This is a genomic window from Bauldia litoralis, from assembly GCF_900104485.1.
GTDB lineage: Bacteria > Pseudomonadota > Alphaproteobacteria > Rhizobiales > Kaistiaceae > Bauldia > Bauldia litoralis.
Genome location: NZ_FMXQ01000012.1, coordinates 1 through 56,089, shown reverse-complemented (window position 1 = coordinate 56,089; position 56,089 = coordinate 1). Strand labels below are relative to the sequence as shown.

At 67.1% G+C, this 56,089-nt stretch carries 53 protein-coding genes (1 of these 53 cut by a window edge); 26 read left to right on the top strand and 27 right to left on the bottom strand.

Annotation, left to right across the window (positions count from 1 at the left end; all coding sequences use genetic code 11):
- The 3 genes from BLT60_RS22075 to BLT60_RS22065 form a co-directional block, all read right to left on the bottom strand.
- Window positions 1-320 carry the 5' portion of a TadE/TadG family type IV pilus assembly protein gene (locus BLT60_RS22075; protein WP_090880459.1) on the bottom strand. Its footprint begins 265 nt before the window's first position, so 320 of the gene's 585 nt are visible here — the first part of the coding sequence; it begins with the start codon at window positions 318-320; the stop codon falls past the left edge of the window.
- On the bottom strand, window positions 314-871 hold the full coding sequence (locus tag BLT60_RS22070) for a TadE/TadG family type IV pilus assembly protein (RefSeq protein WP_090880456.1): 558 nt from the start codon (window positions 869-871) through the stop codon (window positions 314-316). Before BLT60_RS22070 ends, BLT60_RS22075 begins: the two co-directional genes overlap by 7 nt.
- Before the next feature lie 204 nt (window positions 872-1,075).
- Window positions 1,076-1,573, bottom strand: coding sequence for a pilus assembly protein N-terminal domain-containing protein (locus BLT60_RS22065; protein ID WP_090880453.1), 498 nt, complete (start codon window positions 1,571-1,573; stop codon window positions 1,076-1,078).
- 427 nt (window positions 1,574-2,000) lie between these two features.
- Between BLT60_RS22065 and BLT60_RS22060 the strand changes: the two genes are divergently transcribed.
- The 9 genes from BLT60_RS22060 to BLT60_RS22020 all read left to right on the top strand — a co-directional run bounded on the left by BLT60_RS22060 (window position 2,001) and on the right by BLT60_RS22020 (window position 11,111).
- On the top strand, window positions 2,001-2,171 hold the full coding sequence (locus BLT60_RS22060; protein WP_090880450.1) for a Flp family type IVb pilin: 171 nt from the start codon (window positions 2,001-2,003) through the stop codon (window positions 2,169-2,171).
- A 180-nt stretch (window positions 2,172-2,351) separates the two neighbouring features.
- Window positions 2,352-2,867, top strand: a complete 516-nt coding sequence (locus BLT60_RS22055) for an A24 family peptidase (RefSeq protein ID WP_090880447.1) — start codon at window positions 2,352-2,354, stop codon at window positions 2,865-2,867.
- Window positions 2,868-3,103: 236 nt separating this feature from the next.
- Window positions 3,104-3,910, top strand: a complete 807-nt coding sequence (cpaB, locus tag BLT60_RS22050; protein WP_090880444.1) for a Flp pilus assembly protein CpaB — start codon at window positions 3,104-3,106, stop codon at window positions 3,908-3,910.
- Between the two features lie 40 nt (window positions 3,911-3,950).
- The gene (locus tag BLT60_RS22045) at window positions 3,951-5,528 is read left to right on the top strand and encodes a type II and III secretion system protein family protein (RefSeq protein ID WP_090880440.1); all 1,578 of its coding nucleotides are present in this window, start codon (window positions 3,951-3,953) and stop codon (window positions 5,526-5,528) included.
- 29 nt (window positions 5,529-5,557) lie between these two features.
- Window positions 5,558-6,298: a CpaD family pilus assembly protein gene (locus tag BLT60_RS22040; RefSeq protein WP_175478584.1), complete on the top strand. Its 741-nt coding sequence runs from the start codon at window positions 5,558-5,560 to the stop codon at window positions 6,296-6,298.
- Entirely contained in the window at window positions 6,298-7,596 is a 1,299-nt protein-coding gene (locus BLT60_RS22035; RefSeq protein WP_090880434.1) for a CpaE/TadZ family protein, read from the top strand. Before BLT60_RS22040 ends, BLT60_RS22035 begins: the two co-directional genes overlap by 1 nt.
- An 11-nt stretch (window positions 7,597-7,607) precedes the next feature.
- A complete protein-coding gene (locus BLT60_RS22030; RefSeq protein ID WP_090880431.1) occupies window positions 7,608-9,107 on the top strand; it encodes a TadA family conjugal transfer-associated ATPase in 1,500 nt (499 codons plus the stop codon).
- 9 nt (window positions 9,108-9,116) lie between these two features.
- The gene (locus tag BLT60_RS22025) at window positions 9,117-10,118 is read left to right on the top strand and encodes a type II secretion system F family protein (protein ID WP_090880428.1); all 1,002 of its coding nucleotides are present in this window, start codon (window positions 9,117-9,119) and stop codon (window positions 10,116-10,118) included.
- Between the two features lie 12 nt (window positions 10,119-10,130).
- Window positions 10,131-11,111: a type II secretion system F family protein gene (locus BLT60_RS22020; RefSeq protein ID WP_090880425.1), complete on the top strand. Its 981-nt coding sequence runs from the start codon at window positions 10,131-10,133 to the stop codon at window positions 11,109-11,111.
- 146 nt (window positions 11,112-11,257) lie between these two features.
- Here BLT60_RS22020 and BLT60_RS22015 read toward each other — a convergent pair whose 3' ends face one another.
- Window positions 11,258-12,082, bottom strand: coding sequence for a tetratricopeptide repeat protein (locus BLT60_RS22015; protein ID WP_244521388.1), 825 nt, complete (start codon window positions 12,080-12,082; stop codon window positions 11,258-11,260).
- A gap of 149 nt (window positions 12,083-12,231) precedes the next feature.
- Between BLT60_RS22015 and BLT60_RS22010 the strand changes: the two genes are divergently transcribed.
- The 3 genes from BLT60_RS22010 to BLT60_RS22000 are packed head-to-tail and all read left to right on the top strand — an operon-like array spanning window position 12,232 to window position 14,872.
- The gene (locus tag BLT60_RS22010; protein ID WP_090880419.1) at window positions 12,232-13,614 is read left to right on the top strand and encodes a leucyl aminopeptidase family protein; all 1,383 of its coding nucleotides are present in this window, start codon (window positions 12,232-12,234) and stop codon (window positions 13,612-13,614) included.
- 53 nt (window positions 13,615-13,667) lie between these two features.
- The gene (locus BLT60_RS22005; RefSeq protein ID WP_090880417.1) at window positions 13,668-14,018 is read left to right on the top strand and encodes a MarR family transcriptional regulator; all 351 of its coding nucleotides are present in this window, start codon (window positions 13,668-13,670) and stop codon (window positions 14,016-14,018) included.
- A complete protein-coding gene (locus BLT60_RS22000) occupies window positions 14,015-14,872 on the top strand; it encodes a C40 family peptidase (protein WP_090880414.1) in 858 nt (285 codons plus the stop codon). Before BLT60_RS22005 ends, BLT60_RS22000 begins: the two co-directional genes overlap by 4 nt.
- 217 nt (window positions 14,873-15,089) lie before the next feature.
- Here the strand turns inward: BLT60_RS22000 and BLT60_RS21995 are convergent, their stop codons facing one another.
- The 4 genes from BLT60_RS21995 to cysQ form a co-directional block, all read right to left on the bottom strand.
- On the bottom strand, window positions 15,090-15,569 hold the full coding sequence (locus BLT60_RS21995; RefSeq protein WP_090880411.1) for a pyridoxamine 5'-phosphate oxidase family protein: 480 nt from the start codon (window positions 15,567-15,569) through the stop codon (window positions 15,090-15,092).
- Window positions 15,570-15,633: 64 nt separating this feature from the next.
- A complete protein-coding gene (cysN, locus tag BLT60_RS21990; RefSeq protein ID WP_090880409.1) occupies window positions 15,634-17,541 on the bottom strand; it encodes a sulfate adenylyltransferase subunit CysN in 1,908 nt (635 codons plus the stop codon).
- On the bottom strand, window positions 17,541-18,446 hold the full coding sequence (gene cysD, locus BLT60_RS21985; protein WP_090880406.1) for a sulfate adenylyltransferase subunit CysD: 906 nt from the start codon (window positions 18,444-18,446) through the stop codon (window positions 17,541-17,543). The genes cysN and cysD overlap by 1 nt, the downstream gene beginning before the upstream one ends.
- A gap of 158 nt (window positions 18,447-18,604) precedes the next feature.
- On the bottom strand, window positions 18,605-19,432 hold the full coding sequence (gene cysQ, locus BLT60_RS21980; RefSeq protein ID WP_090880403.1) for a 3'(2'),5'-bisphosphate nucleotidase CysQ: 828 nt from the start codon (window positions 19,430-19,432) through the stop codon (window positions 18,605-18,607).
- 401 nt (window positions 19,433-19,833) lie between these two features.
- On the opposite strand from cysQ, the gene BLT60_RS21975 reads away from it, so the two are divergent.
- Both BLT60_RS21975 and BLT60_RS21970 read left to right on the top strand, forming a co-directional pair.
- Complete coding sequence (locus tag BLT60_RS21975) at window positions 19,834-20,220, top strand: cupin domain-containing protein (protein WP_090880400.1); 387 nt, start codon at window positions 19,834-19,836, stop codon at window positions 20,218-20,220.
- Between the two features lie 133 nt (window positions 20,221-20,353).
- Window positions 20,354-20,947, top strand: coding sequence for a TetR/AcrR family transcriptional regulator (locus tag BLT60_RS21970; RefSeq protein WP_210185661.1), 594 nt, complete (start codon window positions 20,354-20,356; stop codon window positions 20,945-20,947).
- 393 nt (window positions 20,948-21,340) lie between these two features.
- On the opposite strand, the gene gyrB is transcribed toward BLT60_RS21970, so the two are convergent.
- The 3 genes from gyrB to BLT60_RS21955 form a co-directional block, all read right to left on the bottom strand.
- Complete coding sequence (gene gyrB, locus BLT60_RS21965; RefSeq protein WP_090880394.1) at window positions 21,341-23,806, bottom strand: DNA topoisomerase (ATP-hydrolyzing) subunit B; 2,466 nt, start codon at window positions 23,804-23,806, stop codon at window positions 21,341-21,343.
- Between the two features lie 218 nt (window positions 23,807-24,024).
- Window positions 24,025-25,140 carry a DNA replication/repair protein RecF gene (gene recF, locus BLT60_RS21960; protein ID WP_244521397.1) on the bottom strand — a complete coding sequence of 372 codons (1,116 nt, stop codon included), beginning with the start codon at window positions 25,138-25,140 and terminating at the stop codon, window positions 24,025-24,027.
- Between the two features lie 132 nt (window positions 25,141-25,272).
- Window positions 25,273-26,622 (bottom strand): sensor histidine kinase, encoded by a 1,350-nt coding sequence (locus BLT60_RS21955; RefSeq protein WP_090880391.1) that lies wholly within the window; start codon window positions 26,620-26,622, stop codon window positions 25,273-25,275.
- A 586-nt stretch (window positions 26,623-27,208) separates the two neighbouring features.
- Between BLT60_RS21955 and BLT60_RS21950 the strand changes: the two genes are divergently transcribed.
- Window positions 27,209-27,814 carry an MFS transporter gene (locus BLT60_RS21950; RefSeq protein WP_090880388.1) on the top strand — a complete coding sequence of 202 codons (606 nt, stop codon included), beginning with the start codon at window positions 27,209-27,211 and terminating at the stop codon, window positions 27,812-27,814.
- Complete coding sequence (locus BLT60_RS21945; protein ID WP_090880385.1) at window positions 27,727-28,353, top strand: hypothetical protein; 627 nt, start codon at window positions 27,727-27,729, stop codon at window positions 28,351-28,353. Before BLT60_RS21950 ends, BLT60_RS21945 begins: the two co-directional genes overlap by 88 nt.
- A gap of 54 nt (window positions 28,354-28,407) precedes the next feature.
- Here the strand turns inward: BLT60_RS21945 and ald are convergent, their stop codons facing one another.
- Both ald and BLT60_RS21935 read right to left on the bottom strand, forming a co-directional pair.
- Complete coding sequence (gene ald, locus BLT60_RS21940; RefSeq protein WP_090880383.1) at window positions 28,408-29,523, bottom strand: alanine dehydrogenase; 1,116 nt, start codon at window positions 29,521-29,523, stop codon at window positions 28,408-28,410.
- Between the two features lie 154 nt (window positions 29,524-29,677).
- On the bottom strand, window positions 29,678-30,997 hold the full coding sequence (locus BLT60_RS21935; protein ID WP_090880380.1) for a glycosyltransferase: 1,320 nt from the start codon (window positions 30,995-30,997) through the stop codon (window positions 29,678-29,680).
- Window positions 30,998-31,110: 113 nt separating this feature from the next.
- Here BLT60_RS21935 and BLT60_RS21930 point away from each other — a divergent pair, with 113 nt between their 5' ends.
- A complete protein-coding gene (locus BLT60_RS21930; RefSeq protein ID WP_090880377.1) occupies window positions 31,111-31,572 on the top strand; it encodes an Lrp/AsnC family transcriptional regulator in 462 nt (153 codons plus the stop codon).
- Between the two features lie 251 nt (window positions 31,573-31,823).
- Window positions 31,824-34,241: a calcium-binding protein gene (locus BLT60_RS24960; RefSeq protein WP_090880374.1), complete on the top strand. Its 2,418-nt coding sequence runs from the start codon at window positions 31,824-31,826 to the stop codon at window positions 34,239-34,241.
- Between the two features lie 63 nt (window positions 34,242-34,304).
- Here BLT60_RS24960 and BLT60_RS21920 read toward each other — a convergent pair whose 3' ends face one another.
- On the bottom strand, window positions 34,305-35,000 hold the full coding sequence (locus BLT60_RS21920) for a DUF2461 domain-containing protein (protein ID WP_175478583.1): 696 nt from the start codon (window positions 34,998-35,000) through the stop codon (window positions 34,305-34,307).
- A gap of 96 nt (window positions 35,001-35,096) precedes the next feature.
- Here BLT60_RS21920 and BLT60_RS21915 point away from each other — a divergent pair, with 96 nt between their 5' ends.
- Window positions 35,097-35,492 carry a hypothetical protein gene (locus BLT60_RS21915; RefSeq protein WP_139167926.1) on the top strand — a complete coding sequence of 132 codons (396 nt, stop codon included), beginning with the start codon at window positions 35,097-35,099 and terminating at the stop codon, window positions 35,490-35,492.
- Between the two features lie 109 nt (window positions 35,493-35,601).
- Window positions 35,602-36,489, top strand: coding sequence for a diacylglycerol/lipid kinase family protein (locus BLT60_RS21910; RefSeq protein ID WP_090880367.1), 888 nt, complete (start codon window positions 35,602-35,604; stop codon window positions 36,487-36,489).
- A gap of 55 nt (window positions 36,490-36,544) precedes the next feature.
- Here BLT60_RS21910 and BLT60_RS21905 read toward each other — a convergent pair whose 3' ends face one another.
- From BLT60_RS21905 to BLT60_RS21855, 11 genes are all read right to left on the bottom strand, one after another.
- Window positions 36,545-37,552 (bottom strand): ABC transporter substrate-binding protein, encoded by a 1,008-nt coding sequence (locus BLT60_RS21905; protein ID WP_090880364.1) that lies wholly within the window; start codon window positions 37,550-37,552, stop codon window positions 36,545-36,547.
- A 40-nt stretch (window positions 37,553-37,592) separates the two neighbouring features.
- Complete coding sequence (locus BLT60_RS21900; protein WP_090880362.1) at window positions 37,593-38,723, bottom strand: ABC transporter permease; 1,131 nt, start codon at window positions 38,721-38,723, stop codon at window positions 37,593-37,595.
- Window positions 38,720-39,952 carry a flavin monoamine oxidase family protein gene (locus BLT60_RS21895; protein WP_090880359.1) on the bottom strand — a complete coding sequence of 411 codons (1,233 nt, stop codon included), beginning with the start codon at window positions 39,950-39,952 and terminating at the stop codon, window positions 38,720-38,722. The genes BLT60_RS21900 and BLT60_RS21895 overlap by 4 nt, the downstream gene beginning before the upstream one ends.
- Window positions 39,949-40,878, bottom strand: coding sequence for an ABC transporter permease (locus BLT60_RS21890; RefSeq protein ID WP_425285042.1), 930 nt, complete (start codon window positions 40,876-40,878; stop codon window positions 39,949-39,951). The genes BLT60_RS21895 and BLT60_RS21890 overlap by 4 nt, the downstream gene beginning before the upstream one ends.
- 233 nt (window positions 40,879-41,111) lie before the next feature.
- Window positions 41,112-41,951, bottom strand: a complete 840-nt coding sequence (locus BLT60_RS21885; protein WP_090880356.1) for an ABC transporter ATP-binding protein — start codon at window positions 41,949-41,951, stop codon at window positions 41,112-41,114.
- 58 nt (window positions 41,952-42,009) lie between these two features.
- Window positions 42,010-43,464 (bottom strand): dihydropyrimidinase, encoded by a 1,455-nt coding sequence (gene hydA / locus BLT60_RS21880; RefSeq protein WP_090880353.1) that lies wholly within the window; start codon window positions 43,462-43,464, stop codon window positions 42,010-42,012.
- Between the two features lie 15 nt (window positions 43,465-43,479).
- Window positions 43,480-43,851 carry a hypothetical protein gene (locus BLT60_RS21875; protein ID WP_090880350.1) on the bottom strand — a complete coding sequence of 124 codons (372 nt, stop codon included), beginning with the start codon at window positions 43,849-43,851 and terminating at the stop codon, window positions 43,480-43,482.
- 32 nt (window positions 43,852-43,883) lie between these two features.
- Window positions 43,884-44,297 (bottom strand): nuclear transport factor 2 family protein, encoded by a 414-nt coding sequence (locus BLT60_RS21870; RefSeq protein WP_090880348.1) that lies wholly within the window; start codon window positions 44,295-44,297, stop codon window positions 43,884-43,886.
- A 54-nt stretch (window positions 44,298-44,351) separates the two neighbouring features.
- Window positions 44,352-44,549: a hypothetical protein gene (locus BLT60_RS21865; RefSeq protein WP_090880345.1), complete on the bottom strand. Its 198-nt coding sequence runs from the start codon at window positions 44,547-44,549 to the stop codon at window positions 44,352-44,354.
- Between the two features lie 49 nt (window positions 44,550-44,598).
- Complete coding sequence (locus BLT60_RS21860; RefSeq protein ID WP_090880342.1) at window positions 44,599-45,849, bottom strand: Zn-dependent hydrolase; 1,251 nt, start codon at window positions 45,847-45,849, stop codon at window positions 44,599-44,601.
- 227 nt (window positions 45,850-46,076) lie between these two features.
- On the bottom strand, window positions 46,077-47,573 hold the full coding sequence (locus tag BLT60_RS21855; RefSeq protein ID WP_090880339.1) for a CoA-acylating methylmalonate-semialdehyde dehydrogenase: 1,497 nt from the start codon (window positions 47,571-47,573) through the stop codon (window positions 46,077-46,079).
- Window positions 47,574-48,053: 480 nt separating this feature from the next.
- On the opposite strand from BLT60_RS21855, the gene BLT60_RS21850 reads away from it, so the two are divergent.
- The 5 genes from BLT60_RS21850 (at window position 48,054) to BLT60_RS21830 (ending at window position 52,619) form a co-directional block, all read left to right on the top strand.
- Window positions 48,054-49,556, top strand: coding sequence for an alkaline phosphatase (locus tag BLT60_RS21850; RefSeq protein ID WP_244521387.1), 1,503 nt, complete (start codon window positions 48,054-48,056; stop codon window positions 49,554-49,556).
- A 113-nt stretch (window positions 49,557-49,669) separates the two neighbouring features.
- Entirely contained in the window at window positions 49,670-50,089 is a 420-nt protein-coding gene (locus BLT60_RS21845; RefSeq protein WP_090880333.1) for a hypothetical protein, read from the top strand.
- Window positions 50,090-50,092: 3 nt separating this feature from the next.
- Window positions 50,093-50,782, top strand: a complete 690-nt coding sequence (locus BLT60_RS21840) for an ABC transporter ATP-binding protein (RefSeq protein ID WP_090880330.1) — start codon at window positions 50,093-50,095, stop codon at window positions 50,780-50,782.
- Window positions 50,775-52,097 carry an ABC transporter permease family protein gene (locus BLT60_RS21835; RefSeq protein WP_090880719.1) on the top strand — a complete coding sequence of 441 codons (1,323 nt, stop codon included), beginning with the start codon at window positions 50,775-50,777 and terminating at the stop codon, window positions 52,095-52,097. Before BLT60_RS21840 ends, BLT60_RS21835 begins: the two co-directional genes overlap by 8 nt.
- Before the next feature lie 33 nt (window positions 52,098-52,130).
- On the top strand, window positions 52,131-52,619 hold the full coding sequence (locus BLT60_RS21830; RefSeq protein ID WP_090880327.1) for a copper chaperone PCu(A)C: 489 nt from the start codon (window positions 52,131-52,133) through the stop codon (window positions 52,617-52,619).
- On the opposite strand, the gene BLT60_RS21825 is transcribed toward BLT60_RS21830, so the two are convergent.
- A complete protein-coding gene (locus BLT60_RS21825; RefSeq protein WP_090880324.1) occupies window positions 52,613-53,146 on the bottom strand; it encodes a TlpA family protein disulfide reductase in 534 nt (177 codons plus the stop codon). The genes BLT60_RS21830 and BLT60_RS21825 overlap by 7 nt on opposite strands.
- A gap of 59 nt (window positions 53,147-53,205) precedes the next feature.
- Window positions 53,206-54,549 (bottom strand): omega-aminotransferase AptA, encoded by a 1,344-nt coding sequence (gene aptA, locus BLT60_RS21820; RefSeq protein WP_090880321.1) that lies wholly within the window; start codon window positions 54,547-54,549, stop codon window positions 53,206-53,208.
- A gap of 439 nt (window positions 54,550-54,988) precedes the next feature.
- Between aptA and rutR the strand changes: the two genes are divergently transcribed.
- Window positions 54,989-55,636, top strand: coding sequence for an HTH-type transcriptional regulator RutR (gene rutR, locus BLT60_RS21815; RefSeq protein WP_090880318.1), 648 nt, complete (start codon window positions 54,989-54,991; stop codon window positions 55,634-55,636).
- Window positions 55,637-56,089 lie beyond the last annotated feature (453 nt).

Here is a 56,089-nt window from a genome sequence, read left to right as displayed (position 1 = left end):
ATCTTCAGCTTGCTGTCGTCATAGGGGCTGATCATCGTCTTGGCGGCGTTGAGGATGTTCTTCATGTCGTCGTCGGTGACCGACTTCGACTGCGTCACCAGGTCGGTGAGCGAACTGGTGACGCTGGTCACCTTGCGCTTGATGGTCAGCGCGTCGCCGAGTTCGACCGCGCCGAAATAGAGCGTCAGCATGATCGGCAGGATCAGCGCGAACTCGACCGCCGAAACGCCCGACTGGTCGGCGCCGAAGCGCCTGCCCAGGGGGCGGCGAAGCCGGCGGAGGATGGCGCGCGGCGGCGCGGCTTTCATCGCGGTCACCATGGGAAGGGCTCGTTGCGGAACGCGGTGGCCGAGGACAGGAGGTGCGTCCCGTTGGCCATGTTGGCCAGGTTGTGCCCGAGCAGGTTGACGTAGACCGGCCACTCGTAGAAGGCGCGCACCACGACGATATCGCCGCCGTTGCCGGGCTTGTAGTCGAAGGTCTTCTTGAGATTCCCCGCGCCGTCGACCGGCTTTGTCAGGGCGATGTCGCCGAAGTTCTTGTACGTTGCTACGTCGATCTTGAGACCGTTGTCACAGTCGAGCAGCGACATCACGCCCGAACAGACCTCTTTCTTGAAGTCCTCGGCGCTGAAGCCCTGTTGCTGCGCCTGGCCGGTTCGGACCAGCCGCGAGGCGCGGTCGACCGCCGTCTCCATCGCCTGTCCGGCGAAGAAGACGAGCGCGGTTTCGATGATTGCCATCATCAGGGCGATGAAGGGGAGGGCAATGATGCCGAATTCGACGGCGGTCGCGCCGTTCTCGTCGCGGCGGAACCGTCTGAAGCTCCCGCGCCTGGCGCGCGGCGCATCACCAGAACCGACCTTGGCCATTGTCCTTAACTGTCCTCGACCTGCCGCGGCAACTAGACCGCCGACTTTGGTCAAGAACTAACAAGCAGGCATTGAGGAACTCTTGCGACTTGTACTCAAAAACCGAGGCATCTCGGCAAGGTTTCATCAACCATGCCGGTATGCCGCCGATCGCTGGTAACCCGATCGCAATCGGAAAACGTCAGGCTCGACCGAGGACGATGCTCAGCGTCCGCTGGCGGCGTCGGACATCTCGCTGTGGGCCTGGATCTGCGCGGTGGTGGTGGAGAAGACGTCGTTGCGGTCGCCGATGGTCATCGTCGGCGAACACTCGGGAGTGCAGCTCAGCGTTTCGCGGCTGGCCCTCTTATAGACGGTGACGACTCCGTCATTAGTGCCGGTGACGGTGAGGACCGAGTCGGCGATCGCCTCACCGGAGGCATCGAGGACGATGAGGTTGGTCGTGCCGAAGGCGCGGCCGGTGATGATCAGGGTGCGGTTGTCCTGGATGGTCGCGTCGGCGATCGCCGGGTTGCCGATGATGACGATGTCGGCCGGCCGGGAGATGCGCATGACCTTGGCCCGGTCGATGATGACTGAAATCGGGGCTTCCTCCTCGGCCATCGCTGCCGGCAGCCCCGCGACCAGGCCGGCGAGGACGAGGCCGCAGCGGAGGGCGCCGCCGAGAGAAAGGGCGATGGCGGATGATGGCTGGCGCGACATGGAAATCTCCGGGGTGCCTCGGACTGGCGGAATCCTTGGCGAATAATGGTGAATGAAGACTTAAGACGCCTGTCGCAGTCGGGCCAGGCGCCCCACGTGGGCCGGCGAGCAGCCTGCGGCGAGAAATAGAGATCCTGCATCGGTGGTCTGCCGCCGTGGTGAATGGCTGGTTGAGGAGCGTGGTAAACAAGAAAATAAGAAATCCGCCCCGAATTCGCAAAACATTGGAATACAGCGATAATCAATACTTTACGTTTGTTTCATCATTAACAAATCCTAATTCAACCTCAGAATATCGGGGTCATCCATTAACTCAAGTGCAGTAAATTGTCCTTATGTTCGAAGCATGGTTGCGGTCGAGAACAAATCAGCGACCGATCCAGACCCAGGAAGTTCAAACACACTCGTGGAGTGAGGAGTTACTATCATGACCAATCTGTTCGCACGTTTCGCCAAGGACGAGTCCGGCGCCACCGCCATTGAATATGGCCTGATCGCTTCCCTCATCGGTGTCGCGATCATCGTCGGCGCCGGCGCGCTCGGCGGCAAGCTCAACACCGCCTTCACCGATCTTTCGAAGACGATGAAGGGCAAGTAAGGACCTCTCTTTCGAGACGTCCGCGGGCTAGTAACCCGAACTCCGCAGGGCGCGTCGTTGCCAAGGCCAACGGCGCGCCCGGCGCATTTCTGACAGGTGCCATCGCCCCGACGGCGCGTTGAGCGCTTGTTAAGGACTGTCGGCTACGACAGCGAAAGGGCTGATACGGCGTTAGACATCATGTTCCAGACGGCCTTGCAGCAAATCCTCTTCGTCCTGTTTCCGATCGGCATGGCCTATTCGGCCGCGGCCGACCTCTTGACCATGACGATCTCCAATCGCATTTCGCTGGCGCTGGTCGCGATCTTCCTGCCGCTCGCGCCGCTGACCGGCATGGACTGGCAGACCTTCGGCATGCATTGGGCGGCCGGCGGCGCCGTCCTCGCCGTCAGCTTCACCTTCTTCGCTTTCGGCTGGATCGGCGGCGGCGACGCCAAGCTGTCCGCCGCCATCGCGCTGTGGCTGGGCTGGGGCAACACCCTCGAATTCGTCAGCCTCGCCGCCGTCTTCGGCGGCCTGTTGACGCTGGTCATCCTGTCCTTCAGGGGCGCCGTGCTGCCGGCCGCCGTTGTCCGCCAGCCCTGGATCGCACGCCTGCACGACGAGAAGGCGGGAGTGCCCTATGGGGTCGCGCTCGCTGCCGCCGCCTTGGCCATCTACCCCCACACGATCTGGGTGAAGATGGTGACTGGCTAGGCTGCCCGTTTCGTCGAGCGGTCTCGCCCTGTCGCGATGCGTCGCAGCAAGAAGCGACGGTCCGACGACTTCGATACGTCCGCGCGATCCCCCGCCGCCGCCCGGCATTCGGGTGGTGATTAACGTCTCGTTAGGTACGATTTCTCACGTCCGGTTAACCATAACTACACGATTGCAGTGGGAAGCTTGCCTACGAGGTTGAACCCGAAACTCAACCTTCTGTGAGGTACTGCGTTATGAATTTCGCCCGCGTTGCAATTCTCGGAGTGGCTGTCGGCGCCGGCGTCGTTGCCGCGATGCTCGCGCTCAACATGACCGGGCAGGAAAGCGAGCCGATGGTGGTCGCCGACGCGATCGATACCGTCGAGGTTCTCGTTGTCGCCAACGACGTGCCGATGGGATCGACCGTTTCCGAGTCGGATATCGAATGGCAGGAATGGCCGGAAAGCGGCGCGTCCGGCCGTTTTCTCGTGCGCTCCAGCGATCCCGATGCAATGGACGAGGTGGTCGGTGCGATCGCCCGTTCGACCCTCTATTCCGGCGAGCCGATCAGTCTCGCCAAGCTGATCCGGTCCGACCGCGGCTTCATGTCGGCGATCCTGCCGGCCGGCAAGCGCGCGGTCGCCACCAAGATTTCCGCGGATACCAGCGCCGGCGGCTTCATCCTGCCGAACGACCGCGTCGACGTGATCATGAGCCGCCAGGCCGACGACAATGCCGACGCGCCCGGCGGCTATCTCACCGAAACCGTCCTCAATGACGTGCGCGTCCTCGCCATCGACCAGACGATCGAGGATGTCGACGGCGAGAAGGTCGTTGTCGGCCAGACGGCGACGCTCGAACTGTCGCCGCAGCAGGCGGAGATCCTGACGGTCGCCCAGCAGATGAGCGACCAGTTGACGCTCGCGCTGCGCAGCATCGCCGACACCGCGACCGGGCCGATCGGCGCGGACGCCTATCACCTCATCAGCGGTGTCAAGAAGACAGGCGGCGTGACGGTCGTGAAGAACGGCGTCGCCAGGCAAGTGATCGGTATCAGATGATGCGTGGGGCACATCGGCCGGGGATTCGGGGGGTCTGAGAATGCTCGTTTCGTTCCAGCGCGGGTGTTTCGCCGTGGCAGCGTTGGGCCTGGCCCTCGGTGCCATGGCCTTCATCGCGCCCGCCCAGGCCGGTGGCGGCGACGACGACATCTATTTCGACAGCGCCGTCGATGGCGATGTCTATGGCGGCGACGATATCTACGCCGGCGCCGCGATCACCAAGTCCCTCAAGCTCGGCCTCAACAAGGCGCTGGTCGTCGACCTGCCGCGCGACGCCCGCGACGTCCTGATCTCCAACCCGGCGATCGCCGACGCGGTGATGCGCACGCCCCGGCGCATCTACCTCACCGGCATCGCCGTCGGCCAGGCCAGCATCATCGTCTTCGATCGCGCCGGTGCCCAGATCGTCACCCTCGACCTCGAGGTCGAACGCGACAATTCCAACCTCGACGCGCTGCTCCGTCGCCTGATCCCCGGCTCCGATATCGTCGTCGAGATCGTCAGCGACAACATCATCCTCGCCGGCTCGGTGCCGACCGCCGCCGACGCGCGCAAGGCCCAGGACATCGCCAACATCTTCGTAAACGGCGGCGCCAACGCCCAGCCCGGCAACGGAGATGGTGGCGGCGGCGAATCCGGCAGTGTCAACATCACCCTCGGCTCAAGCGAGGCTCCGACCAGCAGCGTCATCAACATGCTGACCATCGAGGGCGAGGACCAGGTCCATCTCAAGGTCACCGTCGCCGAGGTCCAGCGCAATATCCTCAAGCAGCTCGGCATCGATCTCAACGGTGCGATCAGTGTCGGCAGCTTCAAGGGCCTGATCAGCTCGGCCCTTCCCTTCGGCGCCACCAACAAGGCGCCCGAAAGCGTCGGCATCGCCGGCTCCGGCAGCTCCAGCGCCGGCTGCGGCGCCCTCGGCGCCAGCAGCTGCACCTTCAACAACGGCATCATGGGCGCCGTGCGCGCCCTCGACCAGACCGGCATGATCAAGACCCTGGCGGAGCCGACCCTCACCGCGATCTCCGGCGAGTCGGCCTCCTTCCTTGCCGGCGGTGAATTCCCGGTGCCGAGCGGCCGCGACCAGGACGGCAACGTCATCATCGAGTACAAGCCCTTCGGCGTCGCCCTCGGCTTCACCCCGGTGGTCCTGTCGGAAGGCCGCATCAGCCTGCGGGTCAAGACCGAGGTTTCCGACCTCAACACCGAAGACAGCATCCAGCTCAGCGGCATTACGCTGCCGTCGATCTCCGTCCGGCGCAGCGAGACGACCCTCGAACTGCCCTCCGGCGGCTCGATGGTCATGGCCGGCATGCTCCGCGACAACATCCGCCAGGCGATCTCCGGCCTGCCGGCGCTGTCCAAGCTGCCAGTGCTCGGCACCCTGTTCCGCAGCCGCGACTTCAAGCGGAGCGAGACCGAGCTGGTCATCATCGTCACGCCCTATCTGGTGAAGCCGGTGTCGCGCACCGCGCTTGCCAAGCCGGACGACGGCTTCGCGCCGGCCGGCGATGCGACCGGCACCTTCCTCGGCCGCATCAACCGGGTCTATGGCGTCGCGGGCGAACCGGCGCCTGCCGGTTCCTATCGCGGCACCTACGGCTTCATCTTCGAATGAGCGCGCCGGTCACAATGGAGCCCCGGACCATGTCCATCCAGCAGCCCCTGACCCCCGATGCCGGCGCCCTGTGGTCCCGCTACCGCGGCGCGGTGATCGCCGCCGGACTGTTCCTCGCCCTGGCCGGCTGCAAGACCGTCGAGGAGCCGATCATCGTCGGTTCGGTCCCCGACGACTACCGGACCAACCACCCGATCGCCATCAACGAGTCGCTGCAGACCATGGATGTGCCGGTCGGCGTCAACTCCGCCAAGCTGCCGAAGGGCGTGAAGGGCAACGTCAACGGCTTCGCCCAGCGCTTCGTCGCCAGCGGCGCCGATCTGATCGCGATCGTCACGCCGTCCGGCTCACCGAACCAGGATGCCGCCGCCTATGCCAGCTACGAGATCCGCGACGTGCTCGTCGCCTCCGGCGTCAACCCGCGGTCCATCGATTTCCGCTCCTACCGCGCCCAGTCCGGCGAGAACACCGCGCCGGTCCGCCTCGCCTACGCAGCGGTGACGGCCCAGGCAGCGCCCTGCGGACCCTGGCCCGACCAGGCGTCGCGGAACGGCGAGAACCGGCATTACGCCAATTACGGCTGTGCCACCCAGGGGAACCTGGCGGCGATCGTCTCGAATCCCCTCGATCTGCTTTATCCGCGCGGCATGACCCCGGCCGACGCCTCGCGCCGGGCCAATGTCCTCGAGAAGTACCGGACCGGCGAACCCTATACGAGCGACTACTCGCGGGAGGCCGCCGGAGAGGTCGCCGAGGGAGTGGGCAACTGATGATTGATCTAGCCTATGACGACGACGAGGAAGGCCCCGGCGAAACCGCCGGATCGACGGCCGCCGCCGAACCGGCGACGCCCGGCGAGGTCCGCCCGGTGCCCCGGATCTCGGTCCAGGCCTTCTGCGAATCGCCTGACCTGGCGGAGACCATCGAGTCGGTCGCGGCCGACCGGCGGATGGCCCGGGCTCATGTCAAGGTCCACACGGGCGGCCTGCTCGCCGCCGCCGAGTTCTACCGGGAATCGGCGACGCCGAACCTGATCATCGTCGAGAGCAGCCTTGCCCGCGACCGACTTGACACCGAGCTCGAGCGCCTGGCCGAGGTCTGCGACGCCGGCACCAAGGTGATCGTCGTCGGCCACGTCAATGACGTCGAGCTCTACCGCGAGCTCATCCGCCGCGGCATCAGCGAATACCTCGTCGCGCCGGTCGACCCGCTGGTAGTGATCGCGGCGATCGGCGACATTTACGTCGATCGCTCCGCCGCGCCGCTCGGCCGTTCGATCGCCTTCATCGGCGCCAAGGGCGGCGTCGGCTCGTCGATGGTCTCCCACAACGTCGCCTGGTCGATCGCCCGCAACCTCGAGAGCGATGTCGTCGTCGCCGATCTCGATCTCGCCTTCGGCACCGCCGGCCTCGACTTCAACCAGGATCCGGCCCAGGGCATCGCCGAGGCGATCAACGCGCCGGACCGCCTCGACGATGTCTTTCTCGACCGCCTGCTGGCCCGCTGTTCCGATCATCTCAGCCTTCTGGCTGCCCCGGCGATGCTCGACCGCACCTATGACTTCGGCGAGGCGGATTTCGCCCAGGTGATCGACGTCGCCCAGGCCGGTGTGCCGGCGGTCGTTCTCGATCTCCCCCATGCCTGGACCGCCTGGGTCCGCCGCACCCTGATGTCGGCCGACGAGGTGGTCCTGACCGCCGAGCCCGACCTCGGCAACCTGCGCAACGCCAAGAACATCGTCGACCTGCTTCGCCAGAATCGCAGGAACGACCTGCCGCCGCGCCTGGTCATCAACAAGGCCGGCATGACCAAGCGGCCGGAGATCACCGTCGACGATTTCGCCGAGGCGCTGAACCTCGTCCCCGACGCGATCATCCCGTGCGAACCGCATCTCTTCGGCACCGCCGCCAACAACGGCCAGATGGTCGCCGAAACCGATCCCAAGAGCCCGGTGGTCGAATCCTTCAACACGATCGCGCGCATCGTCACCGGCCGGGCCGAGGTCAAGCGCACCAAGCGCGGCGGGCTGGCGCCATTCCTTTCCCGCCTTCGCGGCAAGAGCGCCTGACGGGAGGAGCGATGTTCGGCAAGCGCGGTGCAACGGGTGGCGACAAACCGCCGAAAGCTGTCCCGGTAGCGGAGGGGGAGACGCCGTTCCGTCCGGAGGCCGCGCGGCCGGCCGGGCCGCCCCCGAAGGCGCCCGCCCCGCCGGCCGCCCGAAAGGCCGCCACGCCGGAGCCTGCCGCCGACGACCAGGTCACGGAGAATGGCGTCAAGCGCACCGAGAATTTCTACGACGTCAAGACGCAGATCTTCTCGGCGCTGATCGACACCATCGACCTGTCGCAACTCTCGCGGCTCGATATCGAGTCGGCCCGCGAGGAAATCCGCGACATCGTCAACGACATCATCGCGCTCAAGAATATCGTGATGTCGATTGCCGAGCAGGAAGACCTGCTCGAGGACATCTGCAACGACGTGCTCGGCCTCGGACCGCTCGAGCCATTGCTGGCGCGCGACGAGATCGCCGACATCATGGTCAACGGCGCGACCAACTGCTTCATCGAAGTCGACGGCAAGGTCCAGAAGAGCAAGGTCCGTTTCCGCGACAACTCGCAGCTGATGAACATCTGCCAGCGGATCGTCAGCCAGGTTGGTCGGCGCGTCGATGAATCCAGCCCGATCTGCGACGCGCGCCTCCCCGATGGCAGCCGTGTCAACGTCATCGCGCCGCCCCTGGCGATCGATGGTCCGGTTCTCACCATCCGCAAGTTCAAGAAGGACAAGCTCACCCTCGACCAGCTGGTCAAATACGGCACCATCACGCCGGAGGGCGCGACCATCCTCCAGATCGTCGCCCGGTCGCGCTGCAACATCCTCGTCTCCGGCGGCACCGGCTCCGGCAAGACGACGCTGCTCAACTGCCTCACCGGCTATATCGAGGCGACCGAGCGTATCATCACCTGCGAGGACGCGGCGGAACTCCAGCTCCAGCAGCCGCATGTCGTCCGGCTCGAGACCCGCCCGCCGAATATCGAGGGCGAGGGCGAGATCACCATGCGCGATCTCGTCAAGAACTGCCTGCGCATGCGGCCCGAACGGATCATCGTCGGCGAGGTGCGTGGCCCGGAGGCCTTCGATCTCCTCCAGGCCATGAATACCGGCCACGACGGGTCGATGGGCACGCTGCACGCCAACAGTCCGCGCGAGGCGCTGTCCCGGCTCGAATCGATGATCACCATGGGTGGCTTCACCCTGCCGTCGCGCACGCTGCGCGACATGATCACCAATTCGATCGACGTCATCGTCCAGGTCGAGCGCCTTCGCGACGGCAGTCGTCGCATCACCAACATTACCGAGGTGGTCGGAATGGAAGGCGACGTCATCATCAGCCAGGACATTTTCGTCTACGACATCGCCGGCGAGGACGCCAACGGCCGCATCCTCGGCCAGCATCGCGCGACCGGTATCGGCCGGCCGAAATTCTGGGATCGCGCCCGCTATTTCGGTGAGGAGGTACGGTTGGCCAATGCACTCGACGCCGCCAATGCCGACGAACCGGTGGGGCTCGCCAGCTAGGAAACCGGCATGTTCGGCCCGCTGACCATTGTGATCGCCATAGCCGGCCTGGCCATGCTCAGCGCCGGCGGGCTCGCTTATGTCCTGCTCTATGGCCGGATCCAGTCGGAGCGGACCGTCGGGTTGCGGCTCGATCAGGTGCGCACGCGCAATGTCGACGCCAAGCAGGCGAAACCGCGCGGCGATGCCGCCAAGCGCCGAAAGTCCGTCCAGGAAACGCTGAAGGAGATCGAGGAGAAGCAGAAGGCGCTCGCCAAGAAGAACAGGGCGCCGTCGCTCAGCATGCGCCTGACCCAGGCGGGGCTCGATTGGTCGCGCATGACCTTCATCCTGGTCAGTGCCGCCTGCGCCTTTGCCGCCGCGCTGCTGGTCTTCATCCTCGGTGCGTCGCTGTGGGTCGTCATCGCCTTCGCCGCCGTCGGCTTCCTGGGCGTGCCGCGCTGGTATATCAACCGCCGCCGCAAACGGCGGATGAAGAAGTTCCTCATCGAGTTCGCCAACGCGGTCGATGTCATCGTCCGCGGCGTCCGCGCCGGCCTGCCGCTCAACGACTGTTTCCGGATCATCGCCACCGAGTCGGTCGATCCGGTCAAGAGCGAGTTCATCAAGATCGCCGAGTCGCAGGCCCTCGGCATCTCGATTGCCGAAGCCGTCGCCAAGTTGCCGGAACGCGTGCCGCTGCCGGAGGCGAACTTCTTCGCCATCGTCATCGCCATCCAGTCCCGCGCTGGCGGCAACCTGTCCGAGGCGCTGGGCAACCTTTCCAAGGTGCTGCGCGATCGCATCAAGATGCAGGGCAAGATCAAGGCAATGAGCAGCGAGGCAAAGGCCTCGGCGATGATCATCGGCGCCTTGCCCATTGTCGTCATGGCGCTCGTCTACATCACCAGTCCCGAATACATCACGCTGCTGTTCACCGAACCGCTCGGCAACATGATCCTCGCCGCCTCCGCGATCTGGATGGGGATCGGCATCTTCGTCATGAAGAAGATGGTCAATTTCGATTTCTAGGGGCCGCTCGCCATGTTGATGACTGTCTACAGCTACATGAGCGACCCGCAGGTGCTCTTCGCGGTCTTCGCCGCGATCGCCGTATTCGCCACGGTGATCACCGTCGGCCAGACCTTCTTCATGCGCGACCGGCTGGCGGCGCGGATCAATGCCGTCGCCGTCGAGCGCGAGGCGATCCGCGCCCGCGAGCGGGCCCGGCTGGCCGATACCTCGAAGCGGGCCAGCCTCCGCAACGAGCCGAAGGCCTACATGCGCCAGGTCGTCGAGGGGTTCAACCTGCGCAAGGCGCTTGCCGACGAGGGTACGGTCAACCGCCTGCGGATGGCCGGCTATCGCGGCCAGGCCCCACTAGTCGTCTTCCTCTTCGCCCGGCTGGTGCTGCCGCTGGTCTTCTTCGCCGTCGCGGTCGTCTACATCTTCGCGGTCGCCGACCTGCAGCAGCCGACGACGATCAAGATCCTGATCGCGGTGGTCGTCGCCTATATCGGTTTCTATGCGCCGAACGTCTACGTCTCGAACATCATCAGCAAGCGGCAGGTGTCGATACGCCGGGCGTGGCCGGACGCGCTCGACCTGCTGCTGATCTGCGTCGAGTCGGGCATGGCGGCAGAGCCAGCGTTCCGCAAGGTCTCCGAGGAAATCGGCGCGCAGTCGATTCCCCTGGCCGAGGAACTCTCGCTGACCACCGCCGAACTGTCCTATCTGCCGGATCGCCGCCAGGCGTATGAGAACCTTTCGAGCCGTACCGGCCTCGATACCGTCAAGTCGGTGATGACGGCGCTGGTCCAGGCGGAACGCTACGGCACGCCGCTTGGCACGGCGCTGCGGGTGCTGGCCCAGGAGAGCCGCGACAACCGGATGAGCCTGGCGGAGCAGAAGGCCGCCGCGCTGCCGCCGAAGCTGACCGTGCCGATGATCATCTTTTTCCTGCCGGTCCTCTTCGGCGTCATCATCGGCCCCGCCGCGATCCAGGTCATTGCCGCGCAGCAATAGGCGCCCGTCAGGCGCTGACCGTCATGCGGTCTGCGACGCGCGCGCAGCCGCGCCTTTCGGAGACCGGACACTTTTCTTTTTCAGGATGGGACAGGAGCGGGCGTCGTGCTGCCCGAAGCGTGAAGGCGAAGCGCGGGGTGTCGGCTCTACCGGGCGCTGGCGACCTGCTGGGTCTTGAGCTTTTCCCAGTTGTTCGGCTGGTTCAGCATCGATTTCAGATAGGCGACATTGGTCGCCGCCTGTTCCGGCGACAATTCGGCCCCGGCGATCTTCTCGGCCTCCGAGAAGCGGCCGGACAGGCCGACGGCCAGCGCCAGGTTCTGGCGGACCCGGCTGTCGGCGCCGGGCATCGCCGCCGCCTTGGTCAGGATTCGTTCGGCGTCGGCGAGTTCGCCGGTCAGGACGTAGGACATGCCGAGGTTCGACTGGATCGAAGGTTCGTTCGGCGCGATCATCGCAGCCTTGGCATAGAGCTGGCGCGCGCCGGCATGCTGGCCGAGCTGGTCGAGGATCGCGGCTTCGGCGGAGAGCAGGCGCCAGTCCGGCTGGTCGGGCTGCTGCGCGCGCTGGACGATGTCGAGCGCCCGGGGCAGGTCGCCCTCGGCGGCCAGCGCCTTGCCGAAGGCCGCCATCACGTCGCGGTCGTCCGGATTGTAGATCGTCGCCTTCTGCAGGATGGCCACCGCCTGGTCGTTGCGGCCGACCCGGGTCAGCGCCGTGGCATAGTTGAGCGCGACGGTCTTCGACTTCGGATCATTGGCGTATTTCGGCTCCCAGTAGGCGACCGCCGTCTGGAAGTCCTCCTGGGTGATCGGCTTGATGGCTCCGGTGACCTCGGGCGATGTCTTCGAGGTCGTGTTCGAGCAGGCCGAGAGCGCCAGGGCGATGGCGATCGGCGCCAGCAGCGCGCCGCGTCGCGCCGCCATCGTCCGGCGCGGAAGCAGGTCGATGACGGGACGGGGAATAGCCATGCGATGGGACTCGTCACTCGGTTTCGTGTCGTCTTCGTCAATAGTTGGTTAACCCTAATGCTTGGTTAAGACAGCGCCACATAGCCTGCGCCCGGCACCCACCGCAATCGTGCTAGATTGCGCCGACCAAACCGACATGGGAGACCAGATTGCCCGACTGCCTGATTGCCGAGACGGCCACCTCCTCGACCCCCATTCACGCCGTCACGCCGGCCAGCCTCGGCGCCTTCGTCGCCGGTCCCGGCGCCGCGGCCGCCGGCTGGATCGCTGACTCCGGCTTCAACGCCGGGGCCGCCGGCGCGATCCTCGCCATTCCCGACGCCGATGGCGGTCGCGCCGCCATCCTGTTCGGTCTTGGCGAAGCCGCCGCGCCGAATCCGCTGATCGCCGGCGCGCTGTCGGCAGCCCTTCCGGCCGGGACCTACCGGCTGGAGTCCGGGTTCGACGACCCGGCCATGGCGACGCTGGCCTTCGCGCTCGGCGCTTACCGCTTCACTCGCTACCGCGCCGGCGAGCCCGCGCCTCGTCTGGTCATCCCGCCGGGCATCGATGCCGACCGCGTCATCCGCATTGCCGACGGCGTCACGCTGACCCGCGACCTCGTCAATACCGCCGCCAACGATCTCGGCCCTGCCGAACTCGCCGAGGCGGCGGAGGAACTGGCCGAGCGCCATGGCGCCGGTTTCGCCGTGACCATGGGCGACGCGCTGGCCGAAGGTTTCCCGATGATTCATACGGTCGGCGCCGCCGCGGTCGCCGCCCGGGCGCCACGGCTGATCGATTTCACCTGGGGGAATGCCGATGCGCCGAAGGTGACGCTGGTCGGCAAGGGCGTCTGCTTCGATACCGGCGGGCTCGATCTCAAGCCCTCCGCCGGCATGCTCCTGATGAAGAAGGACATGGGCGGCGCCGCCAATGTCCTCGGCCTTGCCCACATGATCATGGCCGCCGGCCTGCCGGTCCGCCTGCGGGTGCTGATCCCGGCGGTCGAGAACGCCGTCTCCGGCATCGCCTTCCGTCCCGGCGACGTGCTGCGCAGCCGCAAGGGGCTGACCGTCGAGATCGGCAATACCGACGCCGAGGGTCGGCTGGTGCTGGCCGACGCGCTGGCGCTGGCCTGCGAGGAGTCGCCCGACCTCGTGATCGACATGGCGACGCTGACCGGCGCCGCCCGCGTGGCGCTGGGGCCGGAACTGCCGCCGGTCTATACCGATGACGAGCGGCTTGCCGCCGATGTGATGCGCCACAGCGAGATCGCCGCCGATCCCGTCTGGCGGATGCCGCTCTGGTCGCCCTATATGGCGATGCTCGAATCGAAGATCGCCGACATCAACAACGCGGGCGCCACGCCCTTCGCCGGGTCGATCACGGCGGCGCTCTTCCTGCAGCGCTTCGTGCCGGCCGACATCGCCTGGCTCCACGCCGACATCTTCGCCTGGACGCCTGCGCCGAAGCCCGGGCGGCCGCAAGGCGGCGAGGCCCACGCCATCCGCGCCCTCTATTCTTGTCTGGAGGAGCGATACGGCTCTTGAACCGGGCGGTGACAGCGGATTAAATAGTTCGGGTCCGTAACGATTGGAACCCGATGCCCATCGAGATCAGGCCCAGCCAGGCGCTACGCCTCTGGCACGACGTCACCTTCGACCTGGTGCTCGACGATCAGCCGGATCTGTCGAACCGCCAGATGGCGGTCCTGCTGACCGTCTATCTCGAGCCGCCGCCGCACACCGTGCGCGGGCTCGCGGCGAAGCTCAACGTCACCAAGCCGGTGATCACCCGCGCCCTCGACACGATGGGACGGCTCGGCCTGCTGACCCGCCGTCGCGACGAGGCGGACCGCCGCAACGTGCTCGTCCAGCGGACCCTGGCCGGCGCGCTCGCCGTCGAACAGCTCGGCGACGCGATTGTCGCCCGCCATCGCGAGATGCCGTTTTGAGCGAGGCCCTGCACCCGCGGCTGCATGCCGTCCGGCCCGACCTCGCCGACTCCCGCCTCGAAGGGCAGGTGGCGGCCGCCCGTTTCGTCGCGCCGACGCCGCGCCGCGTCATCGGCGCATCGGCGGCGCTGAAGCGCGACCCCCGTCCCGATGCCGCCGTCGATACCGAGCTTCTGCGTGGCGAGGCGGTCGCGGTCTTCGAGGAGACGCCCGAAGGCTGGTCCTGGGTGCAGAACGCGGTCGACGGCTATGTCGGCTACGTGTCGAGCGACGCGCTCGGCGGCGTCGATCCCGCGCCGACCCATCGCGTCGCGGCGCTGCGCACCTTCGTCTATCCCGGCCCGGACATGAAACTGCCGGCAACCGCGTGGCTGTCGCTCGGCAGCGCGATCACGCTGGGCGGCGAAGTCGAGACTCGCGGTACCAGCTTCCGGCTGCTGGCCGGCGGCGAGGGGGCCGTCGTCGCCCGCCATCTCGTGTCAGTCGATGCACCGGCGGAGCCGGATTTTGTCGCTGTCGCCGAGCGATTCCGCGAAACCCCGTATCTCTGGGGCGGACGCACCAGCCTCGGCCTCGACTGTTCGGGGCTGGTCCAGCTCGCGCTGATGACGGCCGGCAAGGCATGTCCGCGTGATACCGACATGCAGGAGACCGGAATCGGCCGGCTGGTCGAGGGCGGGGTAGAGGCGTCGCTGGAGCGCGGCGACCTGATCTTCTGGCCGGGCCATGTCGGCATCCTGCGCGATCCCGACACCATGCTGCACGCCAGCGGTCACCACATGCAGGTGGTTGCCGAGCCGCTGGGGGAAGCCATTGCCCGCATCGGCGCGCCGAGATCGGTGCGGCGGCTGTAGGCGTTGGTGGGGTTTGGGTGTGCGCCCTTCGAGGCCCGAGCCTTGCCCGGGCACCTCAGGATGGCGGGGGAGGGACTCCGACTGGGAAAGCCAAGTCGGCCTCGGCGACCGCCAGCCGCGCCAACCTCGCGACACAACCAACCTCGCCATGCTGAGGTGCTTGCCGCGCCGTGGCAAGCCTCGAAGCACGCACCACAGCGGCAGCGGGCGGGAAGCGTTAGAGCTTCACCTCGGCGACGTTGTCCTTGTAGTCCTGCTTGGGGTCGATCCCGAGCAGCATCTTGATGCCGGCGAAGAAGCTGGAATCGTCGAGCCAGATCTCCGCGTTATCGGGGTCGAGGCGCAGGAGCACGAGCTTGGGATCGTCCTTGCCCTCGTACCAGGCGGCAACGAACGGGTTCCACAGGCGGTCGATGACCGCGCGGTCGGTATCGACCGTCAGCGTGCCATGCAGCGTCGCGAACAGGTCGTGACCCTTCGAGGCGAAGGTCGCGATGGCGCGCTCGCCCTTCGGCCGCCGTTCGGCGATGCCGTTTTCCGTGGCGGTGAAGAACCAGATCGGCCCGCTGTCATTTTCGAACACGCCGGTCATCGGACGGGTATGGCCGTCGTCGACGCCGACGAGTCCGAGCATCATGGTCCTGTCGGACCCGAGGGCTTTCCAGAATTTGGCTTCCAGCTCTTTCGGGCTCGGCATCGCGACTCTCCTTGTGGGCGTCCGCCGACAACGGCGAAGCGCCCGCAAGGTTCCGGATGTCGGCCTAGGCGCCGTTGCCCAGGTAGCCGCCCTTGGCCAGCGTCTCGACGATCCGGTCGGCGAGTTCGTTGGCGTCGGCGGTCGTCGTGTCGAGCAGCAGGTCGGGCTCAAGCGGCGCCTCGTAAGGCGAGTCGATACCGGTGAAATGCTGGATCTCGCCGGATCGCGCCTTCTTGTAGAGCCCTTTGGGATCGCGCTCCTCGACGACCGCCAGCGGCGCATCGACGAAGACCTCGAGGAACTCGCCTTCCTCCAGCATCTCCTTCGCCATCCGCCGCTCGGAGCGGAACGGCGAGATGAAGGAGACCAGCACGATCAACCCGGCGTCGACGAACAGCTTCGCCGTCTCGGCGACACGGCGGATATTCTCGACGCGGTCGACGTCGGTGAAGCCGAGGTCGCGGTTCAGCCCGTGGCGGACATTGTCGCCGTCGAGCATGTAGGTATGCCGGCCCATCAGGTGGAGCTTGGCTTCCACCAGGTTGGCGATCGTCGACTTGCCGGCGCCGGAAAGCCCGGTGAACCACAGCACGCAGGGCTTCTGGTTCTTCAGGGCGGCCCGCGAGTCGCGGTTCACGTTGAGCGCCTGCCAGTGGATGTTGGTCGCCCGGCGCAGGCCGAAGCGGATCATCCCGGCGGCGACCGTCGCGTTGGTGAAGCGGTCGATCAGGATGAACGAGCCGGTCGTCTTGTTGTCGTCATAGAGGTCGAAGGCCATCGGCTCCGACAGCGACAGGTTGACCAGCCCGATATCGTTGAGCTTCAGCGTCTTGGCCGCCAGTTCCTTGATGCTTTCGATATCGACCTGGTGCTTCAGTTCGCTGACGGCGGCGCCGACGGTGCGGGTGCCGGACTTGAGCAGGTAGGGACGCCCGGGAAGCAGCTCTTCCTCGCTCATCCAGATGATATGCGCGGCGATCTGGTCGGAAACCTCCGGCCGGTGCTCGGGCGCGACGAGGATGTCGCCGCGGCTGGCGTCGATCTCGGTGTCGAGGGTGAGCGTCACGGCGTTCGCCGCCTGGACCTCATCCTGATCGCCGTCGAGCGTGACGATCCGGGCCACATTGGCCGCCTGGCCGGTCCGTGCCACCACCAGCCGGTCGCCGGGATGCACCGTGCCCGAGGCGACGGTGCCGGTGTAGCCGCGGAAGCCGGCATTCGGCCGGTTGACCCACTGGACCGGGAAACGGAAGGGCTTGCCGGAGAGGTCCTCGTCGACCTGGACGGTCTCGAGATGCTCCAGCAGCGTCGGCCCGCCATACCAGGGCGTCTTGACGCTGCGGTCGATGACGTTGTCGCCGTAGCGCGCCGACATCGGAATGGTGACGACGCTCTCGAAGTTGAATTGGCGGGCGAATTCGGTGAATTCGTTGCGGATGTCGACGAAGCGCTCCTCGTCGAAGTCGATGGTGTCGATCTTGTTGACGGCCAGCACGACGTGCCGGATGCCGAGCAGCGACACGATATAGGCGTGGCGGCGGGTCTGGGTGAGGATGCCGGCCTTGGCGTCGACCAGCAGCACGGCGAGGTCGGAGTTCGAGGCGCCGGTCGCCATGTTGCGGGTATATTGCTCGTGGCCGGGGGTGTCGGCGACGATGAAGCGGCGCTTCTCGGTGGCGAAATAGCGATAGGCGACGTCGATGGTGATGCCCTGCTCGCGCTCCGCGACAAGGCCGTCGACCAGCAGCGCGAAGTCGATGTCGCCGCCGGTGGTGCCGAACTTCTCCGAATCCCGCTCAAGGGTCGCCAACTGATCCTCGAACAGCCGCTTCGAATCGTAGAGCAGTCGGCCGATCAGCGTCGACTTGCCGTCGTCGACGCTGCCGCAGGTCAGGAAGCGCAGGAGGCTCTTGCCTTCCATCTCGGCGATGAAGGCCGCGAAGGCGTCGTTTGTCTCGAGACGCTGGTCCATCAGAAATAACCCTCGCGCTTCTTCAATTCCATCGAGCCGGTCTCGTCGTGGTCGATCAGCCGGCCCTGCCGCTCGGAGGTCCGGGCGACGAACATCTCGCCGACGATCGTCTCAAGCGTCGCAGCATCGGATTCGACGGCCGCGGTCAGCGGGTAGCAGCCGAGCGTCCTGAAGCGGACCATCCGCATGGCGGGCGTCTCGCCCGGCGCAAGCTGCATCCGGTCGTCATCGACCATGATCAACTGGCCCGAGCGCTCGACCACCGGCCGCTCGGCGGCGAAATAGAGCGGCACGATCTCGATCTTTTCGGACAGGATGTACTGCCAGATGTCGAGTTCGGTCCAGTTCGACAGCGGGAAGACGCGGATCGACTCGCCGGGCTTCACCCGCGTGTTGAACAACGACCAGAGTTCCGGCCGCTGGTTCTTCGGGTCCCAGGCATGGGTCGTCGAGCGGAAGGAGAAGACACGCTCCTTGGCGCGGCTCTTCTCCTCGTCGCGCCGTGCTCCGCCGAAGGCGGCGTCGAAGCGGCCGAGGTTGAGCGCCTGCTTCAGCGCCTGGGTCTTCATCACCTGCGTGTAGTGCGACGAGCCATGGTCGAAGGGGTTGATGCCCTGGCTGCGGCCTTCCTCGTTGGTATGGACGATCAGGTTGAGGTCGTATTTCCGCGCCGTCTCGTCGCGGAAGCGGATCATCTCCTTGAACTTCCATGTCGTGTCGACATGGAGGAGCGGGAAGGGCGGCGGCGCCGGGAAGAAGGCCTTGCGCGCCAGATGCAGCATGACCGACGAGTCCTTGCCGATCGAATACATCATCACCGGTCGTTCGAAATTGGCGACGACCTCGCGCATGATGTAGATCGCCTCGGCTTCGAGGCGCTGGAGATGGGAGAGGGGCGTGTTCATCGACGAGTATCCTTCAGGCGGCCGGACCCTACTGAGTGCGAGGCCGCACCTCAAGCACCGAAGCGTCCCATTTTCGGCTGGCTGGTCTGCCGGTTTCGCTCGTTATTGCCGATTGTTGGAACGTGTTTGCGGCGCGGGTCGGGCGTTGGGCGCGAAGCTCAGGTCTTGAGGGCCATCGCCCCGGCGGCGATGAACCATTCGTTGCGGAAGGCCGCGGCGCCGGCTTCGCCGTTCGGCCCGTAGGGAAAGGGCGTCCCGTCGAGCGACACGACCTGGCCGCCGGCGGCCCGCAAGACGGCGTCGCCGGCCGCGGTGTCCCACTGCATGGTGGTCCCCATCCGCGGGTAGAGATCGGCCTTGCCCTCGGCGACGAGGCAGAATTTCAGCGACGATCCGGCCGAGACCAGGTCGCCGACCGGATAGCGGTTGATGTAATCGTCGGTTTCCGGCGTCCGGTGCGACTTGCTGGCGACCACGTCGACCTTGGTGTCGTCGCCGCAGGTCCGGACCACGATCGGCTTGCGGTCGACCACCGCGCCGTCGACCATCCGGCCCATCCAGGCGCCGTCGCCGGCGATCCCGACATACATGGTCCCGGTCACCGGCGTGTAGACGATGCCCATCACCGGCCGGTTGTCGCGGATCAGGCCGATATTGACGGTGAAGTCGCTGCCGCCGGAGATGAATTCCTTGGTCCCGTCGAGCGGATCGACCAGGAAGAAGGCGCCGTCGACGGTCGGCAGGTCGCCCGCCGCCACCGCTTCCTCGGCAACCACCGGAATGCCGGGCGCCAGGCGCGCCAGTTCGGCGAGGATGATCACTTCCGCGGCGCGGTCGGCCTCGGTTACCGGCGAGGCGTCGCTCTTGCGCTCGACTTCGAGCGTCCGCGAGCGGACATCGAGGATGGCGGCGCCGGCGCGAATCGTCGCCGGAAGCAGGGCTTCGGCGAGGTCGCTGTCGGAAAGGGGCGTGGCTGGCTGGTTCACGCGGCCCTTAGTAAAGGATCGCGCCCGCCGGGCAAGCCCCGAGTCGCGCCAGATTGTCTCAGGGCGGGGAGGGTGAAGCCGCAGGGGGGGAGGTAGGGCGCAATAGCGAAGCGTATTGCGCTGGCTGCCCGCGGAGTGGCCATGAAGTGGCGGATTTACGCTTCGCTAATCCACCCTGCCCGCTCAGGTGGCGGGCGCGGCGAACCCAAGGAGCGTCCGCCGGCATTCGTCACCGCGCTTGACACCGCCGGACATCCGTCGTCTAGTCGGAATAGACCGGTCGGTCTAGTCGCCGGATGACGCTGCCATGCGAAGCCAGCGGGCCCGTTCGACGGGACACGAACCGCGGAATACCGCGCCATTCGCGACCATCACGAGGAACGAAACAGGGAGAAGCGATCATGCGTGTTGCGAAGGATCAGGTAGACGTCAGGCTGGCCATTCCCGGCGCCACCGTGCGCCAGCGCATGGAGTTCGGCGACGCCAGCGGCTACGGCAAGATCAGCGGCGAGTATTTCACCCTGGCCGCCGGCGTCGACACCACGCCGCTCTTCCAGGGCCTGGAGGGCAACCTCTGCCAGTCGCCGCATTGGGGCTTCGTGCTGCGCGGCCAACTCACGACGACCGATGCCGCCGGCGCCGAGGAGACGGTCAACGCCGACGACCTGTTCTACTGGCCGCCCGGCCACAACGTCCGGGTCGATGCCGACGCCGAGATCGTCATGTTCAGCCCGCAGCACGAGCACAGCACCGTCATCGACCACATGATCGAGATGACCAGGGGCTAGAGGCAGCGTTTTCGGCAAAGGCGGCGCCGCGCTTCCGCCCGCAAACAGCGACCCACCAGACTCGCAAGGCGGCGTCCGGACCGGTTATGGTCCGGGCGCCCGGGCCGATGATGGCCGGAACCCCTTCGGCCCGATGCCCATGACAACCAAGACCCATTCGACCAAGCAACGCCTGATCGACACCGGCATGCCGATGCTGCTGCAGCACGGCTACAACGACCTCGGTATCCAGGCGCTGCTGGCGGCGACCGGCGTCCCCAAGGGCTCCTTCTACCATCACTTCCGCGACAAGGAGGACTTTGCCCTCCAGGTCGTCGACGCCTATGTCACCGCGGTGCATGCGGGCCTCGACGAGTGCCTTGGCGATGCGGGCCGGCCGCCGCTCTCGCGGGTTCGGGCCTTCTTCGAAATGACCCAGGAACTGTATCGCGAAGAGGGCTACATGGGCTGCCTGATGGGCGGCCTCGGCCAGGAACTCTCCGGCGTCAGCGAGGTTTTTCGCCAGAAGATCGAGTGGTGCTTCGCCTCGATCGCCGAGCGCCTCGCCGCCTGCCTTGAAGAGGCCCGCCGGCAGGGCGACATCCCCGCCACCTGCGACGTCCGGGAGATGGCCGACCTGCTTGTCGACTGCTGGGAGGGCGCCGCCCTCCGCAGCCGCCTGCGCCGCAACCCGGCATCGCTTACCGCCATGCTCGACTTCTACATCCGCGCCGTGGCGGTGGGGTGAGGGCAACGCGAGCGGCGCGGTGTTTGCGGCGTAGGTGGGCAAAGCCGCGGAAAGCGGCGTGGATTAACGCGGGACCGCCGCGTGGGCACACGGCTTCGCCGCTTTGCCCACCCTACGACGCCTGGGCCTCATCTCTATCTTCGGTCTGACTAGCACCCTCGGCCATGACCCGCATCGCGGGCCTGACCCACACCGTCATCCTCGGGCTTGACCCGAGGATCGGGTGCCGGTTGCGTGACGTATGACATTCGCCACCACGGCGGGGCTTGCGCCCGACCGGCGCCGCGCAATTCGCCATTCGCTCGTGTGCCCCGACCGATCCTCGGGTCAAGCCCGAGGATGACGGGAGTGTGTGTGTATCGCGAACGCCCAAAGGCGCCCGCACACGCCCCCCTAAACGTCCAGGTTCGCCACGTTCAGCGCGTTGTCCTGGATGAACTCGCGCCGCGGCTCGACCTCGTCGCCCATCAGCGATGAGAACAGCATCTTGGCGTCGGCCTCGTCGCCGTCCTTGATGCGGACCTTGAGGAGCGTCCGGGCCTCGGGGTCGAGGGTGGTTTCCCAGAGCTGCGAGGCGTTCATCTCGCCCAGCCCCTTGTAGCGCTGCATCGAGACGCCCTTGCGGCCGGCGGCGAGCACCGCGTCGAACAGGGCGCGGGGGCCGTGGAGGATCGTCTCGACCTCCTTCTTGCGGAAGGTCGGCGCCTTTTCGTAGACCGGCTGGAGGCGGGCGGTGAACTGGTCGAGCTTGCGGGCATCGGCCGAATCGAGCAGCGCCGGGTCGATCGCCGAGACCTGCTTGACGCCGCGCACCGTGCGCTCGAAGACGAAGCCCTCGGCCGGGTCGAAGGCGCCGGTCCAGCCGTTCTCGCCCTCCTCGGCCAGCACGTCGAGCCGGCGGGCGACATAGGCGGCGGCCTCCGTGGCGACGGCGGTGTCCGACAGGATCTCCGGGTTCAGCGCCCCGGCGATCGCCACCTGCTCGACCACCGTGCGGTCGTAGCGGAAATGCATGCCCTCCAGCGTCCGCACCACCGAGCGCGCCTCGCGCACGGTCTCGACCAAGTCGGCCCCGGCCCGGCTTTCGCCATTGGCGAGGTTGAGCACCGCGTCGTCGAGGCCGGTTGCGATCAGGTAATCCTCCAGCGCCCGCTCGTCCTTGAGATAGAGCTCGGACGAGCCGCGCTTGACCTTGTAGAGCGGCGGCTGGGCGATGAAGATATGGCCGCGCTCGATCAGCTCCGGCATCTGCCGGAAGAAGAAGGTGAGCAGCAGGGTGCGGATATGGGCGCCGTCGACATCGGCGTCCGTCATGATGATGATCTTGTGGTAGCGCAGCTTGTCGGCGTTGAACTCGTCCATGCCGATGCCGGTGCCGAGCGCGGTGATCAGCGTGCCGATCTGCTCCGAGCCCAGCATCTTGTCGAAGCGCGCCCGCTCGACATTGAGGATCTTGCCGCGGAGCGGCAGCACCGCCTGGTATTCGCGATGCCGGCCCTGCTTGGCCGAGCCGCCAGCCGAGTCGCCCTCGACGATGAAGATCTCGGACTTGGCCGGGTCGCGCTCCTGGCAGTCGGCGAGTTTGCCGGGGAGCGAGGAGATTTCCAGCGCCCCCTTGCGCCGGGTCAGTTCGCGCGCCTTGCGGGCCGCCTCGCGGGCGGCGGCGGCTTCCACCACCTTGCCGACGATCGCCTTGGCCTCGGCCGGATGCTCGGCGAACCATGTGCCGAGCCGCTCGTTGACGATGCTCTCGACCACCGGCCGGACTTCCGAGGACACCAGCTTGTCCTTGGTCTGGGAGGAGAATTTCGGGTCCGGCACCTTGACCGAAAGCACCGAGGTCAGCCCCTCGCGGCAGTCGTCGCCGGACAGCGACACCTTCTCGCGCTTGGCGGTGCCCTGGCCCTCGGCATAGCCGTTGACCTGGCGGGTCAGCGCCGCGCGGAAGCCGGCAAGGTGGGTGCCGCCGTCGCGCTGCGGGATGTTGTTGGTGAAGATCAGCGTGTCTTCGTGGTAGCTGTCGTTCCACCACATGGCGAGTTCGACGGTGATGCCGTCCTTCTCGCCGGTGACGACGATCGGCGGATCGATGATCGGCTTCTTGGCCCGGTCGATATAGCGGACGAAGGCCTCCAGCCCGCCCTCGTAGATCAGTTCGACGGTCTTCGGCTCGACGCCGCGGCGGTCGCTCAGGATGATCCTGACGCCGGAATTGAGGAAGGCGAGCTCGCGCAGCCGGTGCTCCAGCGTCGCATAGTCGAACTCGACCATGGTGAAGGTTTCCGGCGAGGGCTGGAAGGTCAGCTCGGTGCCGCTCCGCCCCTCGTAGGTGCCCGGCTGCTTGTTCGGTACATAGGTGCCGGTCACCGCCAGCGGCGCGTCGGTGACGCCGTGGGTGAAGCTCATCTCGTGGATCTTGCCGTCGCGGCGGATCTTGAGCTTCAGCCACGAGGCGAGCGCATTGACCACCGAGACGCCGACGCCGTGGAGCCCGCCGGAGACCTTGTAGGAATTCTGGTCGAACTTTCCGCCGGCATGGAGCTGGGTCATGATGACCTCGGCCGCCGAGACGCCTTCGCCGGAATGGATGTCGGTCGGGATGCCGCGACCGTTGTCGATCACCGTGCAGGAGCCGTCGGCATTGAGCGTCACGGTGACCAGGTCGGCATGGCCGGCCAGCGCCTCGTCGATAGCGTTGTCGACCGCTTCATAGACCATGTGGTGCAGGCCGGAGCCGTCGTCGGTGTCGCCGATATACATGCCCGGCCGCTTGCGGACGGCATCGAGGCCCTTGAGGACCTTGATCGACTCGGCGCCATACTCTTCGCCGCTGTTGGCGATGGGATTGTTTTCGCTCATGAATTTACGATCGCTTTGGGCGCGGCGCACCGGTGGTCCGGCAAGGGGACCCACCATTTACAGACCAAGCTGGTTGCGCTGCCGCGAGGGGCCAGAATCATTACACTCTATATAGCACCTGCAACGCCGAATTACCCGCCTTTTGCCAAGATTCCGGGCAGATTTTGTGCGGTGCAACATAGGCGATTTCGGGGCGCTGCCGAGCGGTCCGCGGCCGCTCAGGCCGTGACCGCACCGTCGGCGACGGCGTAGCGCTGGGCGCGGTCGCCGAGCGGGGCGAAAACCGCGTCGTCGGTGCCGGTCATGAAGGCCTGGCAGCCGAGGCGGGCGAGCAGGTCGAACAGCGCCGCCCGGCGGCTTTCATCGAGATGCGCGGCGATCTCGTCGAGCAGCACGATCGGCGTCTCGCCGGTGAGCTTGGCGACCAGCCGGGTCTGGGCCAGCACCAGCCCGACCAGCAACGCCTTCTGCTCGCCGGTCGAGCAGGTCTCGGCCGGCATGTTCTTTGGTCCGTGGCGGACGATCAGGTCGGAGCGGTGCGGCCCGACCAGCGTCCGCCCCGCCGCCGCGTCGCGCCGCCGCTCGGCCTGCAGGCGGCGGCGATAGGCTTCCTCGGCGACGCTGGCCGAGTGGTGCTGGAGGTCGTCCTCAAGCGTTCCGTCGAGGGCGATCAGCGCCGCCGGGAAGGCGCCGCCGGCTTCCGCCTCGCCGATCATCGCCACCGTCAGCGCCGCCCATTCGCGCCGCGCCGCGGCGATGGCGACGCCGAGCTCGGCCATCTCGGTCTCGATCGCGTCGAGCCAGCGGCTGTCCGGCGACGGCTCGCCGAGCAGCCGGTTGCGGCCGCGCATCGCCCGCTCGAAGGCGTTGGCCCGGGTGCCATGGGTCTTGTCGATGGCCAGCACCGCCCGGTCGAGGAAGCGCCGCCGGTCGCCCGGCGCGCCGGTGAACAGCCCGTCCATCGCAGGCGTCAGCCACAGGACCCGCAGGTGGTCGAGGAAGGCGGCGGAGGAACCGGCGGTGGCGCGGTTGATGCGGACGCGGCGCTTGCCCTCAGGCCCGCCGTCGCCGGCGATCACGCCGGTGCCGAGGTCGACGCTGCCGGCCGCGTTGGTCAGTTCGACCGCGACCCCCCAGCCGCCATCGCCGTCCTGGCGGGCGATCGCCTCCAGTCGGGCGCCGCGGATGCCCCGCCCCGGCGACAGGAAGGAGACCGCCTCGAGCAGGTTGGTCTTGCCGGCGCCGTTCGGGCCGGTCAGCACCACCGGCCGCTCGTCGAGCGCCAGCGAGAGGCTGGCGTAGTTGCGGAAGTTGGTCAGCTTCAGCGACGTGATCGCGGCCCGGGCGGCGGCGCTTGCGGCGGGCCCGGTCGGGTCAGGTCTGTCGGTGGTGTGGTTCGAAGCATTCAAGCCGCGCACTCTAGCCACGACGTGGCTCAAGTCGAGTGGCCCGGTCCATCGCGGTGCTCAGGTCGCGTCGTGCGGATCGGCGCCGCGCTTCGGCGAATCCTCCAGCGGAAAGGTCATCCGGCAGGTGACGCCGGTCGGCGCATAGTCGAGGACGACCGCCCCGGACAGGTTGACCTCGACGCTCCGCTCGATCAGCTTCGAGCCGAAGCCGCGGGCCTTTGGCGGCGAGACCGGTGGCCCGCCGCTTTCCCGCCAATCAATGGACACCCAGCGCTCGCTGTCCTTGAGGTCGACCGTCCAGTCGACGTCGAGCCGGCCCCCGGCTACCGACAGCGAGCCGTATTTGGCGGCGTTGGTCGCAAGTTCATGGGCGATCATGCCGATGGTCAATACGGCGCGCGGCGCGAGCTCCGTCCGTTCGCCGGACAGGCTGACCCGCGCCTCGTCCTCGCCGACAAAGGGCGTCAGCGCCGCTGTCAGCAGGTCGGCGAGCGAGGCGCTGACCCAGCGCGAGGTGACCAGGAGGTCGTGGGTACGGGCGAGCGAGCCGAGGCGGGCGAGGATGCGCTCATATGCTTCGTCCGGATCGGTGGTTGCCCGTAACGTTTGCGAGACGATGGCCTGCACCAGAGCCAGGATGTTCTTGACCCGGTGGGTGAGCTCGTGGAGCAGGAGTTCCTTATCCTCCTCGGCCCGCTTGCGCCGGGTAATGTCGCGCAACGTTCCGACGCCGCGGATCGGCTTGCCGGCGTTGTCGAAGGTCACCTGGCCGGTCGTCGATACCCATCGTTCAGCGCCGTCGCTGGCGCGGCGGATGCGGAACTCGGCATGGTAGTCGCCGTCGCCGGGAGTCGAATAGGCCCGGTCGTAGACGGCCACGACCCCCGCCCGGTCGTCGGGATGGATCAGCGACGTGAACAGCTCGGAATCCGCGACCGTTCCCGGCGCCAGACCGAGGATGTCGAGGAACTCGTCCGACCAGCGCCGGTGGCCGACGGACGGGTTGACGTCCCAGATGCCGATGCCGGTCGCGGACGTGGCGAGGCGCAGGCGCTCCTCGCTTTCGCGCAAGGCCCGGCCGGCGCCGGTCTCGCCCGTCAGGTCGATCAGTTCGACGACCGTGCCGTGAAGATCGCCGTCCTGCCGTCGCAGCGGCACGGTCCGGAATGCGACCGGTATCGGCACACCGCCCGGCCCGAGCATCCGGGTCTCGCCGACCGCCTCGGCGGAGCGCCGCACCGCGGCGCCAAGTGCCGTGTCGGGAAGCGGCTCCGGCCCGACGATGGTGAGAATGGCGTCGAGTTTTCGCCCGAATGCCTCGTTGCTGCCAAACCCGGTCAGCACCTCGGCGATGGCGTTCAGGTAGTTGCAGCGCCCCTCTTCGTCGAGCACGACCACGGCCACCATCGAACGCTAGGATCTCCTGTTCCGGCGTGTCGGGAAGCTGTGGGTGCCGCGCCGCCCGGCTACCCGTCATGGCGGGACGCTAGCCGAGAGGTCGAGGCTTGAACAGCCGCTTTTCGACCGTCGCGAGGGGACGCCAGCGTTCGGATCGTCGCCGGTCGCCAGCCCTCATGTGGCGCTGCACAAAAGGGCTTGCCGGGAATCGAATCGCGATCCATAGTCTTGTTACCCATCAACAACTGAAAGGAGGTGATCCAGTGTCTCATTGTCAAACCCCGCGTGTGGCGGTGGACCTGATCTGGAACCGTACTTCTTTCGAGGTGCGCGCCTCCTGACCGGGGTCGAGTTTCGCTCACACCGCACTCGCGGTTAAGGCAATGGAAGGGCCGTCCCAAGGGGCGGCCCTTCGTCATTTCTGCAACAGCCGCGGAGAACCGCTCTACCGCCAATTGCAGATCCGGCCGGCGCCGGCCATAGTCGTCCGATCGACGGAGGACTTTCGATGCGTGGGATCACTTCATAGCGGAAATGCGCCGCTGACCGGCTTGCCGCCGGCCTGATCCCCCATTGCTTCTCCGTTGGTGTTTTCATGGCATTCCTGCGCAATGACGCGATCAATCGCGTCAATCTGCATTCCGGCATCCAGGCCCTGGCCCAGGGCGCCGGGGCGATCTTCTTCCTCGTCTTTCTCCTGCGCGCCGGTGTTTCGGTGCCGGTGGCGCTGCTCGCCCAGGCGGCGATCGTCACCGGCCGCTTCCTGCTTCGGCCGGCGATGCTGCCCATCGCCCGGCGCTGGGGCCTCAAGCCGATGCTGATCGTCGGCACGCTCGGCATCGCCCTGCAATATCCGCTGCTCGCCCGGGTCGATGGCATCGGCATCGCGCTCGTGGTGCTGGTCGTCGTCGCCTCGGTCGGCGAGGTCTTCTACTTCCTCGCCTACAACGCCTATTTCGCCGTGCTCGGCGATGTCGAGCATCGCGGCCACCAGATCGGCGCCCGCGAGGCGCTGGTCTCGGTGGTCGGCATCGTCGCGCCGCTGGCCGGCGGCTGGGCGCTGGCTACGGTCGGCCCGGGCTGGACCTTCGCGGCGGTTGGCCTGTCCAGGCGATGGCCGTCCTGCCGCTGCTCGGCGCGCCGAATGTCCCGGTCGCCCGTGAATCGCCGGGCGCCCTCCGCGCGGCGTGGCCGGCGGTGATCCTCGTCACGCTTGATGGCTGGTTCGACGCCAGCTTCATCTTCGTCTGGCAGATCGCCCTGTTCGTCGCGCTTGCCGAAAGCATCCCCGCCTATGGCGGCGCGATGGCGCTGGCGAGCCTGGCCGGCGCAATCTTCGGTCTGCTGCTTGGCCGCCATGTCGATGCCGGCCACGGCCGGCGGACGGTGGCAATCGCCTATGCCTTCGCCGCCGGAGTCGTCCTCCTGCGTTCGGTCAGCCTCGGTTCGCCCTGGCTGGCGGTGATCGCCAATGCGCTGGGTGCGCTGGCCATGCCGCTGATCGTGCCGCCGCTCGGGGCCGCCCTGTACAACATGGCCAAGGCCTCGCCCTGTCCGCTGCGCTTCCACCTGGCGACCGAAGCCGGCTGGGACGTCGGCTGCTTCGCCGGCTGCGTGGTCGCCGCCGCGCTGGCCGCCACCGGCGTATCGTTGTCGGTGGCCATCGTCATGGCGTTGCCGGCGATGGCGGCCGTGGCGGTGCTGCTGCGGCGCTATTTCGCCTTTGTCGGGCAGGCATAAGAAAAGGGCCCCGCGAACGGGGCCCTCTTCTGCAATTGGGAGGATGTCGGGTGGTCAGGCGGCCAGCATCTGGTCCGGCGCCTCGAAGGGCAGGCCGAGCGCCTCGGCGACGGCGGCATGGGTGATGCGGCCCCCATGGACGTTGAGCCCGGCCCGCAGATGCGGGTCGCGGCCAAGCGCCGCCATGCCGTGGTCGGCGAGTTCGAGGCCGAAGGGCAGGGTGGCGTTGTTCAGCGCCTCGCTGGAGGTCAGCGGCACCGCGCCCGGCATGTTGGCGACGCAGTAGTGGACGACGCCGTCGACGACGAATGTCGGCGACTCGTGGGTGGTCGGATGCGAGGTCTCGAAGCAGCCGCCCTGGTCGATCGCGACATCGACCAGCACCGCCCCCGGCTTCATGCCGGAGAGCATGTCGCGGCTGATCAGCCGCGGCGCCGAGGCGCCGGGGATCAGCACGGCGCCGATCACCGCGTCGGCCGAGAAGGCCTCCTCGCGGATCGCCTCGAGCGTCGAGTAGCGGGTGCGGACGCGGCCGTGGAAAAGGTCGTCGAGGGCGCGCAGCCGCGCCAGCGAGCGGTCGAGGATGGTCACCTCGGCGCCGAGGCCGACCGCCATCTGCGCCGCCTGGGTGCCGACCACGCCACCGCCGATGACGGCGATCTTGCCGGCCTGCACGCCGGGCACGCCGCCGAGCAGCACGCCGCGGCCGCCATTCGGCTTCTGCAGCGCCGTCGCCGCCGCCTGGATCGAAAGCCGGCCGGCGACCTCGCTCATCGGCGCCAGCAGCGGCAGGCCGCCTCTGCTGTCGGTGACCGTCTCGTAGGCGATCGCCGTCACGCCGGACTCCATCAGGCCACGCGCCTGCTTGGGGTCGGCGGCGAGGTGGAGATAGGTGAACAGGATCTGGCCGGGGCGAAGCTGTGCCCATTCGGCCGCCTGCGGCTCCTTCACCTTGACGATCATGTCGGCCTCGGCGAACACCTTGTCGGCCGCGTCGGCGATGGTGGCGCCGGCCGCGGCATAGGCGTCGTCGTCGGCCCGGATCCCGGCGCCCGCGCCGGTCTCGACCAGCACCTTGTGGCCGTGCGCTACGTACTCGACGACGGCGCTCGGCGTCAGCCCGACGCGCGCCTCGCCGACCTTGATTTCCTTCGGAACACCAATCAGCACGGCTCGACCCTCCAGATGGGATTAAGCCTTGATGATACGCCCTTTGCCGCAACGGTATCGTGATGAATCGCCGCGATTCAGCGTTGATAGGCATTGAAGAAGCGAAAATTCTGAAAATCTTGCAATATTCGTGCGGCAACGCCGAAAACGCCGGCTAATCGTGCGTCGAAGATCGCGTCGCGCGGCCCGGCTTCCCGCCCAGCGCCGCGTTGACCAGGGCGATGGCCGACCGGACGCCGTCTTCGTCGCGGATCAGCCGGCCGAGATCGGCCGCCCGCTGCCGGATTGACGGGTCGGAAACCGCCTGCCGGATCGCGGCGGCGAGACGCTCTGCCGTCAGTTTGCGCTGGGGAATGGACGGCGCCCCGACGCCGAGATCGACGCTCCGTCGCGCCCAGAAGGGCTGATCGCCGAAGAAAGGACAGATGACGCAAGGCACGCCGGCGCGAAACCCGGCCGCCGCGGTTCCGGCTCCGCCATGGTGCACTACCGCCGCCATTCTCGGGAAGAGCCACGCATGGGGCGCCGCGCCGATCGACAGGATCCGTGGCGAATGGCCTTGCGGCGCCAGCCCGCCCCAGCCCGACGAAATCAGGCCGCGCACCCCGGCCTGCTCAAGGGCCTCGACGACCAGCGCGGCGCGCCCGGCCGGATCCGTCGATGGCATGCTGCCAAAGCCGACATGGACCGGCGGCTCGCCCGCGGCAAGGAACGCCGCGAGGTCCGGCGGCGGACGCCAGTCCGACTCCGGCGGGTCGAGAAACCAGTAGCCGGTGAGCTGCGCCGTCTCGGGCCAGTCGGCCGGCCGCGCCAGGACGTGACGGCTGATCGCATGCAGCGTCATGGCCGGCCGCGCGGTGTCGGGCCGCAGCACTGCGGCTCGGTCGCGTACAGGGGCAAGGCCGAGCGACCGGCGAAAGTCGTTGACCGGCTTGCGGTAGAGCCCGAAGCTTGCCCGCACCATCGCGTAGGTCGCGCGGTTATACGCCCCGCCGAGTGGCAGCGCCGGAAAGCCTGCGGCCGGGAAGGCGGCCGTCGGCGTGTACATCGGCTGCAGCACGCCGAGGATCGCCGGAATGCCGAGCCACTCGGCGACATGCGGCGCCGCCATCGCCTTGGGATGGAAGACAATGACGTCGGGGCGCGCCGTTTCGGCTGCCGCGAGGGTGTCGGCCATCATCTGCCGGTTGATCGGCCTGACCAATCGCGCCAGGCGCATGCCGGCGCGCATCGCGCCGATGGATCCGACGCCGCCAAGCGCGGCGCGACCGTCGTCGGTATCCATCAGGTCGAGCAATGCCCCGGTCATCGGCAGGAAGCCGATTCCGGCGTCCTCGATCCCGTCGCGGTAGCGGGTCGCCGTGCAGATCGCGACGGCATGTCCGTCGCCGGCCAGTCCTTTCGCCAAAGCCAGGAACGGCTCGACGTCGCCGCGGGTCCCGATGGTCGTGATCAGCACCGTGCGTCCGCCCATGCGGGCTACCGTTACCCGCGGCCGCACGCCCCGGCAACCGGGGGCCGCCGCCGGTGGTGTTTGCCCACCCGTTTCAATAAAATGGATCGATTGGCGGCAAACCCGGTGAAATCATGCAGCTCGACGAATTCGATCGCAAGATCGTTGCGGTTCTTGCCCGCGAAGGCCGCGCCACCGCGGTCGAGCTCTCGGCCCGTGTCGGCCTGTCGCCCTCCGCCTGTACGCGGCGGCTCCAGGGCCTCGAGGCGTCGGGCGTCATCGCCGGCTACCGGGCGACCATCGATCCCGAGACCGTCGGCCTCGGCGTCAAGGCCTTTGTCGAGGTCTCGCTGGAGCGCCAGAATGACGAGACGCTCCAGGCCTTCGAGACTGCGCTCGCCAAGTGCCCGAATGTCCTGTCCTGCCACCTGATGTCGGGCGGCAGCGATTACCTGATCGAGCTGGTCGCCGAGGACCTTTCGGACTTTGCCCGCCTCCACGCCAACACGCTGAGCCGTCTGCCCGGCGTCGCCCGCATCGAATCGAAATTCGCCCTCCGCCAGGCCGTCGACCGCCCTCTGGTGCCGATCGGCTGACGCGGGCCAAAAAGCGCACAACCGACCGCACATTACCGAGAAGCAATGAATCCGCCGCGGCGCCTCGGGTCGGATCAGCGCGTCCAAGATATTGAAAACAAAGGATTATCAAAGCTTCAACGGCGTGAATTTCATTACCGGAATGTTATTTGGCGCATGCCCGGCCCGTCCACACCTTTTGGGAGAGAGACGGGCAAAGGTCCGTTCGCGAACAGGCCGGCTTCAAGGGGCCGGCTCAGGGGAGGCGCAAAATGACCACCTATACATATGAGGCGGACGACGACGATTACGTCAGCGACGCCGGCGTCCATGTCTCGACCGAGGCGATGGACGCGATCAATTCCTTCTCGAAGGCCGCCAGCGATTACGTGGTGGTCACTGGAAGCAGCGGCTATTCCTACACGGTCGAGGATTACGGCATCGCGACCATGGGCGCCGACGACGCGTCCTATGACAATGCCTTCGTCTATTCCGCTCCGGGGACATATGGCCGTTTCCAGCACTACTACTCGCTGGTCATCGGCAACGATGGCGACAACGTCATCAAGGGCAACAGCGGCGATTCCTGGTTTTCCGATCGCGCAACCACAGTGTTCGCCGGCCAGGGAGACGACAAGGTCTATGGCTACAGCGGCAACGACACCTTCTACGGTGAGGACGGCAACGATCTCCTGTCCGGCGGCGATGGCAATGACGCGCTCTTTGGCGGCGCCGGCGACGATTTCCTCTACGGCGGCAAGGGCACCGACACACTGGTCGGCGGCGACGGCAATGACTGGTTGTTCTCGGGACAGTTATACGACGGCGCGAGCGATACGCTGACCGGCGGCGCCGGCGCGGATACCTTCGTTCTCGGCGATGCCACCGACGAATTCGTCGCATCCGCTGACGTCAATTGGGCGGTTCTGGCGGTTGCCGGCCTGGGCGTCGGCACCGACATTGCCCTGGCTTCGAATTTCGACGGCATGGCCGGCAGCGTCGCGAAGAAGATGGTTCCAATGGTGAGCAACGCCCTGAAGGCCGCGTTCGCCTACGGGGACCTGACCGACACGGCGACGCCGGAGGCCGCCTACGCCACGGTCACCGACTTCAATCCGCTGGAAGACGTCCTGATCCTGCCGGTCAGCGCGGGCGACCGCGGCAACGTCTTCGTCTCGCTCGACACCAACATCGACAGCGCGTTCGTCATAAAATACGACGACGGCACCAGCGTCGATATCGTCGCCACCATCAATTTCGCCGATGCCGCCGCGATCTACGGCGACGGCTTCGGCTCGCTGAGCGCCACCGCCCAGCAGGCTTTCGTCAATTCGCTGATGCAGTCGGCTCTGGTCATCAGCGCCGACGGTGCGGTCATGGGTATGGACGGCGGAATTGCGCTCGACGTCGATACCAGCGAACTCGGCGACCTGGGCACGACCCAATTCATCGTCATCGGCGCCTATTCGGGCTGGTACCTGCAGGGCGATTCCGGCAGCGACTACCTGTTCGGCACCAACTACGACGACGTCATCGCCGGCTACAATCTGGACGGTGGCTCCGGCACCTACGTCGCGCCCGAGAATGCCGGCAACGACGAATTGCGCGGCTTCGGCGGCGACGACGTCTTCCTGGGCGGCCAGGGCAACGACTACATCGATGGCGGCGACGGCTCGGATACCTCGTCCTACGTCCACTCGATCGCCGGCATCACGGTCGACCTGTCCGCCACCGTCACCGACGCCAACGGCACCTACGCCCAGGCGCAGGACGGCTTCGGCACCACCGACAAGCTGTTCAGCATCGAGAACATCACCGGCTCGGACTATGACGACGTCATCACCGGCGACACCGGCGCCAACACCCTGGCCGGCGGCGCCGGAGACGACACCATCGACGGCGGTGCCGGCGACGACACCATCTATGGCGGCGCCGGGCACGACAGCCTGGACGGCGGCGAGGGTTTCGACACCTTGAGCTTCGCCGACGCCGAGGCGGGCGTCACCGTCGACCTGTCGGCGAACCAGGTGGCCGAGGACGGCTTCGGCTTCAGTGACGACGTGTTCAACTTCGAGGCCCTGACCGGCAGCGCGTTCGACGACGGCCTGACCGGGGATGCGCAGGATAACGCCATCTACGGCGGCGCCGGCAACGACATTATCGACGCCGTCGGCGGCAACAACACGGTCGATGGCGGCGACGGCAACGACCGGATCACCGCCGGTTCCGGCAACGACACGCTGTCCGGCGGTGCGGGCGACGACTTGCTGTCGGGCGGCGCCGGGGACGATGTCCTCTACGGCGGCGACGGCAATGACACCCTGGTCGGTGGCGAGGGCGATGACGTCCTCTATGGCGGCAGCGGCAACGACACGCTGACCGGCGGCGCCGGGGCCGACACCTTCGTCTTCGACAGCGGCTTCGCAGGCACCGTCACCGATTTTGACCCGACCGAGGATACCATCATGATCGATGGCTCGGCCTATGGCATCGGCGACCTGGCCGGCGATTCCCTGGGGTTCCTCGATCTGGAGCCCTGGCAGCCCGGCGCGGACGACGGCGATTACACCGTGACGCTGACGGAGTGGGGCTCGGACAAGCCGATCCTGAGCTTCAGCGCGGACTATCAATTCGACGCCACCAACGCCAAGGACGTCATGGCTTACTACGACTCGATCCTGATCTACTGATCCGCGATCGCCTGCGAGACCGCAGAACCGGCGTCGCCCGAGCGGCGCCGGTTCTGCGTTGCGTCAGCCATAGACCGTCCGGTCGAGCCAGGCGACCAGCGGCATCAGCGCCTTGATCCGCGTCATCAGGAAGGGGACAGCGTCCGGCCCGAACAGTTCGTCGGGGATCGGCTGGTCATGGGTTCGGACCACCACGCCCTTGCGGCGGAGCATCGTCGCCACCGGCTCCTCCGCCGTGTAGCCGCGCGGCAAGCGGGCGAGTTGCGGTTCGTCGGCGACGCAGCCGATTGCTTCCGCCTTGCCGATCGCCGCCGTCAGCTCCTTCGCCCCGGCCTTGGTCGTCATCGCCGCGCGATAGGCCTCGAGCTGCGCCGGCTCGAAGGCCCAGTGGCCGGCGCCGACGCCAAAATGGTCCGGGCCGACGACGACGTGGACCCCCGGTCCGCGATTGGCATGGTCGCCGGTGAAGAAGATCAGGTGCAGCATCGCCGAGTAGGGGCGCTTGTCCTTGGAGAAGCGGACATCGCGGTTGATCCGCCGCAGCGAGCCGTTGACCTTGGGCACCGCCGTGAGTGGCGGGGCGAGCCGGCCAAGCGGTTCGGCCAGGCCAGTGATCAGCGCCAGCGCCGGTTCGACATAGCAGCGCTGGTATCGCGCCCGGTGCGCGTCGAACCAGTCTTTGGTATTGTTCGTTGAAAGCTCGGCGAGGAACCTGGGCAGGTCCTTGTCGAGTTGCGGCGCAAGCAGATCGGTGTCCACGGTGCTCCCCTCCAGCCAGCAGGATTCGCCGGTCGCCGCGCGGCGCTAGGTTGATTTACCGAAGAGTTTAATACCAGAGGCCCTGTGGAGAAAAGCGTGCCGAAGACCCTGCTGACAGACGACGAAAATCCCGATCTCGCCGCATGGCGCCATCTCGCCGACGACCTGGTGGCGAATGAGTCCGGCGTCGAGCGCGGCCGGATGATGTCGTCCGACGCGGTCAAGTTCGGCGGCAAGGTGTTCGCCTTCTATACGACCAAGGGCAAGTTCGCCGGCCTCGGGGTAAAGCTTGGACGCGATATCGATGTCTTCTCGCTCGGCCTGAGCGAATGGGAATACCTCGCCCCGTTCAAGTCGAAGCCGCCGATGATGGACTGGATCCTGATCGGTCCGAAGGATCGCGCCCGCTGGCCGGACATGGCGCGCTTCGCCCTCGACATGATGCGCGCTGCCAACAAGCTGGAAGCCGCCCGCAAGATGGGCAAGAAGTAGCGGAAAGGCGTCGTCCGCCCGTTTTCTGCTGGGGCGGGCCGGCATGACATGAAACTCCTTTGGCCCTCCGGGGTTTCCTGTTGTTAAGGCCGCATCTGGAGCGACGGCGATGCCGACCATCACGCTTGCCTACAATCCCTCCGCCGGGACCGGCCGCCACGCTCGCCACCATATCGTCGCGCTGCTCGCCCGGGCCGGCTATGCTGTGCGCTGCCTGTCGACCAAGCAGCCCGGCCTTGCCGCCGCGCTGCGGTTGCCGACGCGGATGGTCGTCGCCGCCGGCGGTGACGGCACCGTCGCCAAGGTCGCCCGTCTGCTCGACGGAACGGACACACCGCTTGCCATCCTGCCTCTGGGCACCGCCAACAACATCGCCCGCGCCTTCGGGCTGGGCGATTCGGTGTCCGAGGTCGTCTCGGAACTGCGCGCTCCGGCATGGCGCACGGTCGATCTCCTCGAGGTCACGCGTGGTCGCCGCCGGGAGACCGCGGTCGAGAGCGTCGGCATCGGGGCGCTGGCCGCCGGGGCGCTCGCGCTTCATCTCAGCGACAAGGCGGAGGCAGAGCCGAGGCGGGCAATTCTCAAGGCGCGCCGTGGCCTGGCAAGGTCGCTGGCCAAGGCCGCGCCCATTCCCAGGCTCAAGGTGAATGGCGAGGACTTGTCCGGCGCCGCGCTCTTCGTCGAGGCGCTGAACATGCCTTTGATGGGTCCCGGACTGCGACTCTGCCGTGCCGCCGCCGTCGATGACGGCCGGCTGCACCTCGTCTGCGCCGAGGAGGCGCACCGCAAGTCGATGGTTGAATGGCTGCGCGACGGCGCCCCCGCCCATCAGGCGCCGAAGCTGCGTTCGCTCGGCCGGGTGCGGAGCGCCAGGCTGGTCTGGTCCGGCGCGACCTCGCGGATCGATGACGCCTTCTTCGATCCGTCGGAGAAGAAGAGCCGGCTCTCGCTCGCCGTGAAGCCCGGCCGGCTGCGCCTCGTCGTGCCGTCCCGCTGAAACGAAGACGGGCGCCCGTGGGCGCCCGTCTCGCGTCGGTCTGAAGGCGTTTCGCCTACATGTCGTTCTTGATGCCGGCCTTGTCGGTGATGACGTGGCTCCAGGCGCCTTCCGGCACCTTGGTGATCACCGGGTCGGAACCGCCGCCGAGCAGGACCTCGACGGTCCGCTCGTAGTCAGCCTCGTCAAGCGCGCCGTTCGAACCCTCGGTCAGCTTGATGATCTCGCTGACCATCCGCTTCTGGTGCTTCTCCGTCTGCGCACCGGTGTCGTCGTTCTCCAGCACGATCTCGGCTGCTTCGTCGGGGTTTTCGCGAGCATATTCCCAACCCTTCATCGACGCCTTGACGAAGCGCGCCATGACATCGACGAAGGCCTCGTCCTGCAGGCGATCCTCGAGCACATAGAGGCCGTCCTCAAGCGTCGCGACGCCCTGGTCCTCATACTTGAAGACGACCAGGTCCTCGGCCGGGATGCCGGCGTCGATGACCTGCCAGTATTCGTTGTAGGTCATCGTCGAGATGCAGTCGGCCTGCTTCTGCAGCAGCGGGTCGACGTTGAAGCCCTGCTTGACCACGGTGACGCCGTCGGGGCCGCCCTCGGTCGGAATGCCGAGCGTCGCCATCCACGACAGGAAGGGATACTCGTTGCCGAAGAACCAGACGCCGAGCGTCTTGCCGCGGAAGTCCTCCGGCTTGGTGATCCCGGTTTCCTTCAGGCAGGTCAGCATCATGCCCGACTTCTTGAAGGGCTGGGCGACGTTGACTGTCGGCACGCCCTTCTCGCGGGCGGCCAGGGCCGACGGCATCCAGTCGATGGCGATGTCCGCGCCGTCACCGGTCAGGACCTGCTGCGGATTGATGTCGGGGCCGCCTGGCTTGATGGTGACGTCGAGGCCTTCTTCTTCGTAGAAGCCCTTGTCCTTGGCGACGTAGTAGCCGGCAAACTGGCCCTGCGTCACCCATTTGAGCTGCAAGGTCACCGCGTCGGCGGCAAGGCCCGACGACAGGCCGAAGCCCATCCCGGCGGCTGCGGCGAGCGCGGTAATCAGAACTTTCTTCATTTTGACCCCTCCATTCGAGGTTGAGTTGCCGTCCGAACCGTCATGTGCGGAACGACGGATGCCAGAACGTCACGATACGCTCAAGGAGCGCCAAGACGCCATAAAACACGGAGCCGGCCAGGGCCGCCACCGCTATTTCCGCCCACACCATGTCGACCGCCAGCCGGCCGACCTCCGTGGATATGCGGAATCCCATGCCGACGATCGGCGTGCCGAAGAACTCGGCGACGATCGCGCCGATCAGCGCCAGCGTCGAGTTGATCTTGAGGGCATTGAAGATGAAGGGCAGGGCCGCCTGAAGCCGCAGCTTGATCAGGGTCTGCCAGTAGTCGGCCGCGTAGGTCTGCATCAGGTCGCGCTGCATGGCGTCGGAAGCCGCCAGCCCGGCGACGGTGTTCACCAGCATCGGGAAGAAGGTCATGATGACCACCACCGCCGCCTTCGACTGCCAGTCGAAGCCGAACCACATCACCATGATCGGCGCCATGCCGATGATCGGCAGCGCCGAGACCAGGTTGCCGACCGGCAGCAATCCGCGCTTCAGGAAGGGACTGCGGTCGGCCGCGATGGCGACAAGGAAGCCGCTGGCGCAGCCGATCGCATAACCGGCGATCACGGCCTTCAGGAAGGTCTGGTTGAAGTCGGCCCACAGGATGTCGGTCGAGGTGGTGATGCGCGCCCAGATCGCGCTTGGCGGTGGAAGCAGCACTGCCGGCACGCCGGTGCCGACCACCACCACTTCCCACAGGAAGAGGAGCCAGATGCCGAAGATCAGCGGCACGACGATCTTGAGCAGCATCGCATAGGCGCGGTTGGACGGTTCGAGCGCCGATAGTCCGGTGACCAGTCGCCAGGCCAGCAGCCACAAGGCGATGACCAGCCCCCAGAATCCCCAGCCGGCCCCGTCCGCGACCGCCGGCAGCAGCGTCAGCGCGAAATAGCCGCCGACATGGACGAAGAAGAGCAGCATCAGGTCGGCAATGTCCGATGCCGCCGGGCGGACGCTGGCGACCGCCGTCAGGAACAGCATCAGCAGGATCAGGATCGCCTCGGTGCCGAGCCCGAGGACGTAGATGCGCGGTCCCTCCGCATTGATCGGCAGCGTCACCGCCGCGACCAGGGCCGCGAAGGCGAAAAGCGCCTGCCAGGAGTCACGCTGCGCCTGTCTCATGCCGCGCCTGCAATCGTCGCGGCGACGGTCTCGCCGGAGAGGCGCGCCCCGCCGCAGGTCTGCTTCAGCGGGCCGGCCAGCGCTTCGCCGGCAAAGTAGATGCGGTCGGCCACCGGGTGCGAGAGCACGTCGCGGGCGCTGGCCTGGCCGGGACGCGCCGCCGCATAGGCGCCGCGGGTCCAGCGATCCGAGCCCCATTGCGTCATCGCCCCCTTGCCGATCGCCTTGCGGGCGTCGGTGCCGAAGGTCCGCACCAGCCGCTCGGTGGCGAAGTCGACCGCCGCTTCCTCGCCGGCGCATTCGATCTCCCAGGCGAAGTCGCCGCCGACGAAGCCGACCATCAGGTCGAGATCGAAGGGAAAGCAGAGGAAATAGATATCGCCATGGCCGCGCCGCTCGATCAGGAGGTCGTCAAAGGCCTGGTGGCCGAAGCGTTCGCCCTTGACGACCAGCGGGATCTTGGTGAGCAGTCCCATCGGCAGGTGGTCGAAGGCCGCGTCATAGTCTTCCGGCAGGTCCGGCACGAAGCGGATGCCGCCAAAGGAGAGGACGCCGGTCGAGACGGTGACGATCACCTTGTCGGCCTCCACGGTCCCTCGGTCGGTGGTGACGCTGACGCCGGGGCCGTCCCAGTGGATCTCGCGGACCGGCGTATCGAGTTCGACCTCGACATCGCCGCCCCAACGGGCGACCAGCGTGCCGAAGCCTTCCAGCGTAAAATAGTTCGGGTCGAGGTCGGCGGCGCTGGCCAGGTCGGCGATCGAGATCTCGTCGACGTCCTGGCCGAAGTCCATCGGCCCGCTGAAGGTGCCGGCGGCGCTGCCGCCAAGGGTCGCGGCGAGCAGCTCCGACACCCGGTCGCCGGTCAGCTCGGTCGTTCCGCCCAGCGCCTCGATCAGCGCCGCCTCGGCCCCGGCCATCTCGGCCAGTTCCTCGGCCGTGGCGCGCGTCCTGCCGAAATAGAGGTGGTCGACCCCCATGTCGTGGTGGTGGAGCGTCCAGCCGGCGGCTTCCGCCTCGGGGAAGAAGGGATTGCGGTCGGCGGCATGCAGCCAGGCGCAGCCCCGGTCGAAGGGCATGCCGAAGGTGTCGCTTTCGGTATGGGCCCGCCCGCCGATGCGGCTCATCGCCTCGAAGACGGTGACGGTCTTGCCGGCGCGGCGGAGCGCCCTGGCAGCGCCAAGCCCGGCGGCGCCGGCGCCGACGATGGCGACGTCCACCGCGCTCATGCCCGCACCCCCATCAGCCGCATGACGATCCGCTGGGCGATCCCGACCAGGGTGACAAGCACCGCCGCCAGCACCGAGGCGAGCACCAGCGCCGACCAGATCTGCACGGTCTGTCCGTAATAGGATCCGGTCAGTAGCCGCGCGCCGAGCCCGGCGACCGCGCCCGTCGGCAATTCGCCGACGATCGCCCCGACCAGGCTCGCCGCCACCGCCACCCGCATCGAGACGAAGAGATAGGGGACCGACGACGGCCAGCGCAGCTTCCAGAAGGTCTGGGGACGGCTGGCGTTGAAGGTGCGCATCAGGTCGAGGTTGATCGGGTCCGGCGAGCGCAGCCCCTTCACCATTCCGACCGCGACCGGGAAAAAGGAGAGGTAGGTCGAGATGATCGCCTTGGGCAGGAGCCCGGTCAGCCCGACCGAGGCGAGGACGACGATGACCATCGGCGCGATGGCGAGGATCGGGATCGTCTGCGAGGCGACGATCCATGGCATCAGGCTCTTGTCGAGGCTGGCGACATGGACGATGGCCGTGGCCAGCAGGATGCCGAGCGCCGTGCCCATGACAAAGCCGAGCAGCGTCGAGGAGAGCGTGATCCAGCCGTGGTAGATCAGACTGCGCTTGGATGTCGGCGCGGTCTCGAAGATCGTCTTGTAGAGTTCCTCCCCGACCTGGTGCGGCGAGGGCAGTACCGGCCGCTCCTGCGACCACGTCGCCTCGACGAACTCGATGACGCCGGGCTTCTCCCCGGCGCGGGCGAAGACCTCGTATTGCCACGGCGAATTGAGGAAGGTCGCGGCGATATACCAGATAACGATGATCGCCAGCACGATGACAGTGACCGCGACGAAGCTAGACCGGAAGAAGCGCGTCACCATCCCGGGCCGTGCCGGTGTATAGCCGATGATGTCCGCCGCCGCGCTCATGCCGCGCCCCACAGCACCGTCGCCGAACCCCACCCACCATGCTTCGCATGGTCCCCCCTCCCCGGTTCGGGGAGGGATCGGTGCCCTGCGAGCACGCTCGCAAACCGGAAGCAACGGGTGGTGTCTGGCTGAAAGAGGCGTGAAGATCGCCAATCCCTCCCCGAACCGGGGCGGGGTGGGTGGGGTTCGCTGCCCAGGAAGATAACGCCCGTTTCCCCCGCGCCCGTCACGTTTCAATCCTCATAGCTGTGCCCGGCGCGCAGGCCTTCGCGCACCCGGTGGGCGATCTTGAGGAATTCCGGCGTCTCGCGGATGTCGAGGCTGCGCTGCTTGGGCAGGTTCGACGTGATGATGTCGTGGATCCGCCCCGGCCGCGGCGACATGACGACGATCCTGGTCGACAGGAACACCGCCTCGGGGATCGAGTGGGTGACGAAGACGACCGTCTTGTTGGTCTTGGCCCAGAGCTGCAGCAGCTGTTCGTTGAGGTGGTCGCGGACGATCTCGTCGAGCGCCCCGAACGGCTCGTCCATCAGGAGCAGGTCCGGCTCGACGGCCAGCGCCCGGGCGATCGAGGCGCGCTGCTGCATGCCGCCGGAGAGCTGCCACGGATACTTGCGCTCGAAGCCCTGGAGGTTGACCAGCGCCAGGTTGTCCGCGACCCGCCGGGTCCGCTCGGCCCGCGCCAGCCCCATGATCTCCAGCGGCAGGGCGACGTTGCGGGCGATGGTCCGCCACGGATAGAGCGCCGCCGCCTGGAAGACATAGCCATAGGCGCGCTTCTCGCGGGCCTCGCGCGGCGTCACGCCGTTGACCGTGATCGATCCGCCGGTCTGGCGCTCGAGATCGGCGATGACCCTGAGCAGCGTGGTCTTGCCGCAGCCCGACGGCCCGATCAGCGAGACGAATTCGCCGCGCTCGACCTCGAGGTTGATATCCTCCAGCGCGTGCACCGGACCGTCGTTGGTCTGGAAGGTCAGCGACAGCTTGTCGACCTTGATGACCGTGTCTTTTTCCGGCGGCGTGTCCGGCGCCAGGATCGATGATGGTCGCGTCGTCGTCTCGTTCGTCATCGCCCGGCCCGATCGATGCGGCTGCGGTGGAAGGCGGAGCGTTTGTCGGGACGCACCATCACACTCCGATCGGCATGTTCTCGGCCGAGCGCTCGACCGGCTGCGGCGTCTTCAGCGCCTTCCACGACGACAGCGCCTCATGCACCGGCGGGCTCGGCGCCCGCTCGACGAACTTGCCGCGCCCGTCCTCGGCGGTCACCTTGCCATCCTCAAACACCACATCGCCGCGCGACAGCGTGTAGCGCGGCAGCCCGGTCACCTCGACGCCCTCGAAGACGTTGTAGTCGATGATCGACTGCTGCTTGTCGGCCGTGATGGTCTTCGACTTCTTCGGGTCGAGGACGACGATATCGGCGTCGGCGCCAACGGCGATCGCCCCCTTCTTCGGATAGATGTTGAGGATCTTGGCGATATTCGACGAGGTGACGGCGACGAACTCGTTCATCGTCAGCCGCCCGGTCCGCACGCCCTTGGTCCACAGCACCGGCATCCGGTCCTCGAGCCCGCCGGTGCCGTTGGGAATGCGGGTGAAGTCGCCGATCCCCATCCGCTTCTGCTCGGTGGTGAAGGCGCAATGGTCGGTGGCGACCACCTGCAGCGAGCCCGCGGCCAGCCCGTGCCACAGCGAGTCCTGGTTGACCTTGTTGCGGAAGGGCGGCGACATCACGCGGCGCGCGGCGTGGTCCCAGTCGGGATTGAAATACTCGGATTCGTCGAGGGTGAGATGCTGGATCAGCGGCTCGCCGAAGACCCGCTGGCCGAGCGAGCGCGCCCGGCGGATCGCCTCGTGCGCCGCCTCGCAGGAGACGTGCACGACATAGAGCGGCACGCCCGCCTGGTCGGCGATCATCACCGCCCGGTTGACCGCTTCGCCCTCGACCTCCGGCGGCCGCGAGAAGGCATGACCCTCCGGCCCGGTGGTGCCGATCTCCATGTATTTCTGCTGGAGCCGGGCGACCACGTCGCCATTCTCGGCATGGACCAGCGGCATGGCGCCGAGCTCGGCGCAGCGCAGGAACGACTGGTAGAGCTCGTCGTCGTTCACCATCAGCGCGCCCTTGTAGGCCATGAAGTGCTTGAAGGTGTTGATGCCGCGCTTGACCACCTCCTCCATCTCCTTCCACACCTGCTCGCCCCACCAGGTGATCGCCATGTGGAAGGAATAGTCGGAAGCCGCCTTGCCAGCCTTCTGGTGCCAGGCCTGCAGCGCGTCGATCAGCGACTCGTTGATTCCGGGCAGCACGAAGTCGACGACCATCGTGGTTCCGCCGGAAACGCCCGCTTTGGTGCCGGAGGAGAAGTCGTCGGCCGAATGGGTGCCCATGAACGGCATTTCGAGATGGGTATGCGGGTCGATGCCGCCGGGCATGACGTAGCAGCCCGCGGCGTCGATCACCTTGTCGCCGGACAGGTTCTTGCCGATTGCGGTGATCGTCTCGCCTTCGATCAGGACGTCGGCGGGGAAGGTGGTGTCGGCGGTGACGATCGTCCCGCCCTTGATCACAGTCGACATGTCTCAATCCTCAAGTTAAGCGGCGTTTCGGTTTCTGCCTCCGCAGATCGGCGCGATCTCAGCCTCGCCCGTGTCGGCATGTCCGCGCAAGGTCCTTGCCGCCTCGGGCGTGCGGGCCTCCGGCGTCGCGGCAAGGTCGCGGGCTTCCACGGCGATGCTTTCGAATGTCCTGACCGTCGCCGCCGGCCAGTCGCCGAGCTTGGCCTGGTCGGCGGCCTTCTCGGCCGCCAGCGCCGCCGGCATCAGGCGGAAGACGGCATTGTCGGCATTCTGCTCGACCGCGACCGCCGCCTCATAGGCGGCGTCGAGCGAGTCGAGCGCCGCGGCGCAGGCGCGCTCGTCGGCGGCCAGCGCGGGAAGAGCGAGCGCCACCAGCAGCGACGCCATCAGGGATGTCCGCAGTGTCGCGCCGGGACCGCTCAGGAGTCGCCTCCGTCGCCATCGCCGTCCTCATCGTCCTCGTCGATATCCGGGTCGGGATCGGCCTCGATCACCGTCAGCCCGCTGATGAAGGCGCCGTCGAAGGTGAAGACATGCTCGATCTTGCGGTCGGCGAGGATGGCGCCGTCGAGGCTGCGGTTCAGTTCATGAACGCGCACCCGGACCAGGCCGTCCGCGTCGGTCGATACCTGGAGCGGCTCGACCTTTGGATCGAAGGTCTGCCACTGGTTTTCCCAATAGGCGCGCACCCCCGACCGTCCTTCGACCCGACCGCCGGTTTCGGCGTTCGGCCAGGAGACCTCGGGCGCGAGAAACTCGGTCGCGCGGTCGATGTCGCGATCGTTGAAGGCGCGATACATGCCGAGCAGGACCTCGCGATGGTCGGTGGTCATGCGGCGATCTCCCCCGCGCCGGGCGAGGCGGGATGGCCGGCCCGATATACGGTGTCAGGACTCGACCAGCTCGAGCCGTTTCTCGATGCGGGCGACCCGCTCTTCCATCCGGTCGAGCCGGTTCGACAGGCTGGCATATTGTTGCTCGAGAATGCCCAGCCTGCTCTTGATCTCGCGCAAATGCTCGCTGTCGCGATCCTGTGTCTCGCGGATCGCGCGCAAGTGTTCGAGAATGAGGTCGTCGGTCTCCAAAGCGCAAACTCCGGGGACCGCGATCCTACCAGACGTAGTGTAGAAAGCCTCACTCCACAATCTCCGCCGTCTCGACCACCGCGTGGAACAGCACCTCGGCGCCGGCGGTCGACCACTCCTTGGTGATCTCCTCGTCCTCGTTATGCGACAGCCCGTCGACGCAGGGGCACATCACCATCGCCGTCGGCGCGACCCGGTTGATCCAGCAGGCGTCGTGGCCGGCGCCGGAGATCAGGTCGCGGTGCGAATAGCCGAGCCGCTCGGCCGCGTCGCGCACCGCCGCGACGCATTTCTCGTCGAAGGTCACCGGGTCGAAATGGCCGGCGACCTCGATCTCGATGCCGAGGCCGAGGTCCGCGGCGATCTTCGGCGCCTCCGCCTCGATCTTCGCCTTCATCCCGTCGAGCGTCGCCTGGTCCGGCGAGCGGATGTCGATGGTGAAGACCACCTTGCCGGGGATGACGTTGCGCGAATTGGGATAGACGTCGACATGGCCGATGCCGCCGACGGCCGCCGGCTGGTTCTCCATCGCCACCGTCTGCACCAGTTCGGCGATGCGGGCGAAGCCGAGCCCGGCATTCTTGCGCAGCGGCATCGGCGTCGAGCCGGTATGCGCCTCCTTGCCGGTCAGCGTCACCTGCAGCCACCACAGCCCCTGGCCGTGGGTGACGACGCCGATATCCAGGCCTTCCGCCTCGAGGATCGGCCCCTGCTCGATATGCAGTTCGAAGAAGGCGTGGAACGGGTGCTGGCCAACCGGCTCCTCGCCCTTGAAGCCGATCCGCTCCAGTTCGTCGCCGAAACGCTTGCCGTCGTGGTCCTTGCGGTCATAGGCCCAATCGAGTTCGTGCATCCCCGCAAACACGCCGGAAGCCAGCATCGCCGGGGCAAAGCGGGTGCCTTCCTCGTTGGTCCAGTTGACCACCTCGATCGGGTATTTTGTCTTGAGGCCGAGGTCGTTCAGCGTCCGCACCGTCTCCAGCGCGCCGAGCACGCCGAGCACGCCGTCATAGCGGCCGCCGGTCGGCTGGGTGTCGAGATGGCTGCCGACGGCCACCGGCGGCAGCGACGGGTCGGTGCCTTCCCGGCGGGCGAACATCGTGCCCATCTGGTCGACCGTCACCGTCATGCCGGCATCCTCGCACCAGCGCTGGAACAGCCGCCGCCCCTCGGCGTCGTCGTCGGTCAGCGTCTGGCGGTTGCTGCCGCCGCGCACCCCCGGCCCGATCTCGGCGATCGCGTGGATGGTCTCCCACAGGCGATCGCCGTTGATGCGCAGGTTGTCGGCGGGCTTGGCCATCACTCATTTCCTCGTAGTCGAATGGGTCTTTTCGAGCCGCCTCCACGCACCGCTCGTCCCCGCGCAAGCGGGGACCCAGACGGGGCAGGGCGGAACGTTGCTGGAAGACTTGCTTCCCTGACCCTCCTGATCCGGCCGCCTGGACAGAGCAAGGCTGGGCCCCCGCTTGCGCGGGGATGAACGGTTTGGAGTTGGGCGGAAGTCCCTGGTGCCAAACCGTCGCTCCCTCAGTTCATCGTCGGGAAGTGGAACACGGCGCCCGACTTGATGCCTTCCGGCCAGCGCGAGGTGATCGTCTTCAGCCGGGTGTAGAAGTGGACGCCCTCCGGTCCGTAGATCGCGTGGTCGCCGAAGATCGACCGCTTCCAGCCGCCGAAGGAGTGATAGGCGACCGGCACCGGGATCGGCACGTTGACGCCGACCATGCCGACCTCGATCTGGTCGGCGAAGGTGCGGGCCGCGTCGCCGTCGCGGGTGAAGATCGCGGTGCCGTTGCCGTATTCGTGGTCATTGATCAGTTTGACGGCATGCTCGTAGCTGTCGCTACGCACCACCGACAGCACCGGACCGAAGATTTCTTCCTTGTAGATCGTCATGTCGGGGGTAACGCGATCAAAAAGCGTGCCACCGACGAAGTAGCCGTTCTCATACCCTTGCGCCTTGAAGCCGCGGCCGTCGACCGTCAGTTCGGCGCCTTCCTTGATGCCGGCCTCGATATAGCCGAGCACCTTCTCCATGTGCTGCTTGGTGACCAGCGGCCCCATCTCGGCGTCGGGGTCGGTCGCCGGCCCGATCTTCAGCGCCTGCACCCGCGGCGCGATCGTCTCGATCAGTCGGTTGGCCGTGTCCTCGCCGACCGGCACCGCCACCGACACCGCCATGCAGCGCTCGCCGGCCGAGCCGTAGCCGGCCCCCATCAGCGCGTCGACCGCCTTGTCCATGTCGGCGTCGGGCATGATCACCATGTGGTTCTTGGCGCCGCCCAGCGCCTGGACACGCTTCCCGTGCTGGCTGCCCGTCCGGTAGACATATTCGGCGATCGGCGTCGAGCCGACGAAGGACACTGCCTTGATGTCGGGATGGGCGAGGATGCCGTCGACCACTTCCTTGTCGCCATGGACGATGTTGAGCACGCCGTCGGGGAAGCCCGCCTCGCGAAACAGCTCGTAGATCACCATCGAGGCCGACGGATCCTTCTCCGACGGCTTGAGGATGAAGGTGTTGCCGCAGGCGATCGCCACCGGATACATCCACATTGGCACCATCGCCGGGAAGTTGAACGGCGTGATGCCGGCGCAGACGCCGAGCGGCTGGCGGTCGGAATGGGTGTCGATCGACGGGCCGACATGGCGGGAGAATTCGCCCTTCAAGAGCTGCGGGATGCCGCAGCAGAACTCGACCACCTCGATGCCGCGCTGCACTTCGCCGACCGCGTCGCCATGCACCTTGCCGTGCTCGGCCGAGATCGCCTCGGCGATCCGGTCGATATTCTCGTCGAGCAGCTGCTTGAACTTGAACATGTAGCGGGCGCGCCTGAGCGGCGGCATGTTGGCCCATTCCGGCAGCGCCAGCTTGGCGGCGGCAACGGCGGCGTCCAGTTCGGCCAGCGTCGACAGCGGCAGCACGGCCGACTGTTCGCCGGTCGCCGGGTTGAAGATCGGCGCCGTGCGCGGGCTGGTCGAGGCGACGAGCTTGCCGCCGATGATGTTTTGCAGGGTCTGCATATTTCTAGGGCTCTCCTTGGCGTCCGCGGAACGTTTGATCCATTTCTATCTGAACGGAATATCCATTCCAAATGGTCGACGGTCTGAAGGATGCCTCCCGGTGTGTCAAACGATAATCAGGGCGATGCGCCGTTCCCTTGTTTCGCCCTGGGCGGGCGATCTCAATACCGCCCTGGTTTTCCCGGCGTCCTGTCCGGCCGCCCGGGTCGGCGGTTCTGCAATCGGCGGAAACCGCGAGATTTCCTGACCAATTGGTCAAGGGAAACCTAGACAAGTTCCACGATCCGCTCAAGCGCCATTTGGGTCGACGGCTGGCTGCGAGGACGACTGCAGGGCGCGCCGTCGGACGGCCTGCAACCGCGTCACCGAAACGTCGTGCGATCTCAGCATCGTTGTCACCGGGACAGCGTAATTGGCGGCGCTGGAACCGCCTCGCCGGTAGCGGAGCGGACCGTCTGTCACCCTGAAATGGAGGCTCCCTTGCACCAATTCGCTCGCACCGCCACGGCGGTTGCCGCGGCCACCCTCGCGCTGGCTTCGACCGCTGCCCTTGCGCAGGACATCGTCCAGAAGGACAGCGCCTGGTACACCGATGCCCAGGCCCGGATCCAGGAGATGATGGCCCGCCAGCCGAACACCAACAAGGCGAAGAACGTCATCCTGTTCATCGCCGACGGCAATGGCGTCGGCACCAACTATGCCACTCGTCTCTTCGAGGGCCAGAAGATGGGCAAGCTCGGCGAGGAGCATGTGCTGTCTTACGAGTCCTTTCCGAATCTCGCGCTGGTCAAGACCTACAACATCAACGCCCAGACCCCGGATTCGGCCCCGACCGGCGGCGCGATGAACACTGGCGTCAAGCAGGTGTTCAACACGATCAACCTCAACGAGAACGCGATCCACGAGGATTGCGCCAGCGAGAATGGCAACAAGTTGACGACGTTTTCGGAGATGGTCTCCGAAGCGGGCAAGGCGGTCGGCATTGTGTCCACGGCGCGGATCACCCACGCGACGCCGGCCGCCGTCTACGCCAAGACCGCCAACCGCAACTGGGAAGGCGAGGCGCCGGATGGCTGCGTCGACATCGCCACCCAGTTGATCGACGCGATGAAGGCCGGCACGGTCGATCTCGCCATGGGCGGCGGCGCGCGCTACTTCGCCCCCGAGGACGCCGGGACGATGGATGGCGGCAAGGGCAGCCGTCCGGACGGACGCGACCTTATCAAGGAAGCGCAGGACGCAGGTTTCCAGTACGCCTACGACACCGGGTCCGCCGAAAGGCTCAACCTCGACGGCACCACGCCGATCCTGGCGCTCTTCGAGGGCAGCCACATGAAATACGAGCACGACCGCTCCGACGAGGATGAGCCGTCGCTCGCCGATATGACGAAGATGGCGATCGAGCAGTTGTCGAAGAACGAGGACGGCTACTACCTCGAGGTCGAGGCCGGCCGCATCGACCATGCCAGCCATGACGGCAACCTCTACCGCACCGTGACCGATGGCGTCGCCTTCGCCGAGGCGGTGGCGCTGGCCGACGAGCTGACCGACGACGGCGACACGCTGATCATCGTCACCGCCGACCATGAGCATGCGATCGCGTTCAACGGCTATTGCGGCCGTGGGTCGCCGATCACCGGCCTCTGCTACGATGTGGCCAAGGGCCAGGTGAAGCATTCCGACGAGCCGCTGACCGGCTCCGACGGCAAGCCCTACACCGTGGCGGGCTTCCTCAACGGTGCCGGCGCGGTCCTGACCGAGCAGGCCGATGGCGCCTATTTCGGCACCCGTCCGGTTGTCACCGAGGAGGGTGCGACCGATCCGGATTATCTCCAGCAGGCGCTGATCCCGATGTCGTCGGAGACCCATTCCGGTGAGGATGTCGCCGTCTACGCCAAGGGCCCCTGGGCCCATCTGTTCGATGGCACCATCGAGCAGAACTACATCTTCCATGTGATGAACTACGCGGTCTCCGCCGAGTAGTCATTGCGGAAACGACATGTGGAGGGCCCGCGTTCTGCGCGTGCCTTTCGCATGACTGTCATCGCCGATGGCTAGGGTCGTCGCTACTCCGTTGCCGTAGGACTCACCGCGCCATGGATCGCCGCCTGTTTCTTGCAGGGCTCGCCAGCATCGCCGTTCCGTCGGCGGTTGCCGCCGCCGAAGTCGTTCGCCTGCGCGACCTCTACAACAAGGACCTTTCCTTCTCCGACCTCGCCACGACGATGGAGGGGGAGTTGATCACGGTTTCCGGTTTCATGGCGCCGCCGCTGAAGGCGGAGTCCCGCTTCTTCGTCCTGACCACCCGGCCGATGGCCGTCTGCCCCTTTTGCGAGTCCGAGGCGGAGTGGCCGAACGACATCCTCGCCGTCTACACCAAACGCCTGCTCAAGGTTGTGCCGTTCAACGTTCCGTTGCTCGCCAGGGGAAAGCTGGAACTCGGCGCGGTCAAGGACGAGGAAACTGGCTTCGTGAGCCGCGTTCGCATCGTCGATGCGACCTACGAGCGCGGCTGAATCATGGACGACGCCCTGGCGCTGACTGTTTCCGACCTTCGGGTCCTGGGCGATGACGGACGCGCGATCCTGACGGTCCCCCACCTTGCCGTTCCTCAAGGCGCGGCGATCGGCATCCGCGGGCCGTCGGGCGCCGGCAAGTCGACACTGCTCTTCGCGCTTGCCGGCCTTGCGTCGCGGGCAAGCGGCCGTGTCGCATGGGGCACGACCGACATCGTCGCGATGGGGGAGGGCGACCGCGCTGCCTTCCGGCGCGAACGCATCGGCATGATCTTCCAGGACTTCCTCCTGTTCGAGGAACTGGGCGCGCTGGCCAACGCGTCGCTCGCCGCTAGTTTCGCGCCCCGCCGGCGACGGGGCGCCATCGCCCGCCAGGCTGGCGCGACGCTTGCCCGCCTCGGCCTCGCCGGCGGCGCGCGCGCCGTCGCGAGCTTCTCCGGCGGCGAGCGCCAACGCGTCGCCGTCGCCCGGGCGCTGTCCACCGATCCGGCGATCATCCTCGCCGACGAGCCGACCGCGAGCCTCGATCGCGAGACCGCCGACCGTCTCGTCGACGACCTCGTGGCGCTGGCCCGCGAGACCGGCAAGACGCTGATCGCCGTCAGCCACGATCCGGCCGTGCACCGCCGCATGGACCGGCTGGTCGATGTCGTCGACGGCACGCTGGCGGCCGAGGCGCCGGCCGATGCCTGACGCCGTTGCCGATCTCTGGCAGACGCTGCCGGTGATGGCGCAGGACATCGCCTGGTTCGTCCTGCTGCTTCTCCCGGCGCTTGTCGTCGGCATCGTGGTTCTGGCCGGCTATCGCCCCTTCGCCCTGGTCGGCGCGATACTGTGGCGGTTCCGCTGGACGAGCCTTCTCTTTGTCGCGCTGATCGCCGTCTCGGTCGGCATCGGCGTCGGCCTGATCGCCCAGGAGCGCGGCCTTCGCCAGGGCACGGCGCGCGCTGCCGACAAGTTCGACCTGATCGTCACCGCGCCGGGCAGCGAGGTCACCATGATGATGGCGGCGGTCTACCTCCAGCCGGTCGACGCGCCGCTCCTGTCGGGCGCGGTGTATAACGAGATCGCGAGCCACGACCGGGTCAGCCTCGCCGCGCCGATCGCCTTTGGCGACAGCTATCGCGCCGCGCCGGTGATCGGCACGACAGCGGATTTCGTCAGCCATCTGTCCGGCGACCTCGCCACCGGCCGGCTCTTCGCCACCCATGGCGAGGCGGTCATCGGCGCGCGCGTCGCGCTGGACATCGGTGACAGTTTCGAGCCGGCGCATGGCGCGGGTCCGGCGGCCGAGGAGGGCGCCCATGCCGGCGCCGCCTACACCGTCGTCGGCCGCATGAGGCCGAGCGGCAGCCCCTGGGACAAGGCGATCCTCGTGCCGGTCGAAGCCGTCTGGGCGGTCCATGGCCTGCCCGACGGCCACGGTCCACAGCACGAGGGTGCGCTCGGCCCGCCCTTCGATGCCGACTACTTTCCCGGCACGCCAGCGATCCTTGTCCGTGCCGAGGAGCTTTGGGCCAACTATGCGCTGCGCTCGGACTTCACCCGCGCCGACACCATGGCCTTCTTCCCCGGCGCGGTGCTGGCCCGGCTCCACAGCCTGCTCGGCGATGTCCGCCAGGTGATGTCGGTGATGGCGATCGTCACCCAGGTGCTGGTCACCGCCGGCGTGCTGGCCGGGCTGGTGATCCTGACCCGCCTGTTCTCCCGCCGCCTGGCGCTCTTGCGGGCGCTCGGCGCGCCGCGCCGTTTCGTCTTCGCCGTGGTGTGGAGCTACGCCGCCGCGCTGATCGGCGCCGGCGCGGCTCTCGGCATCGGGGTCGGCGTCGCGGCGACCGCGATCATCTCGCGCGTCGTCACCGCCCGCACCGACATCCTCGTCCGCGCCTCCCTCGACTGGCCGGAGCTTCACCTCGTCGCCGGCTTCGTCAGCCTAACCGTGCTGCTTGCCCTCGTCCCCGCCTTCGTCGCCCTCAACCGGCCGGTCGCGCCGGAGCTGAGGGCCTGATGGACATCTCAATTCGAAAACGGAGCGCATCCGATGCCGAACCGTCTCCTTCGCCTCGCGGCGATCCCGGTCCTCGCCTGGGCCGCCGTCTCCTTCGCCGCGGACGACTATGACGACCATGTCGCCGAGTCCAACGGCCTGCGCGTCGTCCATGCCTGGGCGCGGGCGACGACCGGCCCGGAGGCGCTGGTCTTCGCCGATATCGTGAACGACTCCGGCGCCGATGTCCTGCTCCAGGGCGGCGCGAGCGGCCTGGCCGCTTCGGTCGAGCTGGTCGGCTTCGAGCTCAGGGATGGCGAACCGGCCTACACCCCGCTGCCGGCGATTCCGGTCCGCAACCGGCGCGAGGTCGTGCTGGCGCCAAACGGCCTGGCGCTCCGGCTCAACGGTCTCGCCGAAACACTGGTCGAGGGCGACGAGATCGAAATCACGATCGTCTTCGACGTCGGCCCGGTTGATGTTCACGTCGAGGTCGGCGCATCGGACGCCGCCGGCCACAGCCACGCCGGCCACGCTCACTGACCGGCTGGCGTCAGGTACCGCGTCAGCGCGTCGCGCAGCGAAGCATCATCCCAGTCAAGCGGCCCGGCATGTCGCCAGACGATCGCCCCGTCGCCGTCGAGCACGACCGTCGCCGGGTAGCCGAACAGGCGAAAGGAAGGCCCCGCCCGTCGGCTGGTGTCGAACCAGGTATGCAGATCCAGTCCGAGGTCGTCCGCCAGGAAGGCCGCGACCCGGTCATGGCTCGAGCGGTCGACCGAGACCAGCACCAGCCGGTCGCCCAGCCCCTCGGCGGCAAGCGCCGCCTGGAACCGTGCAACCGCGGGCAGTTCGGTCCGGCAGGGCGCGCACCACGTCGCCCAGACGTGGAGGATCGTCGGTTTGCCCGCCACGACCTCTGCCAGCGGCGTATCTCGGTTCGTATCCGAGACGATCACGGCGGCGAGGTCGACCGGCTGCGGCGCGCCGGGCCGGAACGTGGCGGATGCCGGCGCCGCGCCGATGGCGAGCGTTGCGAAGAGCATGGCGATGCGTGCGAGTCGCGTCATGCCGTCATCGCTGACACCGCTTGGTGTCGCGAGGGTGACAGTTCAGCGGCGCGGCGTTCTCAGTCGAGCGACTGGAGAATGTCCTTCAGGGTGTCGAACAGCTTGTCGATCTGCCCCTTGGTGATGATCAGCGGCGGCGACAGGGCGATGATGTCGCCGGTGGTGCGGATCAGCAGCCCCTTCTCGAAGGCCTGGAGGAAGGCGGTGAAGGCGCGCTTGGTCGGCTGCCCGGCGATCGGCTCCAGCTCGATCGCCCCGACCAGCCCGCAATTGCGGATGTCGATGACATGCGGCAGCCCCTTGAGGCTGTGCAGCGCGTCCGCCCAGTAGTCGGCGAGTTCGGCGCCGCGGTTGAGCAGGCCCTCTTCCTCGTAGATGTCGAGGGTCGCGAGGCCGGCGGCCGAGGAGACCGGGTTCCCCGAATAGGTATAGCCGTGGAAGAACTCGATCATGTGCTCGGGACCGTTCATGAAGGTCTCGTAGATCTCCTTCTTCACGAACACCGCGCCCATCGGCACGACGCCGTTGGTCACCCCCTTGGCGGTCAGCACGATGTCGGGCGTCACGCCGAAATAGTCGACGGCGAAGGGCGCGCCGAGTCGGCCGAAGCCGGTGATCACCTCGTCGAAGATCAGCAGGATGCCGTGCTTGTCGCAGGTCGCCCGCAACTTCTCAAGATAGCCCTTCGGCGGCACCAGCACGCCGGTCGATCCCGCCACCGGCTCGACGATCACCGCCGCGATGGTCGAGGGGTCGTGCAGGGTGATGACCTTGTCAAGGTCGTCGGCGAATTCGGCGCCATGCTCCGGCTGGCCGCGCGAAAAGGCGTTGCGGGCCGGGTCATGGGTGTGGCGGATATGGTCGACGCCGGTCAGCAGCGTGCCGAAATGCTTGCGGTTGGTGACGATGCCGCCGACCGAGATGCCGCCGAAATTGACGCCGTGATAGCCGCGCTCGCGGCCGATCAGCCGGAAGCGGCCGCCGTCCCCCTTCACCTTGTGATAGGCCAGCGCCATCTTCAGCCCGGTCTCGACCGACTCGGAGCCGGAGTTGGTGAAGAAGACATGGTCGATGCCGGCCGGCATGTATGTGACCAGCCGCGCCGCCAGTTCGAAGGCCTTGGGGTGGCCCATCTGGAAGGCCGGGGCATAGTCGAGTTCCATCACCTGCGCGGCGATCGCGTCGGCGATATGCTTGCGCCCGTGGCCGGCATTGACGCACCACAGCCCGGCAGTGCCGTCGAGGATCTCGCGGCCGTCGGCCGAGCGGTAATACATCCCCTCGGCGCCGACCAGCAGGCGCGGCGTCTGCTTGAACTGCCGGTTCGCGGTGAACGGCATCCAGAAGGCTTCGAGGTTGTTGGTGGTCAATCCGCTGCGCGCGTCGGCTGCTTCGCTGGCCATGTCGTCAACCCTCCCTCACTGCCGTGCGCGCCTCGACCGAACGCCCGGAACGATTGCACCGGCGGGCCTTTTCTTCTACGAGGAGACGGCGAGATTTCCTGACCAATTGGTCAAGGGAACCTAGACAAGTTCCAGAGCCCGCTCAAGGGTCATTTGGTCGCTGGCCGCGCTGCGAGCGACCGGCAGGGGAGGCCAGTTTGCCGTCGTTATCCGCGCCAGTGCAGGGCCATCAAAGCGAGGGCGCCCTGCGTCCTTCGAGGCTCCGCGGCGCGCAGCACCTCGCGATGGCGACGACGGGTACATTTGCCAAAAGCCGGGCAGTTGCAGACGAGGATTCCCCCCGTCGCCATCCTGAGGTGCGAGGGCAAGGCCCGAGCCTCGAAGGACGCACAGGCCTCGACTGGGCGCGCCGCGCGCCACGCCAACCCGGCGTCACCCCATGAGCCTGGCCACCAGCACCCCGCGGGCCGGGCGCACCCGCAAGCGTACCCGCATCCAGGCCGCCAACGAGGTCCGCATCCTCGACGCGGCGCTGGAGGTCTTCTCGACCTACGGCTATCGCGGCGCCACCGTCGACCAGATCGCCGAACGCGCCGGCATGACCAAGCCGAACCTGCTCTATTATTTCCGCCGCAAGCCGGACATCTACCTCGCCGTCCTCAACCGCACGCACGAGATGTGGCTGCAGCCGCTGGAGCAGCTCGACCCGGATGGCGAGCCGGCAGCCGAGATCGCCGCCTATATCGACCGCAAGCTCGAGATGAGCCGCGACAACCCGGAGGCTTCCCGCCTCTTCGCCATGGAGATCATCCAGGGCGCCCCGATCCTCGGCCCCATCCTCGCCGGCCGGCTGAAGGGCCTTGTCGACGAGAAGGCGGCGGTGATCGCCGGCTGGGTCAGGGCCGGCCGCATCGCCCCCGTCGACCCCCACCACCTGATCTTCATGGTCTGGGCCACCACCCAGCACTACGCCGACTTCGAAACCCAGATCCGCGCCGTCCTCGGCCAGAAGACCGACCGCCCGGACCATTTCGAGACGGCCAAGACGACGCTGGAACAGGTGTTTCTGAAGGGTGTCGAGGGGTAAACGGGGGCGGAGCAACGGGGACGCTCGCTTGCCCCCAGGCCATGTGACGCTGGCGCAGGGCCCCTCGTGGTACCCAAGGCGGCCTTCGAGCCGCTCACCCCCAGGCCGCTCATCTCCAAGCCGTTTCCCTCCAGCCGCTCATCCCCGCGCAAACGGGGATCCAGACTTGGGGCCAGGACGCGGCCGTGAGGTCATCTCCGATCACGACTCGCGCCGCTCTCCGCCCCCTCCACCGTCATCCTTGGGTAGCGGCGATGACCGGTTGATGTTTCCAGTGTGCCCGTCAGCGTCGAGCGCCCCCTCCACCACCGCTTCGCGGCGGTCCCCCTCCCCCGCTTCGCAGGGGAGGATGCGCCCGTCGCCGCCGCACCAACCGTCATCGCCGATACGCCTCCCGTCACCACCGCGATCCTCCCCCGTTCACGGGGGAGGGGGACCACCCGAAGGGTGGTG

Excerpts from the sequence above, each read along its gene's own strand:
- BLT60_RS22070 (WP_090880456.1), bottom strand. The coding sequence starts at position 871 with ATGGCCAAGGTCGGTTCTGGTGATGCGCCGCGCGCCAGGCGCGGGAGC.
- BLT60_RS22065 (WP_090880453.1), bottom strand. The coding sequence starts at position 1,573 with ATGTCGCGCCAGCCATCATCCGCCATCGCCCTTTCTCTCGGCGGCGCC.
- BLT60_RS22060 (WP_090880450.1), top strand. The coding sequence starts at position 2,001 with ATGACCAATCTGTTCGCACGTTTCGCCAAGGACGAGTCCGGCGCCACC.
- BLT60_RS22055 (WP_090880447.1), top strand. The coding sequence starts at position 2,352 with ATGTTCCAGACGGCCTTGCAGCAAATCCTCTTCGTCCTGTTTCCGATC.
- cpaB (WP_090880444.1), top strand. The coding sequence starts at position 3,104 with ATGAATTTCGCCCGCGTTGCAATTCTCGGAGTGGCTGTCGGCGCCGGC.
- BLT60_RS22045 (WP_090880440.1), top strand. The coding sequence starts at position 3,951 with ATGCTCGTTTCGTTCCAGCGCGGGTGTTTCGCCGTGGCAGCGTTGGGC.
- BLT60_RS22040 (WP_175478584.1), top strand. The coding sequence starts at position 5,558 with ATGTCCATCCAGCAGCCCCTGACCCCCGATGCCGGCGCCCTGTGGTCC.
- BLT60_RS22035 (WP_090880434.1), top strand. The coding sequence starts at position 6,298 with ATGATTGATCTAGCCTATGACGACGACGAGGAAGGCCCCGGCGAAACC.
- BLT60_RS22030 (WP_090880431.1), top strand. The coding sequence starts at position 7,608 with ATGTTCGGCAAGCGCGGTGCAACGGGTGGCGACAAACCGCCGAAAGCT.
- BLT60_RS22025 (WP_090880428.1), top strand. The coding sequence starts at position 9,117 with ATGTTCGGCCCGCTGACCATTGTGATCGCCATAGCCGGCCTGGCCATG.
- BLT60_RS22020 (WP_090880425.1), top strand. The coding sequence starts at position 10,131 with ATGTTGATGACTGTCTACAGCTACATGAGCGACCCGCAGGTGCTCTTC.
- BLT60_RS22015 (WP_244521388.1), bottom strand. The coding sequence starts at position 12,082 with ATGGCTATTCCCCGTCCCGTCATCGACCTGCTTCCGCGCCGGACGATG.
- BLT60_RS22005 (WP_090880417.1), top strand. The coding sequence starts at position 13,668 with ATGCCCATCGAGATCAGGCCCAGCCAGGCGCTACGCCTCTGGCACGAC.
- BLT60_RS21995 (WP_090880411.1), bottom strand. The coding sequence starts at position 15,569 with ATGCCGAGCCCGAAAGAGCTGGAAGCCAAATTCTGGAAAGCCCTCGGG.
- cysN (WP_090880409.1), bottom strand. The coding sequence starts at position 17,541 with ATGGACCAGCGTCTCGAGACAAACGACGCCTTCGCGGCCTTCATCGCC.
- cysD (WP_090880406.1), bottom strand. The coding sequence starts at position 18,446 with ATGAACACGCCCCTCTCCCATCTCCAGCGCCTCGAAGCCGAGGCGATC.
- BLT60_RS21975 (WP_090880400.1), top strand. The coding sequence starts at position 19,834 with ATGCGTGTTGCGAAGGATCAGGTAGACGTCAGGCTGGCCATTCCCGGC.
- BLT60_RS21970 (WP_210185661.1), top strand. The coding sequence starts at position 20,354 with ATGCCCATGACAACCAAGACCCATTCGACCAAGCAACGCCTGATCGAC.
- gyrB (WP_090880394.1), bottom strand. The coding sequence starts at position 23,806 with ATGAGCGAAAACAATCCCATCGCCAACAGCGGCGAAGAGTATGGCGCC.
- BLT60_RS21955 (WP_090880391.1), bottom strand. The coding sequence starts at position 26,622 with ATGGTGGCCGTGGTCGTGCTCGACGAAGAGGGGCGCTGCAACTACCTG.
- BLT60_RS21950 (WP_090880388.1), top strand. The coding sequence starts at position 27,209 with ATGGCATTCCTGCGCAATGACGCGATCAATCGCGTCAATCTGCATTCC.
- BLT60_RS21945 (WP_090880385.1), top strand. The coding sequence starts at position 27,727 with ATGGCCGTCCTGCCGCTGCTCGGCGCGCCGAATGTCCCGGTCGCCCGT.
- BLT60_RS21935 (WP_090880380.1), bottom strand. The coding sequence starts at position 30,997 with ATGGGCGGACGCACGGTGCTGATCACGACCATCGGGACCCGCGGCGAC.
- BLT60_RS21930 (WP_090880377.1), top strand. The coding sequence starts at position 31,111 with ATGCAGCTCGACGAATTCGATCGCAAGATCGTTGCGGTTCTTGCCCGC.
- BLT60_RS24960 (WP_090880374.1), top strand. The coding sequence starts at position 31,824 with ATGACCACCTATACATATGAGGCGGACGACGACGATTACGTCAGCGAC.
- BLT60_RS21910 (WP_090880367.1), top strand. The coding sequence starts at position 35,602 with ATGCCGACCATCACGCTTGCCTACAATCCCTCCGCCGGGACCGGCCGC.
- BLT60_RS21905 (WP_090880364.1), bottom strand. The coding sequence starts at position 37,552 with ATGAAGAAAGTTCTGATTACCGCGCTCGCCGCAGCCGCCGGGATGGGC.
- BLT60_RS21900 (WP_090880362.1), bottom strand. The coding sequence starts at position 38,723 with ATGAGACAGGCGCAGCGTGACTCCTGGCAGGCGCTTTTCGCCTTCGCG.
- BLT60_RS21895 (WP_090880359.1), bottom strand. The coding sequence starts at position 39,952 with ATGAGCGCGGTGGACGTCGCCATCGTCGGCGCCGGCGCCGCCGGGCTT.
- BLT60_RS21890 (WP_425285042.1), bottom strand. The coding sequence starts at position 40,878 with ATGAGCGCGGCGGCGGACATCATCGGCTATACACCGGCACGGCCCGGG.
- BLT60_RS21885 (WP_090880356.1), bottom strand. The coding sequence starts at position 41,951 with ATGACGAACGAGACGACGACGCGACCATCATCGATCCTGGCGCCGGAC.
- hydA (WP_090880353.1), bottom strand. The coding sequence starts at position 43,464 with ATGTCGACTGTGATCAAGGGCGGGACGATCGTCACCGCCGACACCACC.
- BLT60_RS21875 (WP_090880350.1), bottom strand. The coding sequence starts at position 43,851 with ATGGCGTCGCTGCTGGTGGCGCTCGCTCTTCCCGCGCTGGCCGCCGAC.
- BLT60_RS21870 (WP_090880348.1), bottom strand. The coding sequence starts at position 44,297 with ATGACCACCGACCATCGCGAGGTCCTGCTCGGCATGTATCGCGCCTTC.
- BLT60_RS21860 (WP_090880342.1), bottom strand. The coding sequence starts at position 45,849 with ATGGCCAAGCCCGCCGACAACCTGCGCATCAACGGCGATCGCCTGTGG.
- BLT60_RS21855 (WP_090880339.1), bottom strand. The coding sequence starts at position 47,573 with ATGCAGACCCTGCAAAACATCATCGGCGGCAAGCTCGTCGCCTCGACC.
- BLT60_RS21845 (WP_090880333.1), top strand. The coding sequence starts at position 49,670 with ATGGATCGCCGCCTGTTTCTTGCAGGGCTCGCCAGCATCGCCGTTCCG.
- BLT60_RS21840 (WP_090880330.1), top strand. The coding sequence starts at position 50,093 with ATGGACGACGCCCTGGCGCTGACTGTTTCCGACCTTCGGGTCCTGGGC.
- BLT60_RS21835 (WP_090880719.1), top strand. The coding sequence starts at position 50,775 with ATGCCTGACGCCGTTGCCGATCTCTGGCAGACGCTGCCGGTGATGGCG.
- BLT60_RS21830 (WP_090880327.1), top strand. The coding sequence starts at position 52,131 with ATGCCGAACCGTCTCCTTCGCCTCGCGGCGATCCCGGTCCTCGCCTGG.
- BLT60_RS21825 (WP_090880324.1), bottom strand. The coding sequence starts at position 53,146 with ATGACGCGACTCGCACGCATCGCCATGCTCTTCGCAACGCTCGCCATC.
- aptA (WP_090880321.1), bottom strand. The coding sequence starts at position 54,549 with ATGGCCAGCGAAGCAGCCGACGCGCGCAGCGGATTGACCACCAACAAC.
- rutR (WP_090880318.1), top strand. The coding sequence starts at position 54,989 with ATGAGCCTGGCCACCAGCACCCCGCGGGCCGGGCGCACCCGCAAGCGT.